The following is a 52493-nucleotide window of genomic DNA, read 5'->3' as shown; positions in this document are numbered from 1 at the left end:
ATACCGAACACGGACGTGAAGACCTCCAGCGCCGAGGATACTTGGAGGGAGACTTCCTGGGAAAGTAGGACGTTGCCAGGCGAGAGAGAAGAAAGCCCCCTGTGTGCCACGAGATGTGGTGGCAGGGGGCTTTTTGTGATTGGGGTGACCCTCGCGGCGATAGCAGCGGGATCGAACCGGGTTGTATCTTCCCAGTAGCACAGGTAATACAGACATTGGCGAGTGTTTGCCTTTGGTCTGTATTAAGTATCCACCGTCAATAATATAGCCTTTGTTGCGGTGGAGCGACCACGTTGTACTGTGAAAAATCAGTAACGTTCCGGGTGATTTGGGGGAACGAGTGCTGATTCACCAATACCCGATGGAGGCGGTTTACTGTGACTTGGGGATGGATATATTGCCTTACTTGAGGTGCATAAAAATCCCTTACACGCACGTTTGGTGGACACACAATTGGTCTTTGACAATGCATATATCTCGCCCCTCCTAACATAAAAATGACATTCGGTGCTTTTTAGTAAGCTTCCCCTGATGCAGCAGCTCCGTAACCAGCGCCTACCGCGGGAACGAACAGGAAGAACAGCACGAAGATGATCAGGAAGACAACAGCCCATTGAGTATATCCGCCAAATGCTCCGTACATGAAAGCACCCCCTCTCCCATTTATGGATGTAACATATGGGATCAAGAACAATCACGAGACGGCCCCTATCCCTAAGTCAAATGACCGTGTGTCAGAAATTCGCTTCATACTTCAGTGGCGCAGCTGCTGTGGAGGAAATGACTTGTCGACGATTTTAGGCTTGTGACTGCGGCAGGACGGGAAATCCATGCACTTGTTCTGAGACTGTTTGCTGATGATGAGCGCTTGGGTGCTGTAGGCCCACGGGAGGGAACACGTGTAGCAGCACATGTCAACGGGATTTTTTCACGCTGATCAGCGCCGAATCAAAATGGTGTTGAAAGCACGACATGGCGTTGTAAACGCGGTAATATAGACAAGATAAGAAATGAAAATCACGATTTCCCATGAGGGCGGCCAGTGAAAATTGGGGGAATGGCGCACAGTTGGACGGTACAATGATGAAATCGGTATCATGCAAAGTGTTGGACAACGCGAGTCCAGTAGATAAGATATGACGACCTTAGAATTTCTGACAATTGTAGGCGGGTGGGAACTATGAAACGGGTAACAGTATATGACATTGCAAAAGAAGCAAAGGTTTCAGTAACAACGGTCTCGCGTGTGTTGAATGGAACAGCGCCAGTAAAACATAGCACAAGGAAGAAAATAACTGAATTGATAGAGAAATATCAATTTCAGCCAAATGCGCTGGCGCGCAGTTTGACCAAAAAAGAGACAAAAATGATCGGGATCATCTTGCCAGACATTACGAATCCTTTTTTTCCGGAAGTGTTCACTGGTGTGGAAAATGCGCTGGCTGAAGCAGGATATACCTTTTTCTTGTGTACGACAGGGGGCAATGATGAACGAGAATCTGCCTATTTAGGTCTTTTGAGAGAAAAACAGGTTGATGGCATCATCTTCATGGGCGGGCGGATCAACAGTGTAGAATGCCCTCCCGTTTTGGCTGAAGAAGTGGTTAATCTGAGCAAGCATATCCCGATTGTATTGGTGAATGGGACTTTGCCTGGAAATCCGCTTCCGCGTGTCAAAACGGATGAGTATGTTGGCGCTGAAATGGTGACAGAGCATCTCATAGAACTAGGGCATCGAAAAATTGGTTTTATTGGCGGCATGGAAGAAACCACGACCACGGTTGAAAAAGTGGCGGCTTTTGAAAGCACACTGAAAAAACATGGGATATCACCGCGAAAGGATTGGATACGGTACGGCGATTTTTCAGTTGCATGTGGTAGAAAATTGATGTCAGGGTTGCTAAAAGAGCGCGATAGACCTACAGCGGTATTCTGTGTGAATGATTTTACATCGGTTGGCGCCATTAAGGCGGCGATTGAGGCGGGATTGTCCATTCCAGATGATGTCGCAATTGTCGGCTTTGACGATACCCCCTTGGCGTCTTCTATTATCCCGGAATTGACGACAGTCAGTCAGGAGAGCAATCGCTTAGGCGTCACGGCTTTTCACGTGTTGCAGCGATTGATCAACGGTGAGCAAGTAGAGGAGTTATCCGTTATCCAGCCACGTTTGCTGGTGCGTGAAAGCACTGTTAAGAAGTGATCAACCATCTGTCAATAAAGGCCCTCCAACCTGAATTTTGAAAAAATATATTGACAGTTTTCTTAGAACGTAGCTATATTATATATTGCAACCGATTTCATGAAACCCATTTCATGAAATGGGTTTCACATGGCGGACGAATTCGTCGTTGGGCACTTGTGAGATTTTGTGATGTAAAAGATGGTTGGTCAAAAGGAATTGCGGTTGCAAAGAGCATGCATGGCAAAACGAAATTTGATTAGGGGGAGCCAATGATGTTGCTAGCAAAACATGCAAAGTCGGCAAGTATCGCAGGTATCGCTGTACTAGGTCTATCAAGTCTATTGACCGGTTGTGGAAATGGGAATAGTGGGGGAAGCAGTGGAGGCAACAGCACGGATTCAAATCAGAAAATTCACTTGACGATGACGGTTTGGGGATCGGATGGAGATACAAAAACATATCAGCAGCGCGTAAATCTCTATACGAAATTGCACCCAAACGTCACCATCACAGTAAAGAACTTACCGTCTTATGATCAGAAAGTTGAAACCATGATTGCCGGTGGCGATTCGCCGGATATTATGGCCGTGTCGCAAGATGCCGTTGGGTTTGGCCAAAATGGTGCAATATTGGATTTGACGCCTTATATCAAAAAATCAGGTATGAATTTGAACTCCACTTATGAACCAGGATACCTTGGCGAATATCAATATCAGGGGAAACAGTATGGGTTGCCGGATCGCGGTGGATACATGATTGTCTATTACAACAAGGATATGTTTAAAAAGGCGGGGTTGCCACTGCCTACAAAAAATTGGACTTGGAGTCAATTTGAGAATGATGCAAAAAAATTGACGATACAGTCCGGCGGCAAGACGACTCAATGGGGATTTACGGGTGGTTCCTGGTGGCCGGTGTACGGCAGTTTCGTTCACGAAGCGGGTGGAGATATTGTCAATGCGCAAGGGAACAAATCTGACTTGACTTCCAGTGCCACAGAGCAAGGGTTGCAATGGTTTAACAATCTCACCTATCAATCACACGTTGCGCCGACAACCGTCCAATACGCGAATATGGGTTCCAGTGTAAGTGGAGATTCATTGTTCGAAAAAAATAAAGCGGCGATGTTGATTACAGGCTTTTGGGATATTGGCGCTTGCATACAGGCCAAAGACAACTTTGGTATTGCGCCGCTGCCGCTTGGGCCAAAGGGCGGTGGCATGGAGACAGTCGGTACGGGATTGGCTGTCGCTGCGCAATCCAAATATCCGGCTGTCGCTTTTGACGTGATTAAGTTTTTGGAAACCAAAGCTGGTCAAGCGCCGATTGTCACCAATGGCGAGGATGTGCCAGCAACCAAAGCGGGAATGAACCTTTGGATCAAGAGCCTGCCAAAGGGTGTAAGTTTTGACACGCTTCAAAACACGCAGAACGAGGTATTTTCACCGCACATTCCACCGCAATGGAATCAATTGCAGGATGGGCTCGGCAATGATTTGGCGCCATTCTTCAATGGAAAGCAGTCGTTGGCTGCGGTGGTTCAGAAGGCATCAAGCGACATTGACAATCTAATCAGCGGAAATTGATGAATTCCAATCACCAGGTGGAAGCGCTACACCTGGTGATTGCGGAAAGGAGCGTGCTGACATGCAGGTATTGAATTCCCGCCGCCGTGAGTCATTGGCATTCTTCGCATTTATTACACCGTGGCTGGTGGGGTTGATTGGGTTGACACTTGGACCCATCTTTGCATCTCTGTACTTGAGTTTTACAGATTGGAACTTGTTTCAACCGCCGCATTGGGTTGGTCTTGCCAATTACAAAACATTGTTGACCAAAACACCGCTGTTTTGGGAAGCGCTTTGGAACACAGCCTATTACGCCGTCATTTCTGTTCCATTAGGGATTTTGATCGCGCTGGTATTGGCGGTTCTGTTAAATCAGCGGGTCGTATTGCGGCGATGGTTTCGCACGGCCTTCTACCTACCAAGCACCATTCCTGTGGTTGCCGTTGTCATGCTGTGGAGTTGGTTGCTTGCACCTTCGGGCCTCTTCAATGAATTCCTGGGGCTGTTCGGCATTCATGGACCAGCTTGGCTCATTGACAATGCGTGGATCAAGCCTGGGTTGATTATCATGAGTCTCTGGGGGGCTGGCGGTGGCACCGTTTTGTTCTTGGCAGGGCTTCAGGGCATTCCAAGCTATCTATACGAGGCGGCAGAACTGGATGGTGCTCGCAGTTGGTCCAAATTTTGGCGCATTACACTGCCGCAATTGTCACCGATTATCTTGTTCAATCTGATCAATGGCATCATCGGCGCAATGCAGGTGTTTACGCAGGTGTACATCATTGGCGAGAACAACGCCAGCACGATGATGGTGCCGTATCTGTTTAAAGAGGCATTCCAGTATTACCAAATGGGGATGGCATCGGCGATTGCGTGGCTGCTGTTCATTATCATTATTGTGCTGACGTTGATCATCCTCAAATGGTCCAGTGTGTGGGTTTATTACGAAGGGGAAGTGCGTAAATGATGGTGCAGCATACAGTGAGTGAACACGTCCATATGCAGAAAAAAAGTCGTGTGACACCAGGGGCAGTCGTCGCTAAGGTGATTGTGTATATCATTCTCATCGTCGGCGCGGTGTTGATGATCGCGCCTCTTTTATGGATGATTGCAACCGCGCTGTCCAATGATCAATACGCAATGTCCTTTCCGCCGAAGTTTTTTCCGTCCAGTTTTCATTTTGGGAATTTCTTGAGGATATTTACGCACAACGATTTTGGTCTTTACCTGCGCAATACGCTTGTTATCACCATTCCGGCCATTGTCGGGCAAGTGCTTGCTTCATCGCTGGCGGCATTCGCATTTGCGCGTTTGCGCGCGCCGGGTAAAAATATATTGTTTATCATCCTGCTTTGTACGCTGATGATCCCCGGGGAAGTCACGATGATTCCGAATTTCATCATCTTTCGCTACTTCCATTGGTTGAATACGTTTTGGCCTTTGATTGTGCCCAATTTCTTCGGCAATGCGTTCAATATTTTCTTGATGCGCCAATTCTTTATGAGTGTCCCGCTGGAGTTGGATGAAGCGGCCAAATTGGATGGACTCGGTTATCTTGGCGTCTGGTGGCGCATCATCATTCCACTCTGTAAGCCCGCGTTGGTGACTGTGGCTGTTTTCACATTCACGGCCAATTGGGGCAACTTCATGGGGCCGTTGATTTATATCAACAATCAAAAACTGTTCCCGTTGGCGTTGGGCATTTATCAAATGACGCAGACGTCGAATGTCATGGAGCAGCCAAATTGGAATTTGATCATGGCGGGCGCGCTCGTTTTGACCATTCCGATGATCATCGTCTTCTTCTATGGACAGCGTCATATCTATGAAGGATCAAACATACTCGGTCGTCAATAAGCGCGTTGGCAGAGAAACTGCGGCGGTTTTTACAAAATAGCTGTTGACGGAGACGAAGTCTTCATTCACCCAAAGAGAGGTTATACATGATGAAACGCATCTCAGAGCATTACTTATTCGTCAGCTCCTTGTTCTATTTCCGGATACCAGAAACCGATTGGCTGGATAGGCTGCAGAAAGTGAAGGCAGCTGGTTATAACGCGATTGATGTGTATATTCCCTGGAACTTTCATGAACCGACGCGTGGCGACTACCGCTTTACAAATGGCGCGGATGTAGGGAAGTTTTTGGACATGGCGGGCGACGTCGGGCTCATGGTCATCGCACGGCCAGGCCCTTACATCTGTTCCGAATGGGATGGCGGCGCGCTTCCTTATTGGCTAAACACCGATACGAGCCTCAAGTTCCGCCAAAATGATGAACGTTGGTTGGCGGAGGTCGCTCGCTGGTATGACGTTGTGTTGCCCATTATACTGCCTCGACAAGCGACGAATGGCGGCAGCGTCATTGCCGTGCAAGTTGAAAATGAACTTGATTTCTATCCGTGTGCGGATCCGAAAGGGTACATTGAGTCACTTTACCATATGGCCCGGGCGCGCGGCGTGACGGTGCCCATTACCGCTTGCATTGGCCAAGGGGATATCCAAGGTGCAACAGGTGAGAGCGATCTCGTCATTCCAATGGTGAACATCTATCCCTCGTCACCTGACGATCCGGCGCTTGACGTCAAACTGGACGAATATGTGGCGTATGCAAAGGCGCACGGTTTCGTCCCGATGACAATGGAGACCAATCGCGACATTCTCACGCTCAGCCGTTTGGTCGGCACTGGGTTTATCGGGATTTCTCCATATCTGATGACATCAGGGGTGCATATGGGCCCTTGGAGCGCCATTAACAACTGGGGTGCTTTTCCTTCCTATTTAACGACAGACTATGATTTTGGCGGCATGATTTCAGCCGATGGCACATTGCGCGCTTCATTTTATGAGCAGCGTGTATTGACAAGCACAGTATTTGCACTGGAAGAGATTTTCCTGAAGGGGACTTCTGAATCGATTGAGCCGCTGTCTTTGGCGGATCGAGAAAATAAATTGACATATCGCCGCTTGACCTCTGATATGGGGAATGTCACGTTTGCGTTCAATCTGACAGATGAACAAGTCACGGAAGCGGTATCTGTAGAAGGGCTCAACGCGCAATTGATTGTACCGCCCAAGCATTACACAACTGCATTTTCAGATGTGCGTTGGACAGCGCCTACAGATAGTACCTACCATTTTTCGGCTACCAGCAATCTGTTCTATCGACATGCTTCTGGCCACCAGCTGGTGATGTTGGTTGCTGGGCATGCGGGGACGGGATTGTTGCGGGTGGATGCAGATGTTCCCTTATCCACTTCTGCTGGAGACGGAAAAGTGCAATGTGATGAAAGTGGTGTCACAGTTCAGTTCCAGCACGGTTGTGGGGCGACGCAACTGCAATTTAACGATGGAACAGAAATTACACTTATCACCCTTTCAATGCATGAGGCGGGTCACGCGTGGCTTGTCCCGGAAACGGGTTGGTTGATTGGACCAAGATATCTCCGCGATGCTGACAAGTTGGCGAAAGATACAAATGAGATGGTGCTAGATGTGGGGGACGAATCTGTGCGCTTTATCGCTTTGAGCGGGGCGATACGTGAAATTCCCGCTGACCATGTGCTGCCATCTCCTGGTTTGCCCCAAGTGGATTGGAGGGGTAAATCCGCCACGGTTCTGCAGGCGAACATGGACAAGCGCACCACGTCTGTGAACCCACCGAGCATGGAGCAGGCGGGGATCGGTTTTAAACGCGCCATTTACACAGCCACTGTAGAGGGACAGTTTGACGGATTACAGTGCAGCGGGGCTGCAGACATGATATGGGTTTATGCGAATGGCGTGTTTGAGGGTAGTTTTGCGCCCGGAGGACGCGGTTTCGACTGTATTTTTGCCCGTGCATATCAGGGGACGACAAAACTGGAACTAATTGTGGAGTCGTGGGGACATACCAATTTTCATGATGAAGGGGCGCCATCATTGCTGACTGGCGCGCAGAAGGGGATCACTGGCACAGTCACACAGCTTCCTGCAGGCGAGCCCATTTTCAATTGGGGGGTGGCGCCTGTGGAAATTGCGCTTTCTGCGCAAGGTGCGGGGGCGCACACCGTGCAATATCCGATTGCCTGTCAGGCAGGCGGCCATTTCCGTTTGAGCGGGACTTTGCCAATTGGCGCAGTAAAGCAGGGATTGTATCTGGTGGTGAGCGGAGAAAACGGCCGTGCGGATGTCCGGCTCAACGGGGAGGATATCGGTCGCATTTGGTTCGGTCCACACCTTGAACCGCGCATGGTCGGAGGCCGTGCGGACAGATTGTGGCTGCGCGATGATCTCCTGGCGGTGGATGAAACGGCCGAGATCGAAATCGATTTTTTCGCGACGGCGGATGGGTATCTCAGTCAACTGAGTGTTGAACAGGAAGATCAGTGGACAAAAGGCAATGTGACTGTGCAGGTTGCGCAATTGCAGGCATCGCGGATTTCCTGAAGCAGAAAGAGGGGGACGGTGTGCCACGACGTGTGAAATCAGCACAGATGACGATGGCTGTGCTGCTAGCTACGGGCTTGCTTTCCGGTTGCAGTGCGACGAAGCCGAAGTCTCAGCCAACAGCACAGCCACATGCGGGAACCGTGGTTGATGTCGATCCGGCCGTGCGTTACCAAACTTGGCAGGGCTGGGGGACTTCGTTGGCCTGGTTTGCCTATGTGCTTGGTGGCGCCCCGGACAAGATTCGCAACCACATCGCGGATTTGCTGTTTGATCCGACGAAGGGGCTCGGGCTGAACGTTGTTCGCTACAATATCGGCGGTGGCGAGAACCCGCAGTACAATTTTATGGATCCGCGGGCGCGCGTGCCAGGTTATGAACCTTCACCGGGCAAATTCGATTGGCAAGCGGACAAGACACAACGCTGGATGTTGCAGGCGGCAAAGGATAGAGGGGCGAACGTATTTGAGGCGTTTTCCAATTCGCCCCCTTATTGGATGACCAACAGCGGCAGCGTGACAGGGGCGAAGGATGGCGGTGACAATCTCAAGGCGTCGGATTATCAGGCATTTGCCGAGTATTTGGCAACGGTCGTCAAGCATTTTCAGACAGCTTGGCACATCGATTTTTCCACCGTTGAGCCGTTTAACGAACCGGTGTCAAACTGGTGGAAATTTGGCGGCACGCAAGAAGGCGCTCACTTTGACAATGCGTCACAGAGCAAGTTGATTCCGATGTTGACCACGGCGCTGCAGCAGCAAGGGTTGCATACGGGCATTGCCGCGCCGGACGATAACAGCGTCGATGAGACATTGGCTTCGTGGAACGCCTATCCGAGCGCCGTCCAACATGATGTGACACAAATCAATACGCATGGGTATAACGGCAGTGATCGACAAGGATTGAATGCAGCCGCCGCGAAGGCGGGGAAAAACCTGTGGATGAGTGAGTATGGTGATGGCGACAGTTCGGGGATGACCATGTCCACAGAAATCATCGCTGATGTGAAGCAGTTGAAACCAACGGCATGGGTATATTGGCAGGCGGTGGATGGCCCAGGGTGGGGCATGCTGCAAATGGACGTGAATCATCCTGGCCATGATCAGTTCAAAACCACAGAGAAGTATTATGTGATGGAGAACTACAGCAAGTTCATCCGGCCCAACTACCAATTCATTCAAATTGGATTGCCCAACGCGTTGGCAGCTTACAATCGCGCGCAACATACGCTGGTCATCGTGACCACCAACGCATCATCGGTCCAAAACACGTATGACTACAATTTGAAACAGTTTAGCAAGTTGGGCGCGTCGGTCAAAGTGTACCGCACATCTAAGGATGAACACCTGAAGCAGTTGGCGGCCATTCCCATTACGCAAAGCTCCTTCTCCGCGGTTGCGAAATCGAAGTCTGTGACGACGTATGTGCTTACCGGTGTAGAGGCCAAATGACGCTTACCGCGCATTTTTCATACGTAGGGCCAGGATGCGGTAGATGTCTACCTGTTCCTGTAATTTCATGCGGACCAAGCCGCTTGTGCCTGGCCCTACGAAGAACGCCGTATGGATGCCCTCGATGGCATAGGATTGGAATCCCCACTCGATTTTTTGTTTGCGCACAAATTGTTGATAAACCCCTTTTCCGACAAAACAGGTGAATTTAGGCTGGTAGCGAAGCAGCGTTTGTCTCAGCTGTTCGGCGCCTTTGCGGTATTCCGCTGTGGTCACGTCACTCGCGCGAGGCGTTGGGCGGGCAACCAGATTGGTGAAGCCATAATTGTATTCATCAAACAATAGACGGTTTTCGCTTGGCTGGAACAGGCGGTTCGTCAAGCCTGCTTCAGCCAGGATGCGGTAAAAGCGGTTATTCGGACCCGAATAGTTCCAACCTGTGCGCGCTGATGTCGGTGATGGATTAAAGCCGACGAACAGCAACGTCAGATGATCTTTGAGCAGTTCTGTTTTTATCATTGCACCATTCCTCTTCCTCTTGGCATGATGCTTGAGCGAGCTATAAGCGCATCCCGCCGCATTTGTTCCACACTTACATATCCTCTTAGTCTACGCAAAGACAATGATTTTGAAAATCGTCGCCGCACTTCTTCACACGATGCACATCTTGGGGAAAGCAAGGCGTTCATGTACGCTAGGGAGAGACCTGTGATATGGCTTTGACTATGACGGATGTGCTGCGACTGGCAGCGTGTGCGCCAAAGAAAGGCGGTTGGAATGCGTTGGACGATAGATTGATCTCGTACCTGTACTATTTCAATATCGAACAAGATTATTTTGAGTGCCACGAGTATGCTGAACATCTGTGGTTTGCGCTGCAGCGGCCTGTCGTGTTGAAGGGTTTGATTCAAGCCGCTGTCTGTCTATATCATCTGAACAACGGCAACGTCAGAGGGGGTTACAGCATGTGGCAGCGGGCAAAACGCTACATGGAAGCCGCTTGTCCGGTGTACCAGGGGATCGATCTCGCTAAACTCATCCGTGACATCGACGAAACCTACAGTCTTGTTCCGCAAGCTTGGTATACCAAACGTGTTTCTCCGCGGGAAATTGCGCAATTGCGCTTACCGACAGTGAAGATACAAATTGTCGACGAGGAGATTCTTGCGCTGCTGCCTAACTGGAAACCTACGCCACTGGAGAAGGATTGACCTTGTGTTTGACCGTGTTAGATTGCTCTTCCGCGCGATCTAACCAGAAACGGTTGTGAATTGCGCACCATTTTCTAAAAAGTTCATGGGTCATTTCAGGTGTCGGGATGGTAACATAGTGATGATGTCGAATCCGGCGCCGCGCAAATCAAAACCATCAAAGCTCCTGCTGATTTGAATGAATGACAAACTGCTCACTCTAGGAGGGGAAACATGCAACAGGCCATTACTTTGAATGTGGACGGATTGACTTTGCGTGGAATGGAACATATTCCAGATGGCGCAGAGCAAAAACCGATGCCAGCTGTCGTTCTCTTTCACGGCTATACGGGAACCAAACTGGAACCGCATCGGATTTTTCTCAAGATATCCCGCGCGCTTGAGGCAAGGGGGATTGCGTCGTTCCGCTTCGACTTTGCGGGCAGTGGCGAAAGTGACGGCAATTTTGAAGAGATGACGGCATCTGGTGAAATTCGTGACGCGAAAGCCATTTTGGCCATGGTGAAGGCCGACGCGCGCATTCAAACGGATGGTGTCTCCCTACTTGGATTGAGCATGGGTGGGTTTGTCGCGGGGATCACGGCAGGAGATCTGCCGGATGATGTGCATCGGCTTGTGCTGCTTGCTTCGGCAGGGAATTTCCGTGAAATTGTGCAGTTTCGCATGCAACAAACAGAGCTTGCGCCGGATCAGCTTTACTTTGATGAAAGTGGCAATTTGGTGGGACGCCAATTGTACGAAGATGTGCTCGGGATTGATGGGTTTGCGCGGGCAAAACCTTTTCAGGGTGACGTTTTGCTAATTCATGGCACAAATGACGAGGCCGTGCCGTATCAGGTGTCGCTTAAATACCGTGACGAGGTGTATGGGGAACGTGCTACGGTGCATCTCATTGAAGGGGCAGACCATACGTTTAACAGCCACGCATGGGAATCAGAGGTCATTGCGCGCGTTGTTGATTTTATGACATCCTAAATCAGAGGGCGCGCAGATGAACAGCCGTTTTTTGATCACAGTGTATAAACTGCTCCCCCGTCCGGTCATTGCAACCATCGTGCGGATGGTCAAACCGACCTATCCAATTGGTGTGGTGGCTGTGGTGTTTGATGAAGAAAAGCGGATTCTGTTTTTGCGGCACACTTATCACGAACCAGCATGGCGCTTGCCCGGCGGCTTGATGGAACGTGGTGAAGATCCTGCAGCGGTCGCAGTTCGGGAACTGATGGAGGAAGCAAATTGCCAAATTGAATCCCTTGGCGTGATTGACGCTTCGCACGAGGCGTATACGTTCGATGTGGTGGTCTTGGGACGGCTGGTGAAGGAAGGCCCGTTTGAAGAAAATGCAGAAATTTGCGACAAGGCGTGGCTTCGTTTTGATGAAATGCCGCCGCTTGCATCGCGGCATTTGGCGTTTATCGAACGGGCAAGGGCATTTCTTTGTTGGCGCGATGGCCAAGATGCAGAGCGCGAAGAATACCGTTAGACCGCCATGGGTGATGTGGGCCAGCATCAACAGAATCATGAAAAATACCAGTCAATTGAGGCATTGCGGATGGTGTGGCACCAAAGTACTGCATGATTTAGAGGAAAGAGATATGAAGAGATGAGGCGTGGAGAGATGGGACGTATTTTTGTATTGGGCGCGGGTGCGATGGCAGAATCGTTTATCAAAGGTGTACTGCATGATGAGGCCGTCGCCCCAAGTGACATTGTCGTGATGAATCGACAAAATCGCGCTAGATTGCAGGAATTGACGGATTTGTACGGGATAGGTCAAGCGCGGGCGATCTCTGACGCAGCGGACGCAGACGTCGTGATTTTGTCGGTCAAACCGTACGATATAGCAACTGCGCTGCAAGGAATGTTGCCCTATCTGAACGGTCAGTTGCTGATTTCATTTGCGGCGGGCATCCCCATCGACTTTATTGAGCAAGCCACGGAAAGGCGCGCGCAGGTGATTCGCGCGATGCCGAATTTGCCTGTGGCTGTCCTCGCTGGCGCCATCGCGATTTCTGCGAGCAAACAAGTCTCCGCGACCAGTGTCGAGCACGCAAAAGGGCTTTTGGCGCAACTTGGCGTGGTGGTTGAGCTGGAAGAGCAAATGATGGATGCTGCGACAGCTTTCTCTGGCAGTGGCCCGGGTTTTGTCAGCTATTTTTTGGAAGCGATGGAGCAGGCCGCAGTGCAGCTTGGGTTTTCTGCGCCGATGGCACGTGAATTGCTGATTCAAACTGTACTTGGCACCGCGAAGATATTGCAAGAGTGGCGATTGAGTCCGGCTGAATTGCGTGTGCGCGTGACGTCTCCGAATGGGACGACTCATGCTGGGCTGAACGTGCTGAACGAGCGGGGGATGCAAGACGCCATCGCTCAGGCGCTTATCCAAGCCGCCAACCGATCACAGGAGATGGGGCAGCAGTATACTGCTAAGGTGTAATAACTGCGGGAACGCGCACGTATTTGGCACGATCCAGCGGTTATGCGAAAATGATGATGGAGGTGTATACAAATGACGTTACATACCGAATGGGTACGCTATGGTGATGGAAATGTGCGATCAGGCTACTTGGCAAAACCAGAACGCGCACAAGACGGACAACCTGCAGTCATTGTTTTGCAAGAAATTTGGGGTGTTGACGCCCACATTCAAGAGGTGACCGAGCGGTTTGCCCAAGCTGGGTACGTGGCGCTTGCGCCGGATTTGTATGCAGAGAACGGCGCGCGTAAAGCAGGATTGCAAACAGATAGAGTTGACACAGTGAAGCGTTTTCTGGAAAGTGTGCCGCCGGGCGCGTGGCATGACAAGGATAAACGGGACGAAGTGATGGGCGAACTGCCTGAACCAGAGCAGACACATGTGCGAGAAACCTTTGGCATCCTCTTTGGCGGATTGAACCTGGATACGTATACAGCGCAATTGACCGATGCATCGAATTTCCTTCGACATGATTATGCAGCGACGAAGGGGCAGCCTATCGTTTCAATCGGTTTTTGTATGGGCGGTGGTTTGTCTGCGCGTCTGGCTGCAAATGATCCGGATTTGAAAGGGGCAGTCATTTTTTATGGACAAGCGCCTTCCGATGAGCAGATAAAACAGATTGTCTGCCCTGTTCGCGGCTTTTACGGTGAGCTGGACACTCGAATCACAGGTGAGGTGCCGGGCTTTGCCGAGAAGATGCAGCAAGCGGGCAAATCGTTCGCTTACCAGATCTATGATGGGGCACACCACGCGTTTTTTAACGATTCGCGAGCTGCATACAATCCGAAGGCAGCCCGTGCTGCTTTTGCCGAAGTACTCAGCTTCTTTGATGAAGTTACGAAGTAAACCAAAGCGTTTGACGTGAACTGCGCCTGACAGGCAAAAAGAGACCGGGCAGAGAAGCCCGGTCTGTCAATAAGGTTTTCTAAGAGGGTTAGCAGTTCCATTGCAGAAAGGAATTGGGGTGGTGTTGCCGATAAGCACCATGTCCACAAACTTCTGAATGAAAACTCGCTTAATGACTTCGATGACGTTGATAAATTCTCCTATCCACTTCGTTATGATGAATAGCGGATCATGAATGAGTGGATTTTTGCATTATTCTACACATCATCCTCTTTAATATCCGGCGTTTCCTCAGAATATGAATCATAGACTGGCAGATTCTCGATGAGATGTGTGAACATGCTGTTTTTGTGGACGTATGTTCGATAAGCGTCCAATGCCGCTTGTGTATATTGTGCTGCGTCTTCTTTAGGCTCTGGTGAACGCGCTATCAAATTGGCCAAACATTCGGCGGCTAGGGCGTGCAGAATGTGGTAATTTGTGTTGGCAGTCAATTCAAAGGCGTTTCGAGCGGCCTGGATTTTTTCGTGAATGTCATCTGTCATCTCGATGTAAAGAAGGTAGAGCTGGGTGAGGCTGTGTGGTTCATTGACAGCCCGAGCAGCTTCTAATCCTTTCAAGACAAAGTCTAGGGCAGTTTTGATATCATCGTTTTTTAGGGCAAACAGGCCGTGTAAACGATAAATATCAGCATTGCCTAGATGATCTGATTCATCCATACTCTTCATTGCTTCTTGAGCATATTGATACGCCTCATCTTGTTGTCCCAATAGTGAGCATGTTTCCGCCAAAGTGATAAGGATTCTGCTTTGGTCTCCTTTATCAAAGAAACCCCAGCGGCTGACGATGTCATATGAGGTCACAAGGGATTGTTTTGCTTCTTCAACTCTTCCCAGCCTCGTTTGAATGACACCTAACAACCCCAATGCTTTTCCTTGTTTGGGGAAATCATTCAAACGATGGAATGTATCGACGGATTGGGACGCGTACCATAAAGCAAGTACTTGTATGTCCAAATACGTATATGTATAACTCAGATTGTAGTAGAGCTTTCCTTTAAAGGGTTCAGTAAGCTCATCGGCTAGTGCTTCCGATTTGCGCAACCATGTCTCAGCTTCTTCAAATTTCATCTGTTGCAGAAGACAACTTCCAAGATAATAATACGTCTCTGCTTTTATCACGGCGCTTTGAACATGAAGAATAACAATTTTACATAATTTTTCTGCCTTTTCGAAGTTACGTGTGTAATAATAATGGTGACAGAGTTGCGAAGCGATTCTCTCGTGCGCAGGGTGCCACCGACCTTTGTGATTGAGCAGAATATCTAGTAGGTCATCCTGATTGTGTTCAGACACATCAAAGTCAGTCAATGTGTTGTTTTCTAAATGCTCTGCGTAGTGCTGCAAAACTGGGTCATTTAACCGTTCTGCCAGAACGCGCAGAATATCAGGTAGTGGGAGTTGCCGCCCGCTTTCAATAAGGCTGATCATGGATTGGCTCCCTACTCCATTTGCAAGATCGTTTTGTGATAAGTTGTATTTTTTGCGCTTTTCTCTAACACGGTGGCCAATAACCAGAGAGAGCAGCTCACGTTCAGCGCCTGTCATTTAGGAAAGCCCCCTAACTTCATGGTCCAGAAAGGATGTAGTAAAGATGAAAAAACGTCACTTGATTTTCGGAGCCATCTGGATAACTGCTGCTATACTCCTGGCGATTGGAGTTATGCCAGATTCAACACCGCCGTATCCAATGTCTCCAATGTAAATTTCAAAATTATATCGAGAAGCCACGAGCCGAGTGCTCGTGGTTTTTTATATACATTATACATTCGTGGACAACGAATATTTTATAGTGAAAGAATTGGTCATCATTCTATTTATATATCATAAAATAACGATCTCAAATTCAGAACCGTTCGACAAATGCGGCGATCTGGACTTGATTGCATAAAGTTGCCCTCCATTTCCATATGTATCCCTCGTCTGCTATGATATTGGCGACTACACAGTACAGGGACGCCAGGGGTGATATTCAATCGTGTCAGATCAAACAGCGCTTGAAAAATACCAGCAGTGGTGTGAACAGCCTCATCTGCCGGCAGATTTAAAGTCCGATTTGGAAGCCATTCAAGGTGACGAGAAAGCCATCGTTTCACGTTTTGGCACAGATTTAGACTTTGGCACGGGCGGCATGCGCGGTGTCATGGGCGCCGGATTGAACCGGATGAATATATATACGGTTCGACGCGCCAGTTTTGCACTTGCACAGCATGTTCTCGCCAAAGGTGCGGACAAAGCGAAACAAGGCGTGGTCATCGGTTATGACTGTCGCCATAATTCAGATATTTTCGCCCGAATTGCAGGCTGCGCGTTGGCCGCTGCGGGCGTGAAAGCGTATGTCTCGCCATTGTTGTGTCCAACGCCAGAATTGTCGTGGTGTGTGCGATACCTGCATGCTGCAGGAGGGATTATGATCACGGCAAGCCATAATCCGCCAGCGTACAACGGTTATAAGGTGTACAACCAGCATGGTGGACAAGTGCTTGAGGATGATGCGCACGATATCCACAGTCATATGTTGGCCATCAGCGATGTGTTTTCCGTTCCCACCGTGACCGTAGAAGAGGCGACTGCAAAGGGGCTTTACGAAACTGTTTCCACGACAGTGCGCGCTGCATATTTGGAAGCGGTGTTAGCGAATGTGAAGGATGGACGTGTTCAGGCGGCGGATCGCGAAAAACTGTATGTGGTGTATACGCCATTGCATGGCACGGGCTTGGTGCCGATTCGTGAAGCGCTTCATGCGGCAGGTTACGAGCATACGCAGGTGGTTCCTTCGCAGGCTGAGCCGGATGGGGATTTCTCCACCGTCAAGAGCCCGAATCCAGAGGAACCAGAGGCACTTGAGCTGGCCATTGCGCAGGCGAAAGCGACAGGCGCGGATCTGGTGATGGGGTCAGATCCGGATGCAGACCGCGTCGGGATTGCTGTTCGCGCTCAAAAAGACGAGTTCCGTCTATTGACGGGCAATCAAGTGGGCGCGCTGTTGGTTGACTACTTTGTCGGCAAACAGGCACAGGGTGAGCCAAGGCGCAATCCGATTGTTTTCAATACCGTTGTCACCTCTGATTTTGGCGCTGCAATTGCCCAGCAGGCAGGTGTCGCCGTGGAAAGTACGCTGACTGGCTTCAAATACATCGGTGATCGGATCACGGCGTATGAAGCATCTGGCGAACACGAATTGCTGGTCGGCTATGAAGAGAGCTACGGGTATTTGGTCTCACCGATTGTGCGCGACAAAGACGCCGTGCAATCATGCTTGGCGATTGCTGAGATGGCGGCTTACCACAAGGCGTCTGGACGAACGCTGGTGGACAGGCTTGAGGAATTGTATCAACAGTACGGCTATTACGGAGAAAAACTGGTGAGCGTTGCGTTGAGTGGGGAGGATGGCCCAGCGCGCATGCAGCAGGCGCTGGAGAGTTTGCGCAAAGAGCCGCTGACCGTCAGTGGATTTCATTTGGCGTACACGGAAGATTACTTGACCCGGGAACGCCATTTTGTCGATAAGACAAAACCGGATGAGGCGCTGACATTGCCTAAGTCAGATGTGCAGAAGTTCGTTTACCAAGGCGGACATTGGGTCGCCATTCGGCCATCCGGCACAGAACCGAAAATGAAAGTGTATGTCGCGGTGCGGGGAAAGAGTCACGATGAATGCGACGCATTGCTCAAGCGCCTAGAGGATGGCTTGGCGTCGCGTGTTCACGTGTAAAATGGCTTTTGCAAAGGTCCTTCTTGTTTGATGGGAGGGCCTTTGTGGTCGTTTTCAGGCGGGCTCGCGCCAAGCTCTCTCTTCTTGGGGGATTTTATATGAAGGCACCCTTTAAACGCAAGGGTGCCTTTTTACATGTGCTGTCACGGTGTATGCGTGGTGGTTTTTGGCCTTGTCGTGTCGTCTAGATGTTTCACGTCTTCTCATTCTGGCCACACTGCCATTAAGGTACAGGATTTGGCGTATGCGCAAATGGGAGGGACGGGCCGTGAATCAGTCACAGGATAGAGGTTTCCATCTTTCGATCTCGGTGGTTGCCATTTTTGTCACCATGGTCTCTGTGTTATCTATTATTAATCAGTGTGGTCCTGCGATGAGCAAGGTGGAGGAACAGGTAGATGGCGTCTGGCGTTCGCTTGCGTCCCACGCCACCCACTTGTCTGGCATCGCCCGATCCGTCGTCCACGACGGCAGCCGCGTTCCAGCAACACTTGCAGCCGCGATGCCACATAAGGTGGTGTCGGCATCTGGCAATAAGGCGCTCGCGAATATCCATGTGGTGGCTGTAGGCAGTGATACTACGGCAAAACAAGTCCAGCACGTCGAGCAGTTGATCCAGCGCGTTGGCGTGCTTTCCATCGTTTCGCACACAGTCGGCATGTCTTTGCAAAAGCCGGTGACCATCGAGATCGCCGATGATGAAAGCGATTATCAGGCTGCATTGCAAAAACTGGCGATGACCAAGCAAAGCGCGGCGAATTTGGCAGAAGACACAGGTGGGTTTACGCAGAACAGCACCATCGTCATCCCCATGAATCAGAATCAAAGCGAGGGGGACTTGGCAAATACACTCACGCATGAAATGACTCATGTTGTTTTCAATCAGAATATCGGTACATTGCCAAGTTGGCTCAATGAGGGAATTGCCGTGTTTGATGGCATGCAAGGGCAAAAGCAGGTTGAAAGCGCGGTGACCTTCGCGGGGGACGAACGGCAATTGGCCGAGACGATCCTCGATGTCGCCCAAAAACATCAATTACAGCCCTTGTTTGCCGACGAACAGGTGATTTTAGACGGAAAGACCAGTTATGATTACGAATTGCAGGACTGGCTGGCTGTCAGTGATTTGGTGTCACAGCATGGCTTGACGGCCATTCAGGATGATTTGCAGATGATGCAGCAGCATGTGAATGAATCGACTGCGTTTATACGCGCATTTGGCCAGCCGGAATCGACGTTTAACGCATCACTGACTGCTTTGCTGAACAAGGCGTCTACAACCAAAAATCAAGGTGTGCAATTGCAATGCAACGTGACGCAAGATTTTACTGGTGAGCTTGAAATTTTGCCGCAGGGCACGACAAACTGGCAGGGACTTGATGTGTCCGACGGCCAGTACAGCATCGATGTGCAAGCGGATGGAAAACTGTCTGGTCAATTCAAGACATTGCCAGTCGTGAAGGATAACAATGGGGCGGATGCCCGTACACTTTACATCTCCTTGTTGCCGAAGCAACCTGAGACTTACCAGGGGAAAAAGGTCATCAACAGCGGCTTTGCATTTGATGTGCACGATGGATTGTATGCCTTCGAAAACGCTTGGGTGAGCTTAAAGGATGGGCAAACGATATATACGTCCACACCCAGTCTATTTGGGGTGTCCATCACTGGCGTGCGTGAAGCAGCCACGGGAAATGCCTTGTTGCCGCTGTTTGCGGCGCAAGAAAAAGTGTCGAATTAAGGCGTGAGCTTGTCCAAATTGCGCGTCCTCTGTATGATGAGAAGCATACATTCGGAACTTGGAGGTAGGCATCTTTGTCTACACAGTTGTTGGCGAAAGATAGAGTCGACGTGCTTGGTGTTCGTTTTCACCGGGTCACGATGAATGAAGCGATTGAGAAGATCCTCTACTGGGTGACGGATAAAAATCACCATATGATAGTGACAGCTGGTCCAGAGTTTGTCATGCAATGTCAGGTGAATCCAAAATTGTGTCAATTGGTGAACTCTGCTGATTTGGTGACAGCTGATGGCATCGGGGTCGTTTGGGCAGCCGCCCGCAATGGGCGTCCCGTGCCAGAAAGGCTCACTGGCGTGGAATTGGTGTTGGCTGTGCTGGCAGAAGCGCAACAGCGGCGGCAGGAACTGCGCGTATTTCTGTTGGGTGCGACAGAAGTGTCGCTGCAGGCCTGCATGAAACAACTGCGAGGGGACTTTCCCGAGTTGACCTTTGCTGGGCGCAATGGGTATTTCAATGAGGCGCAGTTGGACGAAGTGCTGGCAGAGGTACAAGCATTTCAACCCGATCTCTTTTTAGTGGGTATGGGACAGCCGCGTCAGGAGATGTTTATTCAGACCGTATTGGGGCGTCTGTCCCCCTGTGTCGCCGTTGGTATTGGCGGTTCTATTGATGTTTGGGGAGGAACTGTTCCCCGGGCGCCGCGCATTTTCCAACGGATGAATGTGGAGTGGTTGTACCGGCTCGTTTCGCAACCGAGTCGTTGGCGGCGACAGTTGGCATTGCCCCGTTTTGCCATGCAGGTGATGAGACAAAAAACGGCAGGTATAGAAGGACAGAGCGATTAAATCCTCGTTGGCCAGAGGATATCACACGGTTTGGCGCATGCTTTCTGTCGAAATCTGTTGACTGATATTTACCTTTATACTACGATAGCTTTGTTTTTCATTCGGACGAGCCCTAGTTGGGCTTGACGCTGAGGAGGTACAAGATTGGGTCAAAGACATTTGTTTACATCGGAATCGGTGACCGAAGGACACCCAGACAAAATTTGCGATCAGATCTCGGATTCGGTGCTAGACGAGATTTTAACATACGATCCCAATGCGCGCGTCGCATGTGAAACGAGCGTAACGACAGGCTTGGTGCTTGTTGCAGGTGAAATCTCGACATCCTGTTACGTCGACATTCCCAAAATTGTCCGCAAGACGATTGCGGAGATTGGCTATACGCGCGCCAAGTATGGTTTTGATTCAGAGACGTGCGCGGTCATCACGTCGATTGACGAGCAATCCGCGGATATTGCACAAGGGGTCAACCAAGCACTTGAAGTGCGTGGTCAATTGGCGGATCAAGCGATTGAGGAAATTGGCGCTGGCGACCAGGGTTTGATGTTTGGGTTTGCCTGCGATGAAACCCCAGAGTTGATGCCCTTGCCAATTTCGCTTGCTCATCAGTTGTCGCGTCGCTTGAGCCAGGTCCGCAAGGATGGCACATTGGCCTATCTGCGCCCGGATGGGAAAACGCAGGTGACGGTGGAATACGATGGAGATCAACCAGTGCGTGTGGATACTATTGTCATTTCGACGCAGCATGACGAACAGGTTGATTTGGAAACGGTTGAACGGGATTTGAAAGAGCATGTGATTGGGCCGATTGTGGACACGGCGCTGCTCGATGAGAAAACCAAGTACTTGATTAACCCGACGGGGCGCTTTGTCATTGGCGGACCACAAGGGGATGCAGGTTTGACGGGGCGCAAAATCATCGTTGACACATATGGTGGTTATGCGCGTCACGGCGGCGGTGCATTCTCTGGCAAGGATCCGACAAAAGTAGATAGAAGCGGTGCGTATGCGGCGCGCTATGTCGCGAAAAACATCGTCGCTGCCGGGCTCGCGCGCAAGTGTGAAGTGCAGGTTGCGTACGCGATTGGCGTGGCGCGTCCCGTTTCTATTGCCGTGGATACGTTTGGCACTGGGAAAATTGCGGATGAACAGATTGTGGAGATTGTGCGTGAGGTCTTTGACTTGCGCCCGGCAGCCATCATCCGCGATTTGGACCTACGTCGCCCAATTTATCGCAAAACTGCGGCGTATGGACATTTTGGCCGCAATGATGTCGCACTGCCGTGGGAACAAACCGACAAAGTGGAGTTACTGCAAGATCTTGCAGCAAAATAAGGGTAAATCCATCGCGTAATGATGAGGTTTTCATTGAATCAAATAAATGTGCAAAAAGAAATGTGGGGGACGGACATACCCTCAAAGGTGTGTCACGAAGAATATGTCATCACCCTTACCCCATGTTTTGGCGCCAGCGCACTTGTGCAGCTGGCGCTCTTTTTTTGCGCATCAAACGGCGTGATTTCCTGTTATGCTAGGGATGTACAAAAAAAGGGGGCGGGGTGATGTCGTCAGAGGAGCGCTTAAAACTTGCGATTGCCGAAGACAATGATGAGTTTCGGCATACACTGCGAGACATCATTTCCTATGAACCAGATATGCAGGTGGTTGCACTTTGGCGCAGCGGGCACGAGGTGCTGGCGGAAATTGACGCTGTTCAACCGGATATTCTGTTACTTGATATCTCCATGCCTTTTATGGATGGCGTTGCGACAGTGCGGCATTTGACAGAGCGTGGATGTCCGACCAAAGTCATTATGTTGACGATGCATGATGATGAAGAGATCGTCTTGGAGAGCTTGCGCAATGGTGCGGCAAGTTACCTCGTCAAAGACGGTTCAGTCGAGCAAATTATTCTCGCGATACGAGAAGTGTCCAAAGGGCGGGGATTGGTCCATCCGCAAGTGACGCAGATTCTCCTTCATGCGCTGAGCCGTCAGACGAAGTTGAATGACAGCTGGAAAGATGTGCTGACTGCCCGCGAGTATGACGTTTTGAAGCAATTGACGCAAGGAAAGAGCAATGAACAAATTGCCGAGGCGCTACACATCACAGTCAAGACGGTGAAGAATCACGTGTCTCATATTTTAGCGAAGATGGGCGTGGCGGATCGATCACAAGCGGTTTTGTATGCTGTGCGTCGGCGATGGGTTTTATTGTGAAAAGCGGTTTTGAGTCTCTTTACGGCGTATGAAACCGTATTTCCATTGTCTGTGGCCACGTATCCGAAATTCCCCGGCGCACATATGATGCGTCAGGGGGTGAGTGGCGTGTGGACACAATTATTCCTTGCACTTGCGCTATATGGGGCAATCACGCTGGTCTGGCAGTGGACGGCGTGGTCGAGCCGACGTCGTGCGCCAGCGCGCGTGATGCATTTTGTCATTGTCACAGAAAATGCGGAACGTGATATTGAGGGTGTATTGCGGCATCTGCTGCAGAAGTGTCGCCGCCTTGAATACGCGTCGCAGATCTCGATTATTGATGCCAATTCGCAGGATCTCACCGTTCCAATTATCGAACGCTTGGCAAAGGATCATTTGAACTTGGCTTTGTTCAACGTATCTTCGTATATGGAGGCAACGGAAATGGCGCAGGCCATTCAAAGTGCGGATGACCAGTTGTGCGCCATTTATGAAGTTCGTTCTCGTGGAGATGTGAAAAAATTCTCTCGTCATTTGATCTGATGAATTTTCACATGTCCCTCTGTGGTGGGACGAAGGCGCATCTCTCTTGAAAGCGCTCATATGAAAGCGATTGAACAACACCCGTCGCTCATACGAACGGCGGGGGCGCATCTATACTTGCAACAGCCTGTTGTTCCATCAGGCGGCAGTAGTGCAGCACTTTATCCGTGCGGTTGATGGCGCCGTACCACAGAACCAGTTGGGCACACGCTTTCGTCTGAATGGCCAGATCCGCATTGTCCGGGAACGATTCGACAAGCTGTTCAAGCATCGCTATTGCGTTTTCATGCGCGCCTTGACTTGCTTGAATTTGCGCGTCTACCACATCCATACGCAGATAGATGTTTTGCAAGTCTTTGTCTGGGCTGGTTTGCTGCGGGTTCAAGTGCAGCACCTGTCTGGTGTGCATCAGCCGCGCATGCGCCTTGTCCATTTGGCCAGTGTCCACAAGCCGTTCGATTTGACCACATTCTGTCGCCAGAAACATATCCGGATAAATGGTGCTCGTGGCGAGTGCTGCTTGTTCCCATGGATCTGACACAGCTTCTGCGCCAGCTTCACCCAAACGGGTTTGCGTCACAATGACCTGTTCCACCAAGCGCGCGAATGACAGCAATGTGTTTGCCCGCTCAGCTAGCATTTTTGCTTTCGCCGCGTCGATGTTTACACATTCCATTGCGTCCTGAATGAGTTTGTCACTGATTGCCCGAAAGTCGGGCGTTTCCAAAGTCAGCGCCCGCGCTTGTTGAAGATAGGGGCGGTCAGTGATGCGCTGCGTTGGATCTTGGCAAGTGATTTTATCCAGTTGGAGCAACACGTCTGTCAGAATCACGGTCAAATCAATGGAAGATAGTCCGTCGCTGTGATTGATTTGCTGTCCTACATCAACTGCCCGCACCCACTCGTGTAGTGCTCCTTGGACATTTTGGCGGGCGTATTCCACATAGCCCGACTCCCGACATACATGCAACAACAAACGGGTGTCCTGTGTGCGATAGGCAATTTCGCGCAAATGCTCCAGCTTGGCGATTGCCTCTTCATAGCGGCCCAGCTTGCGATAGGTCTGCGCGGTGGTCAGCACATATTCTTGATGGCTCAGCCCTTGAGCAGGCGTCTGTTCGATTTTCTCCAATTGCGCCAACGCATCTGCTACATTGCCGACTTTTGCTTGGTATGTCGCAATACTCAATTGAGCGGAAAACAGAAACTGGTCGTCCATTTCATTCATGAAGTATTCGACAGGCATCCCCAGGCGATTGGCAATCTCGGTCAAGAGCGGGTAGGAAGGTTTGGTGCGGTCCGATTCAATTTGGCTGATCATACTTGATGTCACCAAGTCCCCGCCGAGATCCGCTTGGGTCAACCCGCGTTTCATCCGAATATCTCGAATTTTCTCTCCAATCGTCATGGGGCCCACCCAAATCACCAACTTCACGGAATTTGCTAGCTACATGTTTACATATCGTCAGCCTTTTGACAAGACTCTATATAAGTGGTCCTGTGTGGTATTTTCATACACTTGCTTTGCGCGAGAAAAACCGTCGAGCAAACATTGCACATGCAGTCTATGCTGCAAGAGGATTCACAAAATGAGACTGGAAGCGAACGGTGAGAGGAACTAGAATACACTTATATTCATGCGCGTGGTGCTTCGCGCGTATGTAGGAATCATGGAGGGACGCGCATACGTGTCAAAGGTTTTGGTTGTAGATGACGAAGAATCAATCCGCACATTGGTAGAATACAATTTCAAACGCGCGGGATTTGAGGTGGAAAGCGTCGGAGACGGCAAATCCGCTTATGATCTCCTTCGCAGACAGGGTGACGCTTTTGATTTGGTCATTCTGGATTTGATGCTGCCTGCAATGGACGGCATGGAGGTATGTCGGCGTCTGCGTCAGGAACAAGTCGTCATCCCCATTATTGTTCTGACGGCGCGCGATGATGAAGTCGACACAGTGCTTGGTCTTGAGTTGGGCGCGGACGACTATGTCACCAAACCGTTTAGCCCGCGAGAGTTGGTGGCCAGAGCGCGAGCCGTGTTGCGGCGCAGCGAGAATGTAGAGCACGAGCATAGGGCTGCGCGTCCAGCAAGCAAGATCCTAAAATCCGGTTCGATTGAACTGGACATTGCACGGCACGAAGTGCGCGTTGCGGGGAATTTGTTGGAGTTCACCCCCAAAGAGTTCGATTTGCTTCAATATTTAATGGAAAATAAGGAACATGTGTTGTCGCGGGATCAATTGCTCGACAGGATTTGGGGGTACAGCAGCGCGACGGACACGCGGATTGTCGATGTACATGTGTCTCATTTGCGCGAAAAAATCGAGCGTGATTCACGCAATCCCAACTATATTCGAACGGTGCGCGGTGTGGGCTACAAGTTCACCGAAGGAGCAGAGTCTTCATGATGTGGTTTTTGTGCGGCTTGTTGCTGGGATTGCTCGTCATGTCAACAGTCTTGGTGATTCGCGTCCGCGTTCAGAAAACAGTTCGACATCAGCTTCTCCATTCGATGCAGGCTGTAAGCTCCGGGAAATACGATACGCGTATGTACGCGGAGCCCAATCATCGGTCGCAGTGGGCTGTGTGTCAACAGTTTAATGAAATGGCGGAGCACGTTGAACATGCGTTTGACGACATGGCGCAGGAACGCGATGTGCTGCGTCACGTGATGCAAAACATGACGACGGGCGTCGTCTACTTGAAAAGCGACGGTCATGTGCAAATGGCCAACCAGACAGCCGAACGACTGTTTCGGCGCCCATCGGAACAATGGCAGGAGCGGGATCATTGGACGGTATTTCACAATTACAGTTTGGGTACCGCGATAGATCACGCATTGCTGTTTGGCGCTGAATGGACAGATGAATTACTCATTCGAGAAGGTTTGACCGTGAACATTCGTCTGGTTCCCATCGCCATTAACTCGCGGACAAACAATCGCAGTGAACATGTGCACGATGTGCTGATGTTGGTCAATGATGTGTCAGAGTGGCGGCGTCTCGAACGAATGCGCAGCGAGTTTGTGGCAAATGTGTCGCACGAACTGAAAACGCCGATTGCCGCCATCCGCGGTTTTGCCGAAACGCTGCTCGACGGCGATGTCGACGAGGCCGCTCGCACGCAGTTCTTAGGCACCATCTACGAGGAATCATTGCGCATGGGCAATCTGGTTTCCGATTTGCTCGAACTGTCCAAGCTAGAGGCGACCGACAGCCATGTAGAGCCGGTTTCGGTCGATCTCGCCGGTGTTGTGGCCAAGGCGCTTGAGCGCATCCAACGCGTGGCGCACGACAAAGGCATCGCTGTCGTGCTGGAAGATGTGACGGACGTCAAGGTCTGGGCGGATTCGGACATGTTGCTGCAGGTGTTCTTGAACTTGCTCACGAACGCGATCCACTATTCACCCGCTGGCGGCAAAATCACCGTTACTTGGGATGTGCTCGTCGACCGCGTCAAGGTTCACGTGCGCGACACGGGCATTGGCATTCCAAAGGAGTCGCTGAATCGCGTTTTTGAGCGATTTTATCGCGTTCAGAAGGATAGAAGCCGGGCTTCCGGCGGCACAGGGTTGGGGCTTGCTATCGTCAAACATATCGTCACTGCGCTTGGCGGTGAAGTCGGTGTCGAGAGTGGTGAGGGCGAGGGCAGTGATTTCTGGTTTACGTTATCCCGGTTGGATATCCATCTGCCGCACAAGTGGCATTCGTAAGGGAGTGGCGCAGATGCGCTATCAGATGACCGCGAAGTTTTGGTGGCGACAACAGGCAAACCAGCTTCTGAACTGGATATTTCCGGGCGAGGATGCGCTGTGTGTCGTCTGTGGCCGACCGTCTGAACTGGGGAAATCGGGAAACAACATTGCAGATGGCCAGCATGGCGCGAGCGATTTGGGCATGTGCCCGTTTTGCCAGCAGGAAGCGGCTAGCTGTACAGTAAACGCGGCAGTCCAGAACGTGCGTTTAGATCACAGGAGAGGCTTCGTGGCCGTCCACAGCTGTGTTTCATATGAACAGTTTCTTCGTACACTGATTCGCGCATGGAAGTACGACGGACTGATCCAGTTGACTGAGTGGTTTGGCCAAATCATGCTGTCTGCTCTTCCACAGGCGCTCATCGCGCGATGTGATTTGATAGTGCCAGTCCCAGCGACACGGGATCGCATCCAAAAACGAGGGTACGATCACATTAGATTACTTGCAGCCTGCTTGAGTGACGCTTATGGCTTGCCGCTTATTGATGGCCTTTGCCGTGTGCAAACCGACCAGGGCTTCACGCAGTCGCAGACCGCGAAGTCTGCCCTGGCGCGACGGCGGGGGTTGAAAAACGCATATGTGTTGAATGCACCGCTACAAACCGCCATGTTGCGTCGTAAACGGCTGTTGCTCATCGATGACATTGTGACGACGGGATCGACCATTGCGACATGCGCGCAAGCGCTGTATCAGGCAGGTGCGGCAACGGTAGAAGGCGGTGTCATTGCGCGTGTGATGTGACGGTGGCTTGGATGGAGAAACGCAGTGAACAGCATCAACATTTATTTAGGTAGGGAGGAATGTTTGTGTCCATCGCCAATTGTAAACGGTGTGGCCGAATTTACAATCGCATCAGTCGGGATATATGTCCGGCGTGCATCAAGCAGGAAGATGAGATGTTGATTGAAATTCGCCGTTATTTAAAGCAGCATCCGGAAGCGAGCATTACAGATGTGTCTGAGGGAACCGGTGTCGAGTACACCATTTTGGTTGAGATGATTCGTGACGGTCGTTTGATGATACACAATCATCCAAATTTGAAGTATCCCTGCGAGCGCTGTGGTATGCCGACACAGTCGGGTCGCTTGTGCGCAAAGTGCGCAAAAGAACTTGCGCAGGAACTGAAAGGCGTACGAGCGCAACTCATTGAAAAAAATGGGGACGAAAAGTCGGGCAAAGGGTACTACAGTCGTTGATTCTGCACGATGAGAGATAGAGGTTGATGGGCTTTGAACATGCCTTACGAAGCATATCAAACATGGGGACGGCAACAGACAAATGAGCGAATTGAAGCCCACCTGCCGTTGGTCTACAATTTATCCTCCAGTTTGGTATCGCGCGCTGTGCCTGTTGGCTTGGAGATGGGTGATCTCGTGCACATTGGGGTGCTCGCATTGTACACAGCGTCGGAATCGTTCGAGGCGGAGCGCGGCGTGGCCTTTGGCGCCTATGCCAAGCCGTTTGTGCGCGGCGCGATGCTTGACGAGATCGCCCGGTGCAAAAATGAATCCCGCTCGACGCGCGACAAGTACCGAAAGGTTCGCGAGGCTCAGGATAAACTGGCACAGCGGATGATGCGTGAACCGACGATAGATGAATTGGCAAATGAACTTGGCATCAGCTGTGAGACACTGTCGGCGTGGATGTATGACATCGGTTTGCGTGAGTCAGCTTCGCTCGATGAACTGGCGGTCACGCGTGAACTTCAGCCGCCGGATGAGGGGATTGCCAGTCAGCCGGAGTTGCACTTTCTGGGGCTAGAGTCAAAAGGACGCTTGGTAGAGGTGTTGGCACGTCTGCCGTTGCAAGAGCAGCAGTTGCTCTATTTGTACTATCAGGAAGAGTTGACGCTGAAAGAGATTGGTTACGTGCTTGAGCGAAGCGAGTCGCAAATATCGAGATGGCACAAAAAAGTGCTTGCGAAGTTGAAACAGTTCCTGGCAGAAGACGAATCGGTTTGAGGTGTCGCACAGGCAGAACTGCAGAATGCTTGTCAGACGAGATGGTACGTTCGGCGCGACGAGTCATCGGGTCAGGTAGATGCGAATGACATTTCGAAATGAACATGCAAGTTGAGCGGGATTATTCCGATGTACTGATATAGACCATTGAAACGGTGGTGAGACATGTGAATGTATCTGATTCGATTCAATCGCGTGGCAGCTTAAATCCATACCAGCAACGGGCAATGCAGAATGCGCAGAACAATGGCCAGACGAATGTGAAGCCAACTGGTTCGACATCGTCAGCCAACCAGACTCGCTTGGACGCGTTAAAAGCGAAAATGCAATCGGGAGAACCGGTCAATTTGCAGTCGCTTGCGGACAGTATGTTGAAAAAGGGCGCATTTATCGATACACAGGCGTAACGGAGGGGTAACATGAAAGACGCACAGCGCCTTCTTGACGTATTGAAAGAGACGTTGCGGCATCAGGAGCAGGTTTGCCAGTGCATGCAGGAGCACAAGCGGTTGCTCATCGAAGGCAAGGACATGGCTGTACCTTCGATGCTTGAGGCCATTGAGCAACACAGTTCGGCAGTCATCCAACTCGAACATACGCGGCAGGAGATTGTGGGAAAAATCGCGTTGGATGCGGGCGTAGAAGCGCAAACGCTGACCGCAGATACATTGCTTCGGCTTCCTGCCCTTCTTTCTGTACGTGAAGAACTTCAGAAAATCACGGCGCAGCTTCGCGGCGTATTACAGGATATCGTGCAGCTTCGCGATGAGATTCAGGCGCTGGCTCAACATGCGAAGGCGTACTCGGAAATGTTTCTTGCGGCTTTGCAACAATCTATTTCTAAGTCGAATTCATATGGTGTCTTACCTGCTTTGGGCAGCCGCTTTATCAGTGTGCTGACATAATCAAGCGCGATTTGTGTGCACCAGCTTCACGCATCGTGTCGGACAAACTGGATGAAGGAGGAACAATCGGTGTTAGGAACTTTTCTAGGATTGGAGACATCGCTCAGCGGCCTACAAGCGGCGCAGGCGGGTATGGATGTTGTTTCGCAAAATATCGACAATTCCAGTACTCCAGGTTATTCGCGAGAGCAAGTGGACTTTACGGAATCGCCGGCATTGTCCACGCTTGGAATGCAAGTCGGGCAGGGTGTGGATGCCCAGCAGATCACGCGTTTGCGCGACACTTTTCTCGATACACAGTATCGCCAGCAAAATGCGTCGCTTGGGCAAGCGAATGTGGATCAGACGACATTGAATCAAGTGTCCAGCATCATCAACGAACCATCGGATACGGGGATTTCGAACGCGATGGAACAGTTTTGGGAGGCGTGGGATTCGCTCACCAGCAATCCGAACGAATTGAGCGCCCAAACATCTGTTGTCGACGCGGGGCAAACTTTGACAGATGTGATGAATCAAACGGCGAATCAATTGAGTGATTTGCAAAAGGATCTCGGTTCTTCCCTCTCTGACACAACCACGCAAGTCAATAGTCTCATCGGTCAAGTTGCCCAATTGGGAGATCAGATTCAGAACGCAGAGCAGACGGGCCAAGAACCAAATAATTTGTTAGATCAGCGAGACGAATTGTTAGATCAACTTTCGCAACTGACCAATATTTCGACGACTGATACAAGCGTGCAGACGGGCAGTAATGCCTATGACCAGTTTTCCCTCTCCATTGGCGGGGTCACCGTTATTGATGGAAGTAAGCCGGATGGGCAAAAACAGGTGGGCCAGCTTTCGTTTGACGCGACGGACAGCTCTGTGAGCGTGACTGGCGAAGACAACAAAGGGAATACGGTGACCCAGCCTTTGTCGGGGCAAAGCGGCGAGATCCAAGGGTATCAGGATTCCTTGACAGATGTGCAAAGTTACAGCACTGATTTAAATTCCCTTGCAAACAATTTGGCGACTGGGACGATGACCGTTACACTGCCAAGTGATTGGCAGGTGCCGGATCCGTTGCCAAGCGGCGTGAATTATCCGGAAGTCGTGAGCAACGGAAAGACAGAATCGCTTTCAGATTTCATCAATGACCCCAACTCCGGGGTTACTTCTGCCAACGGGCAATACACCATTCCAACTGGTACACAGATTCAGGTGCAGGGACTGAATGGACTGATGGAGATGGGCTACGCTTCGTCCGGTCAGGGTGTGCCGTTTTTTAAGACATCAGACGGCAGTTCGACGTTTACAGCGAACAACATCAGCGTGGGCGCCACGGCGCAGACGCTGGCTGCAGCGACGACGTATGACCCAAGCACCAATGAGGCGGTGTCAGGCGATGGCACATTGGCCTCACTGGCCAGCAGTATGAAAGACGATTCCATGCAATTTACGGATCCGACACTTGCAAGCAGTCAGGAATATACCGGTGGTCAAAACGCTGTAGACGCGCAAACGGCGCTGATGGTGGATTCCGTGCCAGCGGATGGCAGTCAGATGGAGATCAATGGACAGACCATCGCGTTTTACAACAGCGCGAACGGCAGCAGTGCGCCAACCGGTGCTGGGGTCACTGCCATCGATACGAGCGGCAAAAACCTCGCCCAAGTGGCCAGCGCGATCGCCGGTGTGATAACGGGGAATTCGTCAGCATTTGGCGCAACCGCGAGCGCGACAGGGACGACGGTCAATCTGTCTTCCGGTTCTACGCTTCCGTCGGTGGATTTGACAAACGTACAAAACATCACACAAGGCGCAACCACGGCCAGTCAGAGCGCCACGCCTGCACAGGTGGTGTTGGCCATTAACGAAGTGCCGCAAGATGGCAGCACAATGGAAGTTGGTGGGCAGACCATCGCGTTTTACAACAGTGCGGACGGTAGCAGCGCGCCAACCGGCGCTGGCATTACGGCGATTGATACAAACGGCAAAAACACGTCACAGGTGGCCAGCTCGATTGCCAGCGCCATTGGGGGAAATGCATCTGCCAGCGCGACGGGCAATACGGTGACCATTTCATCCACGGCCACGGGTTCGAACGCGACACTCGACGTAAATACGGACGGGCTGACAGGCCAAACGTCCAGTACACTAGACGATTATTTGACCTCTGTCGTCGGGGAACTCGGTTTGCAGGGGCAACAGGCGAATAACGCAGTGACGACACAGCAGGGGCTTGTCACACAGTTGGAGAATCAGCGACAAAGTGTTTCCGGCGTCTCCATTGATGAGGAGATGACGAATATGATCAGCTACCAGCAGGCGTACAACGCGTCCGCCGAGGTCATTCAAACCATCAATCAGATGTTAAGTACGCTGATGAGTTCCGTCAACGGATAAGTGGAAAGGAGGCTGTTTCACCGTGCGTGTGACACAAGGGATGCTCAGCAACCAGGTGCTCTATGATATTGAAAACAATTATCAACAGTTGAGTCAGCTTCAGAATGAGGCGTCGACAGGCAATAAAATCAATCAACCTTCGGATGATCCAATTGGCGTCCAGTTCGTTATGCAATATGACAGTGAGACAGCCTATTACCAGCAGTACCAGCAGAATGCGTCACAGGCAAATTCGGCGTTGAACTACGCGCAAAGTGCCATGAGTGAGGCGCAAACGGTGGTATCGCAGGCGCGCGATTTGGCCGTGGAGGCCTCGTCTGGCACGGAGACACCAACTGATTTAAAGGCACTCGGCACCGAAGTCGGCCAGCTTTACAATCAACTCGTGACCGTTGGCAATACGCAATATAACAATCAATATATTTTTAATGGACAGTCGGTTGATACCGCACCTTACTCTGACGCGGATGCGGCTTCGACGACCACTGCTTCTGGGAACGTAGTATATGACCTAGGTGATGGCGTATCCCTGCCTGTGAACACATCAGGTAACGACTTTTTCGGTCAAGCCGTCACCACGAATCCACCGACGGACTCAGATCAATCGGACAACGCGTTTTACCTGCTTAGCCAGTTGCAAACAGCATTGAATAACGGGGATAGTCAGCAAGCTGGTGATTTGCTCAACGGTTTTGATTCACGGCTGGATAAAATGAGCGATGCGCAGGCAGATGTCGGTGCGCGGTCGGATCGAGCGCAGATGATGGAGAATCGGATGAGCGACCTGTCGCAAAATGTCACCACGTTGCTGGCCAACACCCAAGGCGCGGATATGGCGCAGGTGCTGACACAGTTGAGCAGCGCCATGGCTGTGCAGCAAGCCAGTCTCGAAGTCGGCGCGCAGGCGTTGGTGCCGACACTTGTCGACTTTTTGAAATCGTAAGTCGAAATTTGTAGCAAATACATGCAAGTTTTTTCTTCTTCTTCCGATGTACTTCAATGAGCGGCTGAAATTGGACCGTAGATTTGAATTCGAGTAAGGGGAGAAGACAAATGTCAGGTATGATCATTGGCCATAACCTAGGCGCAATGGACGCATTGTCTGCGTTGAATTCCAACTCCAACGCGTTGAACAGCGCGTTGCAACAACTTTCGACCGGCAAGAAAATCAACAGTGCTGCAGACGACGCATCTGGTTACGCCATTTCGCAAGAGATGCAATCGCAAATCAATGGGTTGAACCAAGCTTCTTCGAACGCACAGGACGGCATTTCGTTGATTCAGACGGCTTCTGGCGCGTTGAACGAGACGAACGGCATTTTGCAACAAATGCGTCAATTGGCGGTACAAGCTTCCAACGACACGAATACATCGACAGACCGCACCAACATCCAACAAGAAATGAACCAGTTGACGGATGAAGTCAATCGCATTGCGGGTACGACACAGTTTAATACGCAGAATATCTTGCAAGGTGGTGGCTCGTCATCATCTGCAACAACAGCTTCGGCGAGCATCACAAGTGCAAGCGGTGCTCTCAATGGTATCTCCAGTTTGGATGTCAGTGGCGCTTCTACGTTGAGTACCGGGAAGTACGAAATTTCCATGAGTACGGCGACGTTAGATACTACTGCGACGGCTTCAACTGCTACTGGTAGTCTAAAAGGCGTTAGTACCACTTTGGATGTAACAGGGCTTCACTTATCGTCTGGTTCGTATACATTGACAATGGATGCTTCAGGGAATGTGTCTTTGATTTCCGGCACTGTTACAATCGGCACGGCTACTGCTACATCTGGTAAAGAACTAACCATTGATGGAATTTCTATGGGGACGATAACATCAGCTGCTGCAGGAACCATGACTTTTACCATCTCTGGTAGTACCGATGAAAAGGCTGTTCTATCAAATGCTTCTGGAACTGCCGTCTCTACTGCTTACTTGAATACTGGTAGCACATTGACCATCGATGGTATTAACACTGGTACGGTTACATCTGCAGCTACCGGGACTTTGAACTTTTCGTTCACGGCCGGATCGAGTGGGACGAGTGGAGCGAGCGGAGATTTTACAGCTCAATTGCAGATCGGCGCAAACCAAGGCCAAAATATGACGATTTCCATTGGCGCTGCTGATGCCGTCTCTTTGGGAATTGCAACGACGGCTAGTGGCACATCCGGATTCACATCGGCTCTGTCAGTTTCTAATGGTCAAGATAACACCAACATTCAGTATGGTCTTGATGTATCGAGTGCAACAGCTGCTGGCAACGCAATCACGGTCCTCAACAATGCGATCGATCAAGTCTCACAGGAACAAGGTCAATTGGGCGCTTACCAAAACCGCCTGACACACACCATCAACAACCTGTCGACTTCTTCGCAAAACCTGACCAGCGCTGAGTCCGGCATCACCGATACGGATATGGCGACGGAAATGGCGCAATACACGCAAGATAACGTACTGCAACAGGCAGCGGTTTCAATGTTGGCGCAGGCCAACCAACAACCGCAGTTGGTACTCAAACTGTTGGGTTGATGATATCGCAATACGCCGGTCGCGCAGGCGGCCGGCTTTTGCCGATTATGAATGAAACACATTTGGATGAAAGGCGGCGAGGAGCATGACCTATATCGGGTCTTTGACTGGCGGCAGCAGTTCAAGCAGTAGTTCATCAAGCTCGGCTTTGCCCAGTGTTTCTGGCGGTATCTCTGGCTTGGCTTCGGGCGTGGATACGGACAGCATTGTCCAAGGTTTGATGGAGTCTGCGCAAGAACCGTTGATTCAATTGTTGCAGCAACGCCAAATTACTCAGTGGAAGCAGGACATTTATCAGCGAGTTGGCAACACGCTGACAGATCTACAGAATGATTTGTCGTCGCTACAACTGCAGTCCACTTTCCTGCAAACCACAGCCACGTCAAGCAACAGTTCCGTCGTGTCAGCCACATCCAATGGCGCCTCAGCGAATGGATCATACAGTGTGACGGTGCAGCAGTTGGCGGCTGGGGCGACAGCTACTTCGTCGCAGAGCTTGTCGACGAACAGCAATTATGCGAATACGCCGATTGGTCAAATATTGGGGGATAGTTCAAGTGATACATCACTTAGTTTCACCCTCAACGGTCAGACATTTAAAGTCAATCCACAGACGGACACCATCAATTCGATTTTGCAAGATATCAATTCCAATCCTGCCGCTGGTGTCACAGGATTTTACGACTCGAATGCTGGCAAGGTGGTTCTTCAGACAGACGGCACGGGCAGCGGGGCCAAAATGCAGGTCAGTTCTGATGACGCAGGTATTTTTACAAATCTGTTTGGCCTTCAGCCCGCGCAGGCAGTCTCCTACTCCTTTACGGGGGATAGTTTGACCAGCAGTGGGACTGTGGACATCAATGGCACCCATTTTCAGTTTACGAACGGCGAATCTTTGGAAGATGTCACATCGCAGATCAATGCCCAAGCAGCCTCGACCGGCGTAGTCGCGAGTTACGACAGTTCGACAAACAAGCTGACATTGAATCCGGCCACGACCAGTCAGACACTGAACTTTGCCAGCACGCCGGCAGCTGGTTCCAGTTTGGATATAGATGGCACTGAGGTTCAGTTTTACGACAGTTCCAAAGAAAGTGCGCCTACAGACCAAAATGGCATCGCCATCGACGTCAATGGCGAGAGCGCGTCGGACATCGCTTCTGCAGTGGCAAACGCCATTTCTGCAAACGGAACATTGAGTGGCACACTGTCAGCTGCGGCTTCCGGCAGCAGTTTGACCTTGACTGCATTGGCGACAGGAGCGGGCAGCGACTTTACCACTTCAGTACCGTCCGCCGTCACCTTAGGATCGCAAACGCTCGGCACAGATTCCACGCCGACGACGCAAACGGCGACCTTTTCAGGCGTGCCAGCAGCTGGCGACGAATTGAGCGTAGACGGCCAAACCTTCGAATTTTACGACAGTTCAACTGGCAATGCGCCAACTGGCACTGGTGTGACGGCGATTGATACGCACGGCTTGGACGCAAATGGGGTGGCCAGTGCGGTTGCTTCGAAGCTACCGAATGGTGTGAAAGGGAGCGCCAGCGATGGCACCTTGACGCTGACGGCCAGTTCAAATGGCGCTACGTCATTGGGCGTCAGTTATACGCCAAATGCGGCCATCACAGGTGTGGGCACGACCGACGAGTCGGATGCGACGGGACTTTACTCCGGCATCAGCGTGTCTGATCCGTTGAATTACGGCGGCCAGACAGTTTTGGGGCAAGCATACGATGCTTCTGGCGATCCTGTGACAGATTCCGCCGATGTGGCAAAAAACGCTTATTACACAGTGAACGGATACAGCACGTCCAGTCAGTCGAACCAAACGGATTACAATGGAACAACGCTATCTCTCAATGCGGTGACCAGCAGTCCAGTCAATATCTCTGTGGCGCCGGATGTGGATTCAATCGTCCAGACCATCACCAATTTTGTTCAGCAGTACAATGAGACGCTGCAGTACATCCAAGGACAGTACAGCACACAGCCCAACAACTCCTACTTGCCGCTCACCGCTGCCCAGGCGGCGCAGATGACAGATACACAGGTGACGGAGTGGAACCAGAAGGCGCAGAGCGGTTTGCTCGGCAATGACACGCTGTTGGGTGGGATCATGTCAAGCATGGAAACCGCCACGACTTCTATGGTATCTGGACAGCCGACATCCGAAGTCAATGGCCAGGCCACGCAGATGAATTCGTTGTATTCCATCGGCATTTCGCCGATAGATCCCTATAATGGGCTGAGCAGTGGCGCGACTGCGCCAGGCGTGACGACGACAGGATACAGCACATATGGTCTTCTGCAGATAAATACAGACCAGTTAACAGCAGCGATTGAAGCGAATCCGACAGCCGTTATGGATCTGTTTACGGCATCTGGTTCAAGTAGTGGTTCAAGCGGCAGTTCGACGAATGCGTCAAGCAGTGACACGGGCATTGCCAAGCAACTTTACGAGGCCGTGAGCAGCAGCATTACGCAGATTCAACAGCAGGCGGGCACAGGCGACACCTATGACCCAACTGGACCGGATGCGAGTAGCTCGTCTAGCAGTAGCAGCACAGACGACAGCAGTTTGCTCGCGTACACGCTGATAGATCCGAATGCCGACTTATCCACACTGTTTAGCACGGATGACATGGATACTAGCTTTATCGGAGAAGAGATCTCTGTCATGGATTCACAGGCCACAGATATGGACAGTCAACTCCAATCCTTGCAGACGCGTTACCAGAATGAGTTTTCCAATATGGAGTCGGCGATTGAACAAGTGAATTCACAGTCCTCCTACATCGTTTCGATGATGGGCGGATCTAGCAGCAGTTAATCTGGGGTGAGAAATTTGAGTCAACTGATGACAGAACCGTTGAATGTGGCTCAGCAGATGACGGACGTTGGTGAACGACTGTTGACGGCGTTGGCGGATGTACAACTGCCCTATTCGTCGATTGAGCAACTGCTCGAACAAAGAAACGAGCTGTTTCATGCATTCAGGAAAAATGCTCGTTTGTTCGATCCTGCGCGCTTACAAACCAACGATGATTTTCGCTTGGCCGTGCAAAAGATTCTGGATCAGAATGAGCAGATTTGTCTTGGAATCCGGGCCAGGCAACATACGGTGCAGCAGGCGGGGCGGCAAGTCACAGCCGCTGGCAAGTTTGCCACCAACCGGTTTTCCAGCGCACAACAGAGTTCGTCTTTTGATATTCAACTGTAATTGATGGAGGCTGAGATAAGTGGCTTACCCCCAACGTGCATTTATGGCTTATAAATCGACGTCAGTCCAGACAGCAAGCCGTGAGAAATTGGTCATTATGTTGTACGATGGCTGGTTGTCTGCATTGGAACTGGCGAAACAAGCGATTGAACAAAAACAGTTGATGGATGCCCATAAACAACTGATGAAAGCGCAGAGTATCGTACATGAATTGAACAATACGCTCGATATGCAATATGAAGTCTCAAAAAACTTGCGTCAACTGTATCAATATTTCCTCAATCAACTGATTCAAGCGAATGTCAATAAGGACATTCGGCCGATTGAGGAACAGTATCCAATCGTCAAAGGGCTACGAGATACCTGGGAAGAGGCCATCAAGCAGCTTGGTGCCGAGAGGTAATTCATGTACTACGCACGCATGTGACCTCCGCTTGCCATACTTTCACTCAACGACATCAATGCAGATTTCTTACACGCCCATTTCGATAAAGGCGGGGAGACGCATATGATGACCGTTCAGTTCACGATAGGTGGCTGTCGACTGCGGCCTGAAGCCATCCATTGGAACAGCACAAGCAGGCAAGTGGATTGATGATGGATGTCCGAATGTGACGGAAGTAGGTAGACATGTCATCTTATCCAAAATGTGTTTCCTGTATATTCAAAATGTAATCGCCATCTTCCCCAATCTTCCGTTATAATTGAGATATGAAGGAGGGGTTGTCATATGAAAATTAACGTTCATGGCGACAACATTGCCGTCACAACTGCATTGCATGATTATGTGGACAAAAAGATTGGTCGACTCACGCGGTATTTTGAAGGCGAAGCGGACAAGGATATCCATGTAACCATGGCAGTGGAGGGTGCACTCCACCGAGTTGAAATGACGATGCACGTACATGGCGTGATTTTTCGCGCTGAAGAGCAGTCTAGTGATATGTATGCCTCCATTGATTTAGTGACTGACAAATTGGAACAACAGGTACAACGGCACAAGGAAAAATTAAACCGGCGTTTCCGGGATAGAGGATTGCGCACGCGCATTAAACAATCCACGCTCAATGGTGAATTCTCCTTGCAGGACATCTATGAGGAGAAAGCGCCGAAGCTGGTTCGAGTCAAGCGGTTTGCGATAAAACCCATGGATATTGAAGAGGCCATGATGCAGATGGATTTGCTTGGGCATGACTTCTACGTATTTACCAATGCGGATACCGAAGAGGTGAATGTCGTCTATCGTCGCCGCAATGGAGACTATGGTCTGATTGAGCCACAAGGCTGATTGATATGCAGAAAACGACAGCGGTGCTTTGCCGCTGTTTCATAGACGAATGACAAATCGGGTATTCGCGAGGTGTTGCGATGCCCGATTTGCCTTGTTTCCGGTTGACGCGGCATCCGGATTCCAGTATACAGATTGTGGACGGATTGACCATTCATTTCTGCCATCTTGTGATATTCTACCTTCCTACGGTACAATCTAATATTAGGACTGTGTGTTCGAACGTAGGGATCGAACAATCGGTAGAATCTTTGCAGCTTTGAGCTGACTTATTAGATGGGGGTGTGACCGTTCGGTGGGACTCCTGAAGCAAGTGTTTAACGCCAACGAACGTGATATTGCGCGATTGCGGCGCAAGATTGATCGAATCAACGGATTAGAGTCACAGTTTGAGCAGATGTCAGATGCCGAGTTACAGGCGATGACACCGGCATATCGCGAGCGATTGAACAATGGGGAGAAGTTGGACGACCTGTTACCCGAGGCGTTTGCCTTGGTTCGCGAGGCTGCGAAGCGCGTGCTGGGACAGCGTCACTATGACGTCCAGTTGATGGGTGGACTGGTGCTTCACGAAGGCCGTGTCGCTGAGATGCGTACCGGTGAAGGGAAGACATTGGTTGCCACTTTACCTTCCTATTTAAATGGTTTGACGGGGCAAGGTGTGCACGTTGTCACGGTCAACGACTATTTGGCGAAACGTGACGCCGAAATCACAGGGCAAGTGCATCGCTTTTTAGGACTGACGGTCGGGTTCAATGGGCACGACATGACACATGAAGAGAAGCGGCAAGCGTACGGGGCAGATATCACGTACGGGACGAACAATGAGTTCGGGTTCGACTATTTGCGCGACAACATGGTGATGTCTGTCGATGACATGGTGCAGCGCAAATTGCACTTCGCTATCGTCGATGAAGTCGACAGCATTTTGATTGATGAAGCGCGTACACCGCTCATCATCTCTGGGCCTGCCGAGAAGTCTGCAGACCTGTATTTTCGCGCCGACTTCTTTGTCCGCCGTTTGAAGCCGGAGGACTATGAGATTGATGAAAAGATGCGCACGGCCAACCTGACGGACAGTGGTGTCCACAAGGCGGAGTCGTTCTTCCATGTCGACAATTTGTTCGATCCCGACAATGTCACGCTGATGCACCACCTGACGCAAGGCTTGAAAGCGCACGGCTTGATGCATCGAGATCAGGACTATGTCGTACTCGATGACGAGATCTGCATCGTCGATGAATTTACTGGACGTTTGATGCAGGGACGGCGCTACAGCGAAGGATTGCACCAGGCGATTGAAGCCAAAGAAGGCGTTCGGGTTCAAAACGAATCGAAGACGTTGGCGACCATCACGCTGCAGAACTTCTTCCGGATGTACAACAAGCTCTCCGGCATGACAGGGACGGCGAAGACGGAAGAAAAAGAGTTTATCGAGATTTATGGCATGGATGTCGTGTGTATCCCGACCAACCGGCCGCTGATTCGCAAAGATATGGGCGATGTCATCTATAAGACAGAGCGCGCCAAATTCCAGGCGGTGGTGAACGAGATTGCCGAACGTCATGCGCATGGGCAACCTGTGCTCGTGGGCACGACATCCATCGACAAATCGGAAATTGTTTCGGAATTGCTCAAGCAAAAGGGTGTCGGACACCAAGTGCTCAATGCGAAACACCATGCGCGCGAGGCGGAAATTGTCTCATTGGCGGGGCAGCCGAACATGGTGACCATCGCCACGAACATGGCTGGGCGCGGCACGGACATCATCCTTGGCGACGGTGTTGCGGACACGGGCGGACTGCACATCATCGGTACAGAACGGCATGAGAGCCGCCGCATCGACAATCAGTTGCGTGGTCGTTCTGGACGTCAGGGAGATCCGGGTTCCTCGCAGTTCTTCCTGTCGCTGGAGGATGAATTGCTGCGGTTGTTTGGCTCGGAAAACATCAAGCGGATGATGGACAGGCTGGGGCTTGAGGAAGATCAGCCGATTGAACACCGGATGTTGACAGGCGCCATGGAGCGCGCGCAGAAGAAGGTCGAAGGGAACAATTACGACATTCGCAAGCACGTCTTGCGCTATGACGATGTCTTGAACAAACAGCGTGAAGTGATTTATCGTCAGCGCCGCCAGATTCTCGAGACGGAGAATCTGCGTGAAATTGTAGAGGGTATGGGAAAAGATCTGATTGAGCACATGCTGGAAGTGTACTGTTCAGAGGAGCAGATTCCGGAGGACTGGGATATTCCGGCGCTCCTCAAATATGCGGAGCATCACTTCTTGTTGCCGGAGCAGGTGGATGAAGATTCGCTGCGGAAGTTGGAGCGCGATGAGTTGCAGGATCGTCTGCTGGAGCTCCTGATTGCGAATTACGATGAGCGTGAGACGGAGATGGGCGATTTCTTGCGCGAATTGGAGCGACTGGTCTTGTTGCGCACGGTGGACTCCAAGTGGATGGATCACATTGATGCGATGGATCAGTTCCGCCAGGGTGTGCACCTACGTTCTTATGGGCAGGCAGATCCGCTTGTGATTTATCAAAAAGAGGGCTTCGAGATGTTTGAAGCGATGATTCACAGCATTGAAGAAGAGGTTGTGCAGTATGTCTTCAAGGCGACGGTGCAGATGACGCCGCAGCCGATTGAGATGCACGACAGCACGGGTGGCTAATCACAGGGTCGGCGTGTGCGCAATACCATATGGAGATTGATGATTTTAGGGAGTGACGGTTGTGGCAGAAACGTTTGGCGAGCTTCGCCAAGAATTGAAGACGATGGCTACTCGGTTAGCGGACTTTAGGAGGTCTCTTTGACGTCGCTGCCAAACAGCAGCGGGTGGAGGCCTTAGAGATTCAGATGACAGCGGCCAATTTCTGGGATGACCAGGACAAGGCGCAAAAGATCATCTCCGAAGTCAATGCGTTAAAATCGGTTGTCGATAAGATGGTGGAGATGGAGCAGAAGCTGGATGATGCGGAAGTCTCCTTGCAATTGGCGCAAGAGGAAAATGACATGGAGCTGTTTGCGGAAGCAAACGAGCTGGCAGCGGCGCTGAAAACGGGATTGGATGGCTTTGAGCTTGAATTGATGCTGTCAGGGGAATATGACGCGAACAATGCGATTCTCGAATTGCATCCGGGCGCGGGCGGCACGGAGTCACAGGATTGGGCGTCCATTCTGCTGCGCATGTACACGCGCTGGGCGGAGGACCACGGCTACAAGGTGGAAGTGCTCGACTACCTGCCGGGAGACGAGGCGGGCGTGAAGAGTGTGACTTTGATGATCAAAGGACACAACGCGTACGGCTATTTGAAGGCGGAGAAGGGTGTGCATCGGTTGGTGCGCATTTCGCCGTTCGATGCGTCGGGACGTCGTCATACGTCCTTTGCTTCCTGTGATGTGATTCCGGAAATCACGGAGGACAATTCCGACATTGAAGTGCGGCCGGAGGAACTGCGGATTGACACGTTCCGTTCCACGGGCGCAGGCGGGCAGCACATCAATACGACGGATTCCGCAGTGCGTATCACGCACTTGGCGACGGGTATCGTCGTCAGTTGCCAAAGCGAACGTTCGCAGATCCAAAACCGCGCTGTGGCGATGAACCTGTTGAAGGCGCGCTTGGCTGAGCGCCGCCGCCAGGAACGCGAGGAGGAGTTGGCGGAATTGCGTGGCGAGCAGAAGGATATCGGCTGGGGCAGCCAGATCCGCTCGTATGTGTTCCACCCCTACTCAATGGTCAAGGATCACCGTACCAACGAAGAGATTGGCAATGTCCATGCCGTTGTCGACGGGCTGTTGGATCCATTCATCAACGCCTACTTGCGCTGGGAACTAGCGCGTCAACAAGCGCGTGAGGCGAGCGCGCACAACGGTGAATCCAGCTAAACACTCGTATAGCAAGACAGCGAGTTCGTTTAGAGGGCAAAACCGCAAGTAACTTAAAGATGGAGTGCAGATTCGCGTGGCGGATCGCACTCCATTTTTTGTCTACCGGGGATGTCCATTTTTACAGGTGATACTGCCTTGGCAATATGTCCAGTTTTTGCGATGTGTTTTCTGTGGATTTATTATTGACAAAACATAAGCGACTATATTATTCTGTATCTCGGGCGTTATTACTTACTAAACGTAATTATATTAATTAAAGAAAGGGTGAACGTCATGAGTATCGGTTTGTTGATAATCCGCTTGGTTGTCGGTTTGACATTTGCGGGACATGGTACACAGAAATTCGGTTGGTTTGGTGGACATGGCTTGAAGGGGACTGGTGGATGGCTCGAATCCATCGGTATTAAGCCAGGTGTGTTCATGGCGTTTCTCGCTGCGCTGGCAGAGGTGATTGGCGGTCTCTTGTTTGCAGCAGGACTGTGGCTGCCTGTGGCGGCGGCGTTGATGGTCATCACCATGTTGGTCGCCATCTTTACGGTGCATGGGAAGAATGGTTACTGGATCACGCAGAACGGGTTTGAGTATAACCTGATGCTGATTGCCATTGCAGTGGGTGTTGCGCTGATTGGACCAGGCTCGTACGCGATTCATTTTTGATGACTAGCAAAACGAAAGCGTAGCAAGACGCTATCTGGTTGCAAGAGACAGGCGACAACAAGAAATTGCGCCGGGTTGTCTCTTCCACAGTTGTTGTGTAGTTGAAGAAACGGGGCAAAGTGCTCAAGGGCGCTGTGCCTCGTTTCTCTTTCATCAGCTGTTTTCGTGTAGGACATGGCGCCTCTGATTATTTCGAATGGGAAAATATATTTCAAGACCGACAGCAAAGTTTCGTTATAATAGATGAGTGAAGGAGGAGAACTCACATGACGACATCAGGATTAAATCAGACTTGGGATTTGGACGTGATCTTCCAGGGTGGCAGTACTTCCACGGAATTTGATACATATTTAGCGCAGTTAAGTCAGGATATGACGACGTTCTCAGCAAATGTGGAGCAGTTGAATTCGACCTCAGCGTCGCAACAATTGGCCGCCGCCATTTTGCACATGCAGGACATCGCGGCTCGTTTGCGGGAAGCGGGCGCCTTTATCAGCTGTCTGACCGCGCAAGATGTCAAGGATACAGAGGCGCGTCTGCTCGTAGGCCGCGTCAGTCAACTGCGGGCGAAATACAATGTCTCGCTCACGAAGCTGGATGCGGTGCTGACCGGATTGACAGCGGACGCGTTTGCCGCTTTGCTCGATGAGCCGCAAATCGGCGAATTGCAGTATGTGCTGGAAGAACGTCGCCGCCGCGCAGGTGACAAGTTGCCGCCAGAGATGGAAGCGTTGGTCGCGGTGCTTTCTGTCGACGGATATGGGGCGTGGGGAGAGCTGTACAACACGATTGTCGGCCGGATGACGCTCCCATTCGAGGAGAACGGAAAGACTGTTTCCTTGTCGATGGGACAGGCCAACAACAAATTGTTAGTCAATGACCGGGATGTTCGTGAGCGCGTGTTTGGCGAATTGGAAAAGACGTGGGCCAATGAAGCCGATTTGTGTTCGGAGGTGTTGAATCACCTTGCGGGGCATCGCTTGGCAGTGTATGAGCAACGCGGTTGGGATTCGGTGCTGCGCGAACCGCTGGAAATCAATCGCATGTCTGCTACCACGTTGGACACGATGTGGCAGGTGATTGCCGAGAACCAATCCGAATTCGTCCGGTTCCTCGAAGCGAAAGCCAAGTGCATTGGCACAGAGAAGCCGACATGGGCGGATGTTGCCGCACCGTTGGGGCAAAACGCCAAAGTGTACACATATGAAGAGGCGCGTGATTTTATCGTTCGCCACTTCGAGCACTTCAACCCAGAGATGGCGGCATTCGCGTACCAATGTTTTGAAAAGCGCTGGATCGAAGCGGAAGACAGGCCTGGCAAGCGCCCCGGTGGATTCTGCACCAGTTTCCCGGTCAGCGGGCAGACGCGCATCTTTGTCACCTTCTCGGGTTCTGCGTCCAATGTGGCGACATTGGCGCACGAGTTGGGACATGCGTATCATCAACACGTCATGCGCCAGTTGCCGCAGTTGAATACCAATTATGCGATGAATGTCGCTGAAACAGCTTCGACTTTTGCCGAGATGATTGTCGCCGACGCTTCAGTCAAAGAGGCGGCAAATCCAGTCGAACAGTTGGGATTGCTCGAAGACAAAGTCGGACGCAGTGTCGCGATGTTCATGAACATCTATGCGCGGTTTTTGTTTGAGACGCGGTTCTACGAAGAACGCAAGCGCGGCGTGGTCAGTGTGGAGCGGCTAAATGCGCTGATGCAGACGGCGCAAGAGGAAGCGTTTGGCGGGGCGTTGGCCAGCTATCACCCTCACTTCTGGGCGTCCAAGCTGCATTTTTACTCCACAGGCGTGCCGTTCTACAACTTCCCGTATACGTTTGGCTATCTGTTCAGCACGGGGATTTATGCGCGCGCGCAAGCCGAGGGCCCATCCTTCGCTGCCAAGTACGTCGCATTGCTGCAGGATACAGGGCGCATGCGCGTCGAAGATTTGGCGAAGAAACACCTCGGCGTCGACCTGCAAAAGCCAGACTTCTGGCAAAGCGCTGTGGACTTGGCCGTGATCGACGCGCGTAAATTTGTCGATCTCGCCCAGTCCACCGCGCTCAATTGATCTGTTTCACCGTGCTGCATCAAAGAGCCATCTAAGGTCTGTACCTTGAGATGGCTCTTTTCTTTTGTTAGATTCTAGAGCGAGAGGCGGGATGACGTTGCCAGATGCAGATTTATACAGTGCGCTTGTCGCGTTGGCCAAAGGCGCGGAAAAATCGCGGCAGCGCGTCGCCACCAAGCTGGCGTCGGCGCCGCTTGATGTGCGCAAAGCGGTATTCATGCGGGGGATCACGTCAAAAAATCCGAAAATCAGACGAGCGACATGTGCGCTTGTCGGAGAGTTGCGCGAAGAGGACGCATTGCCCGAGATGTTGAACGCGCTGCAAGATGCGCATCAAGATGTGGTGCAGATGGCGGTGTGGTCCATTGGCAGAATGCAGGTCCGGGCGGCGATCCCTGCGCTTGTTGAGTTGATTGCAAGCGGTTGCGGTTTTAAAGTGGCCAAAACGGCGGTATGGGCGTTCGGGGAAATCGGCGACGATGGCGTGCTGCCCACGCTGTCCAGCATGTTGCAAGACCCGAATGCCCGCCTGTGTGAGGGCATATTGGTCTGTGGCATCAAACTGGGGCACAAAGCCTTTGTCGAGTTGTTACAGGCGTTGGATTGCGCGCAGCCGCAGGTGCAAAACGCATTGCGCGATGCGTCCTATGCCAGCGGTGAAATTCGCGGCGCATTGATGCGCGCGGTGATTCGGACAAAAGACGCAAAGACGTTGGTCTCTATATTGGCGGCGATTCCCTATGCCACGTTGCATGAGGCGGACTATGAACGCCTTTTGGCCAGTGACCAAGCTGCTGTTCGGGAAGCGACGTATCGCTCCATCGCCCATTGCGCTTTGCGACGAAACGTGAAGCGAGAGTGGTTGCTAGGCGCTTTGGACGATGCCAGCAATCAGGTGGTCATCACAGCGCTGCAATGTCTGGCTGAGTACATGAACGAGGATGGCGCTGTGATCGAGCGCGTGCAGTGGCTTTTCGACCATCACCCGTCACCCAAGATTCGGTCTGTTGCGACTGATTTGCTGCAGCGCCGGGATGTCTTTTTGCAAGTCAGACAGTTGGCGCCCAAGTGGCGGCGGTTCGTCTTAGAGACTTTGCCGGGATTAGAATCGTTTGTCGCGATGGAAGCCGATTGCTTGGGCATCGTTTTCCAGACGCAGATGTCTGGCGCTGGCTGGCTGGAAGTCCGTCTTGACGAAAATAGCTCCAGTGTCGCAGAGATGAAGAGCATGCACACCATCTCCCGGATCTGCGCTGTCGCTTCTGTGACCGATGCGACCGGCAACTGTGAGGTGAATCCCTATCTGCAAGCGCTGTTTTCACAGCATGGTGTGAATGCGCAAAATGGCCAAACTGTCGACCTTGAACAGGTGCGCATCAACGGACAGGTTTTTGCGATTGCGCCGCTGATCGAGGAGCGCGACATGCGTAGACCTGCGCGGAAATTGCGGGCGACATCGCTCGATTGGCGCGTGGCCAGAGCGATGGTGCTGTGTACAAAACCGAAGCCTGATGATGTGTTTGTCGATCCGACGTGCGGTTCTGGCACATTGTTGTTGGAGCGGGCGACCATCGCGCCATATCAAGCGCTCATCGGCGGTGATTGTGACAGGGCTGCCGTTGCGGCAGCACAACATAACCTCAAGCACTGTCAGGACGTGATGCTGCACGAGTGGGATGCCGTTTCCACACCGCTGGCGGCGGGATCGGTCGATGTGGTTGTCGCCAACTTGCCTTTTGGGCGTCGCGTCGGGAACCATGAAGGAAATGTCGCGTTGTACCCGGCACTGCTCAAAGAAGTCATCCGAATTTTGCGGGTCGGTGGCTGTGCTGTTTTTCTGACGCAGGAAATTGCGCTGTTATCTGATGTGGTACAAACTTGGAAATCGCAAGTTGTGTGTGAATTGGATCAGGCTGTAGCAATGGGCGGATTGGCGCCACATCTGTTTTGCATCCGCAAAGTCAGGTGAGGGCACAAAGCAGAAGCTGCCGAAATGATCATTGCGCCATGTTCGATGGATTCTGCAAATCAGAAAATATAAAGCAAAACGCCACAGAAGAAGGCGTTTTGCTTTATAACACTGTTGTCATATTGGTAGGAAAGATGTACACCTGAGCGCGTGGCCCATGCTAAGGTGGTCCGCATTGGGTGCCAGGCGACGCAAGGCATGGTTGAATGCGCGTCTTATACTGTCGCTCTGCGCAGGAGCAAGTACGTTACAATTCCATAGACGACGATGGCTGGAATCAGCCACCAGGATAGTTGTAGGGCTGAATGGTGAAAGAACCACGTAAAAATGGGGATCCATTTGTTGAAATACGTGCAGAGAATGGCGGCAACACTGCAGAAGATAAACAGGGCGGCGAAAAAGATCAGCAATCCGCCGCGGCCAAACCGTTGAAATAAACTTGATATCAACCAACCAAGAAAGCACAAGTGCAGCAAGATGACGAAATCAATCCAAAACTGTCCGATGGCCGGGCTCGCGTCCAAATAGGGAAGATGGAAAAAGTGCAAATTGACGCCCCAACTGTCTGTCAAATTTTCTATGAGGGACAACAGGGATAGTATGAGCGCATTGACCGCGTTGATGATGAGAATCGTCATGGCCGTGCCCACAAAAAAGTCTGTTCGCCGCACGCTAAATCCGATTGCAAACGGGAATGCGCCACGCAAGAAAAAGATGCCGATGATGAGCATGTACAAATAGACAGTCGCGACGCTGCCAGAATAGGTTTGGCTGTGAATGATGAAGCAGAGAATCAGATTGATAAAAAAGCTGAATAACGTAATGAACCAGGGAAGAAAGAACAAAAGCAACCTGGACTTGAAATGCAACTTCACAATACTCATGGTGCGGTTCACAGTGTTTCCTCCTCTTGCCCATGTTGATTTGTCAAATGAACGACCAATTGCTGTAGTGATACAGGCGCTAGTTCCAAGCCGAGTGCATTCGCTTGTTTTTGTTCTGCTGGCGTCAAGCTTCCAGTGACGGTGGCGGAAGTCAATGCGCCAAACGGTGCGCGGTGCACCACTTTTTTTCTGGCCGTAAATGCCTCGACGGCTGACGTTGTGCCTGCGACAGTGAACGCCCGTCCGCGCAATACATCTGCATTTTCATTCAGGATCAGCCGACCTTTGTCAATCAGCATGACATGCTCCAGAATCTGGCTCACCTCGTCAATCAGGTGTGTGGAAAGGACGATGGTGCGTGGATGTGAGCCATAATCTTCAATCAGCCGATCGTAAAACAAATTCCTGGCGACAGCGTCCAGTCCCAGGTAGGGTTCGTCGAATATCGTCAACGGCGCGCGGCTGGCTAGGCCGACAATGATGCCAGCGGCGGAGAGCATTCCTCTGGATAACTTTTTCATGCGCCGTCTTGGCGGCAGACCGAAGTCTGCAATCAACGACTGCGCGTACGCGCGGTCCCAGTTGGGAAAGAACGATTCGGCCATTTCCATTACATCTGCAAGCCGAAAGTTGTCAGGATATTTTTGGCTCTCCTTGATGAAACACGTTTGACTGAGCACCCGATTATTTTCATAGGGCGCTTCCCCGAACACTTTCAATTTCCCACTCGTCGGGAACAATTGAGCCGTTAACATGTGCATGATGGTGGTTTTCCCTGCGCCATTTCTCCCCAACAACCCGTATATTTTATCTGCTTCCATTTGGAAGCTGACGTGATCTACTGCCGTGAAACTGCCATATGACTTGGTCAGACCTTCCACTTCAACGGCGCTTTGCATCAGATTTTATCTCCTCTCAAAATCATGTCGGACAATTGCGCTGTGGTGATCCCCAGTTTTTTGGCCTCTTGTATCATCGTCACCACGTACTGTTCGAAGAACTCTTCTCGCCGCTTTTCCAGCAACTGCGCGCGCGCGCCGGTAGCCACAAACATACCGATCCCTCGTTTCTTGTACAAAATCCCTTGATCCACCAAAAGATTCACGCCCTTCGCCGCAGTTGCCGGGTTGATTTGGTAAAAGGATGCGAATTGATTGGTCGAAGGAACCTGCGCCTCTTCAGGTAATCTCTCTTGAATGATGTCGTCCTCAATGCGTTCTGCAATCTGCACAAAAATCGGGCGGCTGTCATCCATCAAAAAAGTCATCTCGCCACCACCATGTTAGTTAATTACTCATGTAACTAACCATACAAGCAGTAGACCTTATTGTCAATTCTTATCTCGATATTTAATACTTTTCCGATTTTATAACGCATGAATAAATTGCCTTGTTGTACAATGTGAACAGGCATATTTCATTTCATCAAGATTGTGGGGCGGTCTTGTGAAGGTAATTTTGGCCCCAGAGTGGGAGAACATAAATTAAGCTTAGGAAAGAGGACGTGAGTGGAGTGGAAAATCAGACAAGTGCTCGTCAACTGCCACCGCACGTGTTTGTGCTGTTCGGCGCAACCGGCGATTTGGCGCATCGTAAATTGTTCCCAGCCATGTATCAACTGCATCGCAAGGGGCTGGTTCCGGATGGGTTCAGCGTTGTAGGAACGGCGCGTACCAAATACACGAATGAAGGGTTCCGCGACGAGGTGTTCCAGTCCATGCAGTCCTTCGTCAAGGGCGGCATACCCAACGATGACGTGTGGCGTTCATTCGCAGAGCGAATTCACTATGTGCCAGGCAATGTGGACAAGGTTGAAGATTTCCGCAACTTGCATGATTACATCAGCCAAGTGGAAGAAGAGCGTGATCACGGCGGCAATCGGATGTTCTACCTCGCCATGGCGCCGCGCTTCTTCGGCGAAACAGCGCTCTTTCTGAAAGAAAGTGGGCTGGCCGACACAAAGGGCTGGCGTCGTCTCATCATCGAAAAGCCGTTCGGCCATAATCACGAATCGGCTGCTGCGCTCAACGAACAACTGCGCAGCGCCTTTGAGGAAGAGGAAATTTACCGGATCGATCACTATCTCGGCAAAGAGATGGTGCAGAATATCGAAGTGATTCGCTTCGCCAATTCGATGTTTGAACCGCTGTGGGACAACCGTTCCATCGCTTCTGTCCAGATCACGTCCAGTGAGACGGTCGGTGTGGAAGACCGGGCTTCTTATTACGAAAAAGCGGGCGTCTTGCGCGACATGATTCAAAACCACATGTTGCAGATGGTGATGATGACGGCGATGGAACCGCCTAGCCGTTTGCGCACGGAAGCCATTCGCGACGAGAAGGTCAAGGTACTGCGCTCCCTGCGTCGCTATGACATCGAAGAAGTGAAGAAAAATGTCGTGCGCGGGCAGTATCGCGCTGGTGAAATCAACGGACAGGCTGTGCCAGGATATCTGGAGGAGAAAGGCGTTGCGCCGGGATCGAAAACGGAGACGTTTATGGCCGCTCGTCTGTTTATCGACAACTTCCGCTGGGCAGGTGTGCCGTTCTACATCCGAACAGGCAAGCGCATGCCCGTCAAGTCGACGGAAATTGTGGTGCAATTCCGGAATATGCCGAAGCATCTGTTCTTTAACCAGGATGGCAACTTGGGGCCGAACTTGTTGGTCATTCGCATCAATCCAGTCGAAGGGATGTACATGCAGTTGAACGTCAAACGGCCGGGGACAGACAATGTGGTCGTGCCCATCGCAATGGAGTTCAGTCAACCGTCGGATAAATCCCCGGAGGCGTATGAGCGGTTGCTGCACGATGCGATGATTGGGGACTCGACGTTCTTTACCCGCTGGGACGAAGTTTCCCTGGCGTGGAAATTTGTCGATCCGATTGCAGAAGCGTTCGCTGATTCTTCGACACCGTTGCACGAATATGCGAGCGGCGAGTGGGGACCGCAGGCTGCAACCGATTTGGTGCAGGGCGAGCCAGGAATTTGGTGGCCGGTTTATGGCGAGAAAGTGCCGTCGGTGGAATCGTTGTTGATGTGTGAAAAAGCACAGGCAGTAGAGGTGAAATGATCCGTGAAAATTTACGACGTCAGCATGCTGATTGATACGGACATGCAGGTGTACAAAAACAAGGACGAAAAGCGTCCATCCTTTGAGACGACGTCCGACTTCACAACAGGCAGCAGCCATGAGACGCGCATTCATATGGATGCGCACACGGGCACGCACATCGATGCGCCCCTGCACATGCTTGAGCAGGGCGAGACGATTGAGTCGGTTCACATTGAACAGCTTGTCGGCGACTGCCGGGTGCTTGATTTGACAAATGTGGAAGATGGCATCACTCGGGCCGACCTCGAGGCGCATGCGCCGCAAAAGGGCGAATTTTTGTTATTGAAGACGAAAAACTCGTGGGATGAGTCGTTCAATTTCAACTTCATCTACGTGGCTCAAGATGGCGCCGAGTATCTCGCCGACATCGGCATCGCGGGGGTGGCCATTGACGGTTTGGGCATTGAGCGAAGCCAACCGGGGCACGAGACGCACAAGGCACTGTTGGCGAAAAACATCGTCATCATTGAGGGACTGCGTTTGAAGGATGTGCCGACGGGGACCTACTTCATGGTCGCCGCGCCGCTCAAAATGACGGGCATCGACGCCGCGCCTGCCCGTGTGCTCTTGTTGGACG

45 protein-coding genes and 1 rRNA gene are annotated in these 52493 nt (G+C 51.3%); 39 read left to right on the top strand and 7 right to left on the bottom strand.

The genetic code is table 11. The annotated features are described in order from the left end of the window. A 5S ribosomal RNA gene (rrf, locus tag ACFSB2_RS26805) occupies positions 1 to 81 on the top strand; the annotation flags it as partial. A gap of 433 nt (positions 82 to 514) precedes the next feature. Here rrf and ACFSB2_RS12435 read toward each other — a convergent pair. After that, on the bottom strand, positions 515 to 643 hold the full coding sequence (locus ACFSB2_RS12435; protein ID WP_377943371.1) for a hypothetical protein: 129 nt from the start codon (positions 641 to 643) through the stop codon (positions 515 to 517). A 537-nt stretch (positions 644 to 1180) separates the two neighbouring features. Here ACFSB2_RS12435 and ACFSB2_RS12430 point away from each other — a divergent pair. The 6 genes from ACFSB2_RS12430 to ACFSB2_RS12405 all read left to right on the top strand — a co-directional run bounded on the left by ACFSB2_RS12430 (position 1181) and on the right by ACFSB2_RS12405 (position 9631). Further along, positions 1181 to 2203: a LacI family DNA-binding transcriptional regulator gene (locus ACFSB2_RS12430; protein ID WP_377943370.1), complete on the top strand. Its 1023-nt coding sequence runs from the start codon at positions 1181 to 1183 to the stop codon at positions 2201 to 2203. 254 nt (positions 2204 to 2457) lie between these two features. Beyond that, positions 2458 to 3771, top strand: coding sequence for an ABC transporter substrate-binding protein (locus ACFSB2_RS12425; protein ID WP_377943369.1), 1314 nt, complete (start codon positions 2458 to 2460; stop codon positions 3769 to 3771). 61 nt (positions 3772 to 3832) lie between these two features. Continuing rightward, positions 3833 to 4720 (top strand): carbohydrate ABC transporter permease, encoded by an 888-nt coding sequence (locus ACFSB2_RS12420; protein WP_377943368.1) that lies wholly within the window; start codon positions 3833 to 3835, stop codon positions 4718 to 4720. After that, entirely contained in the window at positions 4717 to 5610 is an 894-nt protein-coding gene (locus ACFSB2_RS12415; protein WP_377943366.1) for a carbohydrate ABC transporter permease, read from the top strand. The genes ACFSB2_RS12420 and ACFSB2_RS12415 overlap by 4 nt, the downstream gene beginning before the upstream one ends. Positions 5611 to 5696: 86 nt before the next feature. Further along, on the top strand, positions 5697 to 8180 hold the full coding sequence (locus ACFSB2_RS12410) for a beta-galactosidase (protein ID WP_377943365.1): 2484 nt from the start codon (positions 5697 to 5699) through the stop codon (positions 8178 to 8180). A 20-nt stretch (positions 8181 to 8200) separates the two neighbouring features. Continuing rightward, entirely contained in the window at positions 8201 to 9631 is a 1431-nt protein-coding gene (locus tag ACFSB2_RS12405) for a glycoside hydrolase family 30 protein (protein ID WP_377943364.1), read from the top strand. Between the two features lie 3 nt (positions 9632 to 9634). On the opposite strand, the gene ACFSB2_RS12400 is transcribed toward ACFSB2_RS12405, so the two are convergent. Then, the gene (locus ACFSB2_RS12400; protein WP_377943363.1) at positions 9635 to 10150 is read right to left on the bottom strand and encodes a mismatch-specific DNA-glycosylase; all 516 of its coding nucleotides are present in this window, start codon (positions 10148 to 10150) and stop codon (positions 9635 to 9637) included. Positions 10151 to 10344: 194 nt separating this feature from the next. On the opposite strand from ACFSB2_RS12400, the gene ACFSB2_RS12395 reads away from it, so the two are divergent. The 5 genes from ACFSB2_RS12395 (at position 10345) to ACFSB2_RS12375 (ending at position 14167) form a co-directional block, all read left to right on the top strand. Continuing rightward, positions 10345 to 10842, top strand: coding sequence for a DUF309 domain-containing protein (locus tag ACFSB2_RS12395; protein WP_377943362.1), 498 nt, complete (start codon positions 10345 to 10347; stop codon positions 10840 to 10842). A 213-nt stretch (positions 10843 to 11055) separates the two neighbouring features. Continuing rightward, positions 11056 to 11817, top strand: coding sequence for an alpha/beta hydrolase family protein (locus ACFSB2_RS12390; protein ID WP_377943361.1), 762 nt, complete (start codon positions 11056 to 11058; stop codon positions 11815 to 11817). 16 nt (positions 11818 to 11833) lie between these two features. Beyond that, positions 11834 to 12325: an NUDIX hydrolase gene (locus ACFSB2_RS12385; protein ID WP_377943360.1), complete on the top strand. Its 492-nt coding sequence runs from the start codon at positions 11834 to 11836 to the stop codon at positions 12323 to 12325. A 135-nt stretch (positions 12326 to 12460) separates the two neighbouring features. Further along, positions 12461 to 13279, top strand: coding sequence for a pyrroline-5-carboxylate reductase (gene proC / locus ACFSB2_RS12380; protein WP_377943359.1), 819 nt, complete (start codon positions 12461 to 12463; stop codon positions 13277 to 13279). A gap of 72 nt (positions 13280 to 13351) precedes the next feature. After that, on the top strand, positions 13352 to 14167 hold the full coding sequence (locus tag ACFSB2_RS12375; RefSeq protein WP_377943358.1) for a dienelactone hydrolase family protein: 816 nt from the start codon (positions 13352 to 13354) through the stop codon (positions 14165 to 14167). 257 nt (positions 14168 to 14424) lie between these two features. On the opposite strand, the gene ACFSB2_RS12370 is transcribed toward ACFSB2_RS12375, so the two are convergent. Next, positions 14425 to 15774 (bottom strand): helix-turn-helix domain-containing protein, encoded by a 1350-nt coding sequence (locus tag ACFSB2_RS12370; protein ID WP_377943356.1) that lies wholly within the window; start codon positions 15772 to 15774, stop codon positions 14425 to 14427. A 430-nt stretch (positions 15775 to 16204) separates the two neighbouring features. Here ACFSB2_RS12370 and ACFSB2_RS12365 point away from each other — a divergent pair, with 430 nt between their 5' ends. The 6 genes from ACFSB2_RS12365 (at position 16205) to ACFSB2_RS12340 (ending at position 23271) form a co-directional block, all read left to right on the top strand. Then, positions 16205 to 17941 (top strand): phospho-sugar mutase, encoded by a 1737-nt coding sequence (locus tag ACFSB2_RS12365; RefSeq protein WP_377943355.1) that lies wholly within the window; start codon positions 16205 to 16207, stop codon positions 17939 to 17941. Between the two features lie 268 nt (positions 17942 to 18209). Continuing rightward, positions 18210 to 19682: a gluzincin family metallopeptidase gene (locus ACFSB2_RS12360; RefSeq protein WP_377943354.1), complete on the top strand. Its 1473-nt coding sequence runs from the start codon at positions 18210 to 18212 to the stop codon at positions 19680 to 19682. 74 nt (positions 19683 to 19756) lie between these two features. Further along, entirely contained in the window at positions 19757 to 20527 is a 771-nt protein-coding gene (locus tag ACFSB2_RS12355; protein ID WP_377943353.1) for a WecB/TagA/CpsF family glycosyltransferase, read from the top strand. A gap of 144 nt (positions 20528 to 20671) precedes the next feature. Further along, on the top strand, positions 20672 to 21862 hold the full coding sequence (metK, locus tag ACFSB2_RS12350; protein ID WP_377943352.1) for a methionine adenosyltransferase: 1191 nt from the start codon (positions 20672 to 20674) through the stop codon (positions 21860 to 21862). Between the two features lie 227 nt (positions 21863 to 22089). After that, the gene (locus tag ACFSB2_RS12345; RefSeq protein WP_377943351.1) at positions 22090 to 22746 is read left to right on the top strand and encodes a response regulator; all 657 of its coding nucleotides are present in this window, start codon (positions 22090 to 22092) and stop codon (positions 22744 to 22746) included. A gap of 108 nt (positions 22747 to 22854) precedes the next feature. Next, on the top strand, positions 22855 to 23271 hold the full coding sequence (locus ACFSB2_RS12340) for a glycosyltransferase family 2 protein (protein ID WP_377943350.1): 417 nt from the start codon (positions 22855 to 22857) through the stop codon (positions 23269 to 23271). 88 nt (positions 23272 to 23359) lie between these two features. Here the strand turns inward: ACFSB2_RS12340 and ACFSB2_RS12335 are convergent, their stop codons facing one another. Next, positions 23360 to 24679, bottom strand: coding sequence for a helix-turn-helix domain-containing protein (locus tag ACFSB2_RS12335; protein WP_377943349.1), 1320 nt, complete (start codon positions 24677 to 24679; stop codon positions 23360 to 23362). Positions 24680 to 24959: 280 nt separating this feature from the next. On the opposite strand from ACFSB2_RS12335, the gene ACFSB2_RS12330 reads away from it, so the two are divergent. From ACFSB2_RS12330 to ACFSB2_RS12240, 19 genes are all read left to right on the top strand, one after another. After that, on the top strand, positions 24960 to 25682 hold the full coding sequence (locus tag ACFSB2_RS12330; RefSeq protein ID WP_377943348.1) for a response regulator: 723 nt from the start codon (positions 24960 to 24962) through the stop codon (positions 25680 to 25682). Beyond that, positions 25679 to 26986 carry a two-component system histidine kinase PnpS gene (pnpS, locus tag ACFSB2_RS12325; RefSeq protein ID WP_377943347.1) on the top strand — a complete coding sequence of 436 codons (1308 nt, stop codon included), beginning with the start codon at positions 25679 to 25681 and terminating at the stop codon, positions 26984 to 26986. Before ACFSB2_RS12330 ends, pnpS begins: the two co-directional genes overlap by 4 nt. 13 nt (positions 26987 to 26999) lie before the next feature. Next, positions 27000 to 27770, top strand: coding sequence for a ComF family protein (locus ACFSB2_RS12320; RefSeq protein WP_377943346.1), 771 nt, complete (start codon positions 27000 to 27002; stop codon positions 27768 to 27770). A 59-nt stretch (positions 27771 to 27829) separates the two neighbouring features. Continuing rightward, positions 27830 to 28225, top strand: a complete 396-nt coding sequence (locus ACFSB2_RS12315; RefSeq protein WP_377943345.1) for a TIGR03826 family flagellar region protein — start codon at positions 27830 to 27832, stop codon at positions 28223 to 28225. Between the two features lie 39 nt (positions 28226 to 28264). Then, the gene (locus tag ACFSB2_RS12310) at positions 28265 to 28990 is read left to right on the top strand and encodes a sigma-70 family RNA polymerase sigma factor (protein ID WP_377943381.1); all 726 of its coding nucleotides are present in this window, start codon (positions 28265 to 28267) and stop codon (positions 28988 to 28990) included. A 167-nt stretch (positions 28991 to 29157) separates the two neighbouring features. Next, a complete protein-coding gene (locus ACFSB2_RS12305; protein ID WP_377943344.1) occupies positions 29158 to 29397 on the top strand; it encodes a hypothetical protein in 240 nt (79 codons plus the stop codon). A 12-nt stretch (positions 29398 to 29409) separates the two neighbouring features. Next, positions 29410 to 29895 carry a flagellar export chaperone FlgN gene (gene flgN / locus ACFSB2_RS12300; RefSeq protein ID WP_377943343.1) on the top strand — a complete coding sequence of 162 codons (486 nt, stop codon included), beginning with the start codon at positions 29410 to 29412 and terminating at the stop codon, positions 29893 to 29895. A 69-nt stretch (positions 29896 to 29964) separates the two neighbouring features. Next, positions 29965 to 32283: a flagellar hook-associated protein FlgK gene (gene flgK / locus ACFSB2_RS12295; RefSeq protein ID WP_377943342.1), complete on the top strand. Its 2319-nt coding sequence runs from the start codon at positions 29965 to 29967 to the stop codon at positions 32281 to 32283. Positions 32284 to 32305: 22 nt separating this feature from the next. Further along, positions 32306 to 33226, top strand: a complete 921-nt coding sequence (flgL, locus tag ACFSB2_RS12290; protein ID WP_377943341.1) for a flagellar hook-associated protein FlgL — start codon at positions 32306 to 32308, stop codon at positions 33224 to 33226. 110 nt (positions 33227 to 33336) lie between these two features. Further along, positions 33337 to 34821 carry a flagellin N-terminal helical domain-containing protein gene (locus tag ACFSB2_RS12285; protein WP_377943340.1) on the top strand — a complete coding sequence of 495 codons (1485 nt, stop codon included), beginning with the start codon at positions 33337 to 33339 and terminating at the stop codon, positions 34819 to 34821. Between the two features lie 85 nt (positions 34822 to 34906). Beyond that, on the top strand, positions 34907 to 37654 hold the full coding sequence (gene fliD, locus ACFSB2_RS12280; protein ID WP_377943339.1) for a flagellar filament capping protein FliD: 2748 nt from the start codon (positions 34907 to 34909) through the stop codon (positions 37652 to 37654). A 15-nt stretch (positions 37655 to 37669) separates the two neighbouring features. Continuing rightward, positions 37670 to 38044 carry a hypothetical protein gene (locus ACFSB2_RS12275; RefSeq protein ID WP_377943338.1) on the top strand — a complete coding sequence of 125 codons (375 nt, stop codon included), beginning with the start codon at positions 37670 to 37672 and terminating at the stop codon, positions 38042 to 38044. Between the two features lie 19 nt (positions 38045 to 38063). Then, positions 38064 to 38447, top strand: a complete 384-nt coding sequence (fliS, locus tag ACFSB2_RS12270) for a flagellar export chaperone FliS (protein ID WP_377943337.1) — start codon at positions 38064 to 38066, stop codon at positions 38445 to 38447. A gap of 327 nt (positions 38448 to 38774) precedes the next feature. Continuing rightward, positions 38775 to 39332 carry a ribosome hibernation-promoting factor, HPF/YfiA family gene (gene hpf / locus ACFSB2_RS12265; protein ID WP_377943336.1) on the top strand — a complete coding sequence of 186 codons (558 nt, stop codon included), beginning with the start codon at positions 38775 to 38777 and terminating at the stop codon, positions 39330 to 39332. 295 nt (positions 39333 to 39627) lie between these two features. Further along, on the top strand, positions 39628 to 42006 hold the full coding sequence (gene secA / locus ACFSB2_RS12260; protein ID WP_377943335.1) for a preprotein translocase subunit SecA: 2379 nt from the start codon (positions 39628 to 39630) through the stop codon (positions 42004 to 42006). A 103-nt stretch (positions 42007 to 42109) separates the two neighbouring features. Further along, a protein-coding gene (gene prfB, locus ACFSB2_RS12255) for a peptide chain release factor 2 (RefSeq protein WP_377943380.1) occupies positions 42110 to 43223 on the top strand; the annotation gives its coding sequence in 2 pieces (ribosomal slippage) (positions 42110 to 42145 and positions 42147 to 43223; 1113 coding nt in all). A gap of 276 nt (positions 43224 to 43499) precedes the next feature. Further along, positions 43500 to 43883 (top strand): DoxX family protein, encoded by a 384-nt coding sequence (locus ACFSB2_RS12250; protein WP_377943334.1) that lies wholly within the window; start codon positions 43500 to 43502, stop codon positions 43881 to 43883. Positions 43884 to 44149: 266 nt separating this feature from the next. Beyond that, positions 44150 to 45949 (top strand): M3 family oligoendopeptidase, encoded by a 1800-nt coding sequence (locus tag ACFSB2_RS12245; protein ID WP_377943333.1) that lies wholly within the window; start codon positions 44150 to 44152, stop codon positions 45947 to 45949. A 97-nt stretch (positions 45950 to 46046) separates the two neighbouring features. Next, entirely contained in the window at positions 46047 to 47918 is a 1872-nt protein-coding gene (locus tag ACFSB2_RS12240) for a HEAT repeat domain-containing protein (protein ID WP_377943332.1), read from the top strand. 215 nt (positions 47919 to 48133) lie between these two features. Here ACFSB2_RS12240 and ACFSB2_RS12235 read toward each other — a convergent pair whose 3' ends face one another. From ACFSB2_RS12235 to ACFSB2_RS12225, 3 genes are read right to left on the bottom strand one after another with little or no spacing between them, the layout of a single operon-like run. Further along, positions 48134 to 48814 carry a hypothetical protein gene (locus tag ACFSB2_RS12235; RefSeq protein WP_377943331.1) on the bottom strand — a complete coding sequence of 227 codons (681 nt, stop codon included), beginning with the start codon at positions 48812 to 48814 and terminating at the stop codon, positions 48134 to 48136. Continuing rightward, the gene (locus ACFSB2_RS12230; protein ID WP_377943330.1) at positions 48811 to 49701 is read right to left on the bottom strand and encodes an ABC transporter ATP-binding protein; all 891 of its coding nucleotides are present in this window, start codon (positions 49699 to 49701) and stop codon (positions 48811 to 48813) included. The genes ACFSB2_RS12235 and ACFSB2_RS12230 overlap by 4 nt, the downstream gene beginning before the upstream one ends. Further along, entirely contained in the window at positions 49701 to 50069 is a 369-nt protein-coding gene (locus ACFSB2_RS12225; protein WP_377943328.1) for a GntR family transcriptional regulator, read from the bottom strand. The genes ACFSB2_RS12230 and ACFSB2_RS12225 overlap by 1 nt, the downstream gene beginning before the upstream one ends. Before the next feature lie 236 nt (positions 50070 to 50305). On the opposite strand from ACFSB2_RS12225, the gene zwf reads away from it, so the two are divergent. Both zwf and ACFSB2_RS12215 read left to right on the top strand, forming a co-directional pair. Continuing rightward, a complete protein-coding gene (gene zwf / locus ACFSB2_RS12220; protein WP_377943327.1) occupies positions 50306 to 51874 on the top strand; it encodes a glucose-6-phosphate dehydrogenase in 1569 nt (522 codons plus the stop codon). Between the two features lie 3 nt (positions 51875 to 51877). Beyond that, positions 51878 to 52493 (top strand): cyclase family protein (locus ACFSB2_RS12215; RefSeq protein ID WP_377943326.1); only part of this gene is annotated, 616 nt, incomplete at its 3' end.

The organism is Alicyclobacillus fodiniaquatilis, from assembly GCF_042678105.1.
Lineage (GTDB): Bacteria > Bacillota > Bacilli > Alicyclobacillales > Alicyclobacillaceae > Alicyclobacillus > Alicyclobacillus fodiniaquatilis.
Note: the sequence above shows the minus strand (reverse complement) of the source record. Positions and strands in the feature narration are given on the sequence as shown.

What these genes read in the sequence shown, in the direction of transcription:
- ACFSB2_RS12435 (WP_377943371.1), bottom strand. Translation starts at nt 643, where the DNA reads ATGTACGGAGCATTTGGCGGATATACTCAATGGGCTGTTGTCTTCCTG.
- ACFSB2_RS12425 (WP_377943369.1), top strand. Translation starts at nt 2,458, where the DNA reads ATGTTGCTAGCAAAACATGCAAAGTCGGCAAGTATCGCAGGTATCGCT.
- ACFSB2_RS12345 (WP_377943351.1), top strand. Translation starts at nt 22,090, where the DNA reads ATGTCGTCAGAGGAGCGCTTAAAACTTGCGATTGCCGAAGACAATGAT.
- fliD (WP_377943339.1), top strand. Translation starts at nt 34,907, where the DNA reads ATGACCTATATCGGGTCTTTGACTGGCGGCAGCAGTTCAAGCAGTAGT.
- ACFSB2_RS12310 (WP_377943381.1), top strand. Translation starts at nt 28,265, where the DNA reads ATGCCTTACGAAGCATATCAAACATGGGGACGGCAACAGACAAATGAG.
- ACFSB2_RS12385 (WP_377943360.1), top strand. Translation starts at nt 11,834, where the DNA reads ATGAACAGCCGTTTTTTGATCACAGTGTATAAACTGCTCCCCCGTCCG.
- pnpS (WP_377943347.1), top strand. Translation starts at nt 25,679, where the DNA reads ATGATGTGGTTTTTGTGCGGCTTGTTGCTGGGATTGCTCGTCATGTCA.
- ACFSB2_RS12395 (WP_377943362.1), top strand. Translation starts at nt 10,345, where the DNA reads ATGGCTTTGACTATGACGGATGTGCTGCGACTGGCAGCGTGTGCGCCA.
- flgN (WP_377943343.1), top strand. Translation starts at nt 29,410, where the DNA reads ATGAAAGACGCACAGCGCCTTCTTGACGTATTGAAAGAGACGTTGCGG.
- proC (WP_377943359.1), top strand. Translation starts at nt 12,461, where the DNA reads ATGGGACGTATTTTTGTATTGGGCGCGGGTGCGATGGCAGAATCGTTT.
- ACFSB2_RS12375 (WP_377943358.1), top strand. Translation starts at nt 13,352, where the DNA reads ATGACGTTACATACCGAATGGGTACGCTATGGTGATGGAAATGTGCGA.
- ACFSB2_RS12410 (WP_377943365.1), top strand. Translation starts at nt 5,697, where the DNA reads ATGATGAAACGCATCTCAGAGCATTACTTATTCGTCAGCTCCTTGTTC.
- ACFSB2_RS12285 (WP_377943340.1), top strand. Translation starts at nt 33,337, where the DNA reads ATGTCAGGTATGATCATTGGCCATAACCTAGGCGCAATGGACGCATTG.
- ACFSB2_RS12420 (WP_377943368.1), top strand. Translation starts at nt 3,833, where the DNA reads ATGCAGGTATTGAATTCCCGCCGCCGTGAGTCATTGGCATTCTTCGCA.
- ACFSB2_RS12400 (WP_377943363.1), bottom strand. Translation starts at nt 10,150, where the DNA reads ATGATAAAAACAGAACTGCTCAAAGATCATCTGACGTTGCTGTTCGTC.
- ACFSB2_RS12225 (WP_377943328.1), bottom strand. Translation starts at nt 50,069, where the DNA reads ATGACTTTTTTGATGGATGACAGCCGCCCGATTTTTGTGCAGATTGCA.
- ACFSB2_RS12245 (WP_377943333.1), top strand. Translation starts at nt 44,150, where the DNA reads ATGACGACATCAGGATTAAATCAGACTTGGGATTTGGACGTGATCTTC.
- ACFSB2_RS12320 (WP_377943346.1), top strand. Translation starts at nt 27,000, where the DNA reads ATGCGCTATCAGATGACCGCGAAGTTTTGGTGGCGACAACAGGCAAAC.
- ACFSB2_RS12370 (WP_377943356.1), bottom strand. Translation starts at nt 15,774, where the DNA reads ATGACAGGCGCTGAACGTGAGCTGCTCTCTCTGGTTATTGGCCACCGT.
- ACFSB2_RS12430 (WP_377943370.1), top strand. Translation starts at nt 1,181, where the DNA reads ATGAAACGGGTAACAGTATATGACATTGCAAAAGAAGCAAAGGTTTCA.
- ACFSB2_RS12230 (WP_377943330.1), bottom strand. Translation starts at nt 49,701, where the DNA reads ATGCAAAGCGCCGTTGAAGTGGAAGGTCTGACCAAGTCATATGGCAGT.
- ACFSB2_RS12335 (WP_377943349.1), bottom strand. Translation starts at nt 24,679, where the DNA reads ATGACGATTGGAGAGAAAATTCGAGATATTCGGATGAAACGCGGGTTG.
- ACFSB2_RS12250 (WP_377943334.1), top strand. Translation starts at nt 43,500, where the DNA reads ATGAGTATCGGTTTGTTGATAATCCGCTTGGTTGTCGGTTTGACATTT.
- ACFSB2_RS12415 (WP_377943366.1), top strand. Translation starts at nt 4,717, where the DNA reads ATGATGGTGCAGCATACAGTGAGTGAACACGTCCATATGCAGAAAAAA.
- ACFSB2_RS12390 (WP_377943361.1), top strand. Translation starts at nt 11,056, where the DNA reads ATGCAACAGGCCATTACTTTGAATGTGGACGGATTGACTTTGCGTGGA.
- ACFSB2_RS12315 (WP_377943345.1), top strand. Translation starts at nt 27,830, where the DNA reads ATGTTTGTGTCCATCGCCAATTGTAAACGGTGTGGCCGAATTTACAAT.
- hpf (WP_377943336.1), top strand. Translation starts at nt 38,775, where the DNA reads ATGAAAATTAACGTTCATGGCGACAACATTGCCGTCACAACTGCATTG.